42 protein-coding genes, 1 tRNA gene, 1 rRNA gene and 1 riboswitch are annotated in these 46,182 nt (G+C 64.9%); of the genes, 16 read left to right on the top strand and 28 right to left on the bottom strand.

What is annotated here, in order from left to right; translation table 11 throughout:
• From AC1DD3_RS20220 to AC1DD3_RS20200, 5 genes are all read right to left on the bottom strand, one after another.
• The coding region (locus AC1DD3_RS20220) for a serine dehydratase beta chain (RefSeq protein ID WP_476882384.1) at positions 1-130 on the bottom strand (130 nt) is incomplete at its 3' end.
• A gap of 182 nt (positions 131-312) precedes the next feature.
• On the bottom strand, positions 313-696 hold the full coding sequence (gene gcvH, locus AC1DD3_RS20215) for a glycine cleavage system protein GcvH (RefSeq protein WP_230119778.1): 384 nt from the start codon (positions 694-696) through the stop codon (positions 313-315).
• A gap of 473 nt (positions 697-1,169) precedes the next feature.
• Complete coding sequence (gene gcvT / locus AC1DD3_RS20210) at positions 1,170-2,330, bottom strand: glycine cleavage system aminomethyltransferase GcvT (protein ID WP_476882383.1); 1,161 nt, start codon at positions 2,328-2,330, stop codon at positions 1,170-1,172.
• 10 nt (positions 2,331-2,340) lie between these two features.
• Positions 2,341-5,187: an aminomethyl-transferring glycine dehydrogenase gene (gcvP, locus tag AC1DD3_RS20205; RefSeq protein WP_230119776.1), complete on the bottom strand. Its 2,847-nt coding sequence runs from the start codon at positions 5,185-5,187 to the stop codon at positions 2,341-2,343.
• 198 nt (positions 5,188-5,385) lie between these two features.
• Positions 5,386-5,484: riboswitch (glycine riboswitch) on the bottom strand.
• Positions 5,485-5,607: 123 nt separating this feature from the next.
• The gene (locus tag AC1DD3_RS20200) at positions 5,608-6,147 is read right to left on the bottom strand and encodes a TetR/AcrR family transcriptional regulator (protein ID WP_230119780.1); all 540 of its coding nucleotides are present in this window, start codon (positions 6,145-6,147) and stop codon (positions 5,608-5,610) included.
• Positions 6,148-6,214: 67 nt separating this feature from the next.
• Here AC1DD3_RS20200 and AC1DD3_RS20195 point away from each other — a divergent pair, with 67 nt between their 5' ends.
• Complete coding sequence (locus AC1DD3_RS20195) at positions 6,215-7,789, top strand: MFS transporter (RefSeq protein ID WP_230119775.1); 1,575 nt, start codon at positions 6,215-6,217, stop codon at positions 7,787-7,789.
• A 100-nt stretch (positions 7,790-7,889) separates the two neighbouring features.
• Here the strand turns inward: AC1DD3_RS20195 and AC1DD3_RS20190 are convergent, their stop codons facing one another.
• The 3 genes from AC1DD3_RS20190 to AC1DD3_RS20180 form a co-directional block, all read right to left on the bottom strand.
• Positions 7,890-8,348, bottom strand: a complete 459-nt coding sequence (locus tag AC1DD3_RS20190; RefSeq protein WP_230119774.1) for an SRPBCC family protein — start codon at positions 8,346-8,348, stop codon at positions 7,890-7,892.
• Complete coding sequence (locus tag AC1DD3_RS20185) at positions 8,345-8,713, bottom strand: ArsR/SmtB family transcription factor (protein ID WP_476882382.1); 369 nt, start codon at positions 8,711-8,713, stop codon at positions 8,345-8,347. The genes AC1DD3_RS20190 and AC1DD3_RS20185 overlap by 4 nt, the downstream gene beginning before the upstream one ends.
• A 133-nt stretch (positions 8,714-8,846) precedes the next feature.
• Positions 8,847-9,326, bottom strand: coding sequence for a Dps family protein (locus AC1DD3_RS20180; RefSeq protein ID WP_230119772.1), 480 nt, complete (start codon positions 9,324-9,326; stop codon positions 8,847-8,849).
• Between the two features lie 211 nt (positions 9,327-9,537).
• Here AC1DD3_RS20180 and AC1DD3_RS20175 point away from each other — a divergent pair, with 211 nt between their 5' ends.
• Genes AC1DD3_RS20175 through AC1DD3_RS20165 form a run of 3 tightly spaced genes read left to right on the top strand, consistent with a single transcriptional unit; the run spans position 9,538 to position 13,210 of the window.
• A complete protein-coding gene (locus AC1DD3_RS20175) occupies positions 9,538-10,605 on the top strand; it encodes a nitrilase-related carbon-nitrogen hydrolase (RefSeq protein ID WP_476882381.1) in 1,068 nt (355 codons plus the stop codon).
• Positions 10,602-11,642 carry an agmatine deiminase family protein gene (locus AC1DD3_RS20170; protein ID WP_476882380.1) on the top strand — a complete coding sequence of 347 codons (1,041 nt, stop codon included), beginning with the start codon at positions 10,602-10,604 and terminating at the stop codon, positions 11,640-11,642. Before AC1DD3_RS20175 ends, AC1DD3_RS20170 begins: the two co-directional genes overlap by 4 nt.
• Entirely contained in the window at positions 11,639-13,210 is a 1,572-nt protein-coding gene (locus tag AC1DD3_RS20165; RefSeq protein WP_476882379.1) for an APC family permease, read from the top strand. Before AC1DD3_RS20170 ends, AC1DD3_RS20165 begins: the two co-directional genes overlap by 4 nt.
• Before the next feature lie 312 nt (positions 13,211-13,522).
• On the opposite strand, the gene tcuA is transcribed toward AC1DD3_RS20165, so the two are convergent.
• The 9 genes from tcuA to AC1DD3_RS20120 all read right to left on the bottom strand — a co-directional run bounded on the left by tcuA (position 13,523) and on the right by AC1DD3_RS20120 (position 21,101).
• Positions 13,523-15,016 carry an FAD-dependent tricarballylate dehydrogenase TcuA gene (gene tcuA, locus AC1DD3_RS20160; RefSeq protein ID WP_476882378.1) on the bottom strand — a complete coding sequence of 498 codons (1,494 nt, stop codon included), beginning with the start codon at positions 15,014-15,016 and terminating at the stop codon, positions 13,523-13,525.
• A 95-nt stretch (positions 15,017-15,111) separates the two neighbouring features.
• Positions 15,112-15,975: an amino acid ABC transporter permease gene (locus AC1DD3_RS20155; RefSeq protein ID WP_476882377.1), complete on the bottom strand. Its 864-nt coding sequence runs from the start codon at positions 15,973-15,975 to the stop codon at positions 15,112-15,114.
• Positions 15,972-16,616 carry an amino acid ABC transporter permease gene (locus AC1DD3_RS20150; RefSeq protein WP_476882376.1) on the bottom strand — a complete coding sequence of 215 codons (645 nt, stop codon included), beginning with the start codon at positions 16,614-16,616 and terminating at the stop codon, positions 15,972-15,974. Before AC1DD3_RS20150 ends, AC1DD3_RS20155 begins: the two co-directional genes overlap by 4 nt.
• A 10-nt stretch (positions 16,617-16,626) precedes the next feature.
• Entirely contained in the window at positions 16,627-17,496 is an 870-nt protein-coding gene (locus AC1DD3_RS20145) for a glutamate ABC transporter substrate-binding protein (RefSeq protein ID WP_230119765.1), read from the bottom strand.
• 40 nt (positions 17,497-17,536) lie between these two features.
• A complete protein-coding gene (locus tag AC1DD3_RS20140; RefSeq protein WP_476882375.1) occupies positions 17,537-18,286 on the bottom strand; it encodes an amino acid ABC transporter ATP-binding protein in 750 nt (249 codons plus the stop codon).
• A gap of 228 nt (positions 18,287-18,514) precedes the next feature.
• On the bottom strand, positions 18,515-19,177 hold the full coding sequence (locus tag AC1DD3_RS20135) for a GntR family transcriptional regulator (protein ID WP_476882374.1): 663 nt from the start codon (positions 19,175-19,177) through the stop codon (positions 18,515-18,517).
• A 381-nt stretch (positions 19,178-19,558) separates the two neighbouring features.
• Complete coding sequence (locus AC1DD3_RS20130; RefSeq protein WP_476882373.1) at positions 19,559-20,107, bottom strand: AMIN-like domain-containing (lipo)protein; 549 nt, start codon at positions 20,105-20,107, stop codon at positions 19,559-19,561.
• A gap of 365 nt (positions 20,108-20,472) precedes the next feature.
• Positions 20,473-20,775: a DUF4193 domain-containing protein gene (locus AC1DD3_RS20125; protein ID WP_056627517.1), complete on the bottom strand. Its 303-nt coding sequence runs from the start codon at positions 20,773-20,775 to the stop codon at positions 20,473-20,475.
• Between the two features lie 122 nt (positions 20,776-20,897).
• Positions 20,898-21,101: a hypothetical protein gene (locus AC1DD3_RS20120; RefSeq protein ID WP_476882372.1), complete on the bottom strand. Its 204-nt coding sequence runs from the start codon at positions 21,099-21,101 to the stop codon at positions 20,898-20,900.
• 203 nt (positions 21,102-21,304) lie between these two features.
• Here AC1DD3_RS20120 and AC1DD3_RS20115 point away from each other — a divergent pair, with 203 nt between their 5' ends.
• Positions 21,305-21,652, top strand: coding sequence for a hypothetical protein (locus tag AC1DD3_RS20115; protein ID WP_476877623.1), 348 nt, complete (start codon positions 21,305-21,307; stop codon positions 21,650-21,652).
• Between the two features lie 194 nt (positions 21,653-21,846).
• Here the strand turns inward: AC1DD3_RS20115 and AC1DD3_RS20110 are convergent, their stop codons facing one another.
• From AC1DD3_RS20110 to AC1DD3_RS20085, 6 genes are all read right to left on the bottom strand, one after another.
• The gene (locus AC1DD3_RS20110; protein WP_476882371.1) at positions 21,847-23,583 is read right to left on the bottom strand and encodes an FAD-dependent oxidoreductase; all 1,737 of its coding nucleotides are present in this window, start codon (positions 23,581-23,583) and stop codon (positions 21,847-21,849) included.
• Positions 23,580-24,440, bottom strand: a complete 861-nt coding sequence (locus tag AC1DD3_RS20105; protein ID WP_230119758.1) for a sugar phosphate isomerase/epimerase family protein — start codon at positions 24,438-24,440, stop codon at positions 23,580-23,582. Before AC1DD3_RS20105 ends, AC1DD3_RS20110 begins: the two co-directional genes overlap by 4 nt.
• A complete protein-coding gene (locus tag AC1DD3_RS20100; protein ID WP_476882370.1) occupies positions 24,437-26,509 on the bottom strand; it encodes an FAD-dependent oxidoreductase in 2,073 nt (690 codons plus the stop codon). Before AC1DD3_RS20100 ends, AC1DD3_RS20105 begins: the two co-directional genes overlap by 4 nt.
• 3 nt (positions 26,510-26,512) lie before the next feature.
• Positions 26,513-27,652, bottom strand: coding sequence for a Gfo/Idh/MocA family protein (locus AC1DD3_RS20095; protein ID WP_476882369.1), 1,140 nt, complete (start codon positions 27,650-27,652; stop codon positions 26,513-26,515).
• Between the two features lie 85 nt (positions 27,653-27,737).
• Entirely contained in the window at positions 27,738-29,087 is a 1,350-nt protein-coding gene (locus AC1DD3_RS20090; RefSeq protein ID WP_230119755.1) for an MFS transporter, read from the bottom strand.
• A 217-nt stretch (positions 29,088-29,304) separates the two neighbouring features.
• Positions 29,305-30,111, bottom strand: coding sequence for an IclR family transcriptional regulator (locus AC1DD3_RS20085; RefSeq protein ID WP_230119754.1), 807 nt, complete (start codon positions 30,109-30,111; stop codon positions 29,305-29,307).
• Positions 30,112-30,236: 125 nt separating this feature from the next.
• Between AC1DD3_RS20085 and AC1DD3_RS20080 the strand changes: the two genes are divergently transcribed.
• The 5 genes from AC1DD3_RS20080 to AC1DD3_RS20060 all read left to right on the top strand — a co-directional run bounded on the left by AC1DD3_RS20080 (position 30,237) and on the right by AC1DD3_RS20060 (position 34,273).
• Positions 30,237-31,133, top strand: coding sequence for a LysR family transcriptional regulator (locus tag AC1DD3_RS20080; RefSeq protein WP_230119753.1), 897 nt, complete (start codon positions 30,237-30,239; stop codon positions 31,131-31,133).
• A 116-nt stretch (positions 31,134-31,249) separates the two neighbouring features.
• Positions 31,250-31,567 (top strand): YciI family protein, encoded by a 318-nt coding sequence (locus tag AC1DD3_RS20075; RefSeq protein WP_476882368.1) that lies wholly within the window; start codon positions 31,250-31,252, stop codon positions 31,565-31,567.
• Positions 31,507-32,640, top strand: a complete 1,134-nt coding sequence (locus AC1DD3_RS20070) for an alcohol dehydrogenase catalytic domain-containing protein (protein ID WP_476882367.1) — start codon at positions 31,507-31,509, stop codon at positions 32,638-32,640. Before AC1DD3_RS20075 ends, AC1DD3_RS20070 begins: the two co-directional genes overlap by 61 nt.
• Positions 32,637-33,641 (top strand): FAD-dependent oxidoreductase, encoded by a 1,005-nt coding sequence (locus AC1DD3_RS20065; RefSeq protein WP_476882366.1) that lies wholly within the window; start codon positions 32,637-32,639, stop codon positions 33,639-33,641. The genes AC1DD3_RS20070 and AC1DD3_RS20065 overlap by 4 nt, the downstream gene beginning before the upstream one ends.
• A gap of 20 nt (positions 33,642-33,661) precedes the next feature.
• Positions 33,662-34,273, top strand: coding sequence for an FAD-binding protein (locus tag AC1DD3_RS20060; RefSeq protein ID WP_476882365.1), 612 nt, complete (start codon positions 33,662-33,664; stop codon positions 34,271-34,273).
• A 197-nt stretch (positions 34,274-34,470) separates the two neighbouring features.
• Here the strand turns inward: AC1DD3_RS20060 and AC1DD3_RS20055 are convergent.
• A tRNA-Thr gene (locus tag AC1DD3_RS20055) sits at positions 34,471-34,544 on the bottom strand.
• A 136-nt stretch (positions 34,545-34,680) separates the two neighbouring features.
• Positions 34,681-35,571, bottom strand: a complete 891-nt coding sequence (locus AC1DD3_RS20050) for a DsbA family protein (protein ID WP_230119749.1) — start codon at positions 35,569-35,571, stop codon at positions 34,681-34,683.
• A 179-nt stretch (positions 35,572-35,750) separates the two neighbouring features.
• Between AC1DD3_RS20050 and AC1DD3_RS20045 the strand changes: the two genes are divergently transcribed.
• The 4 genes from AC1DD3_RS20045 (at position 35,751) to AC1DD3_RS20030 (ending at position 40,959) form a co-directional block, all read left to right on the top strand.
• A complete protein-coding gene (locus AC1DD3_RS20045) occupies positions 35,751-37,253 on the top strand; it encodes an alpha,alpha-trehalose-phosphate synthase (UDP-forming) (protein WP_290369781.1) in 1,503 nt (500 codons plus the stop codon).
• Positions 37,243-38,073: a trehalose-phosphatase gene (otsB, locus tag AC1DD3_RS20040; RefSeq protein ID WP_230119748.1), complete on the top strand. Its 831-nt coding sequence runs from the start codon at positions 37,243-37,245 to the stop codon at positions 38,071-38,073. Before AC1DD3_RS20045 ends, otsB begins: the two co-directional genes overlap by 11 nt.
• A 226-nt stretch (positions 38,074-38,299) precedes the next feature.
• Positions 38,300-39,382, top strand: coding sequence for an ABC transporter ATP-binding protein (locus AC1DD3_RS20035; protein WP_230119747.1), 1,083 nt, complete (start codon positions 38,300-38,302; stop codon positions 39,380-39,382).
• A 158-nt stretch (positions 39,383-39,540) separates the two neighbouring features.
• A complete protein-coding gene (locus tag AC1DD3_RS20030; protein ID WP_476877609.1) occupies positions 39,541-40,959 on the top strand; it encodes a DUF4032 domain-containing protein in 1,419 nt (472 codons plus the stop codon).
• Between the two features lie 105 nt (positions 40,960-41,064).
• On the opposite strand, the gene AC1DD3_RS20025 is transcribed toward AC1DD3_RS20030, so the two are convergent.
• Positions 41,065-42,435, bottom strand: coding sequence for an FAD-binding oxidoreductase (locus AC1DD3_RS20025; protein ID WP_476882364.1), 1,371 nt, complete (start codon positions 42,433-42,435; stop codon positions 41,065-41,067).
• Positions 42,436-42,638: 203 nt separating this feature from the next.
• On the opposite strand from AC1DD3_RS20025, the gene AC1DD3_RS20020 reads away from it, so the two are divergent.
• Together AC1DD3_RS20020 and AC1DD3_RS20015 are read left to right on the top strand one after the other, a co-directional pair.
• Complete coding sequence (locus AC1DD3_RS20020) at positions 42,639-44,384, top strand: glycoside hydrolase family 13 protein (protein ID WP_476882363.1); 1,746 nt, start codon at positions 42,639-42,641, stop codon at positions 44,382-44,384.
• Between the two features lie 4 nt (positions 44,385-44,388).
• Complete coding sequence (locus AC1DD3_RS20015; protein ID WP_230119743.1) at positions 44,389-45,408, top strand: LacI family DNA-binding transcriptional regulator; 1,020 nt, start codon at positions 44,389-44,391, stop codon at positions 45,406-45,408.
• Here AC1DD3_RS20015 and AC1DD3_RS20010 read toward each other — a convergent pair.
• Entirely contained in the window at positions 45,401-45,895 is a 495-nt protein-coding gene (locus tag AC1DD3_RS20010) for an SRPBCC domain-containing protein (protein ID WP_476882362.1), read from the bottom strand. The two genes, AC1DD3_RS20015 and AC1DD3_RS20010, sit on opposite strands and share 8 nt — an antisense overlap.
• A gap of 193 nt (positions 45,896-46,088) precedes the next feature.
• Positions 46,089-46,182 (bottom strand): 5S ribosomal RNA (gene rrf, locus AC1DD3_RS20005); the annotation flags it as partial.

The following is a 46,182-nucleotide window of genomic DNA, read 5'->3' as shown; positions in this document are numbered from 1 at the left end:
CCACCCGGTCCAGGTCTCCGGAAGCCTTAAGCTCCTCGGCAAACACCGCGGCAGCACGCATGGGGCCCACCGTGTGTGAACTGGACGGGCCTATTCCGATGGAGAAGAGGTCAAAGACTCCAACAGCCATTGTCGGTTCCTAACTAGGTCTTGCTGTGGCCCGGCAGATGGTCCTGCCGGATGACTGAGTGGCCGCGGGTCGCGGCTTGCAGCCGGTCAGTACGGCGGCGGGCGGCAGCTAGTGGCGGCCGCCCGCCGCCGTGCTGTTTTAATCCACGCTACGCGGTTTTTGCCGCGGCGAGGTCGAAGCGCTTACAGCTCGCCGCCGTTCTTTGAAGCGTATTCCTCGGCCGACAGCAGCGGGCCCTCCGATTCGGCGGCGACCTTGAACAGCCAGCCGGCGCCGTACGGATCGCTGTTGATCAGGGCCGGATCGTCGACGACGGCGGGGTTGATTTCCGTGACCTCGCCAGTCACCGGCGAGTACAGGTCCGAGACGGATTTGGTGGACTCCACCTCGCCGCAGGTTTCCCCCGCCGTCACCGGGAAACCAACCTCGGGCAGGTCCACGTACACGATGTCGCCGAGGGCGTCCGTGGCCACGGCGGAGATGCCGATGGACACAACGTTCCCGGCCTCGCGCGCAACCCACTCGTGCTCGTCGGAGTACTGCAGTTCACGGGCAACTTTTGCCATGTGTTTTTCCTTTACTTTTGAAATCTTGGTGCTAAATCAGTTGTGCTGGGCTGATGCGGACAGTGGCCGGGTTGGGCGGCGGATGAGCGAATTCCTCCGCGTGCTCGGTCGCGAGGGCGCCCGCTGAGCGGACGCGACGCTCCCTTAGACGCACGCTTCCGGAATCCCCTCACCCGCCGACCAGCACTTCAGTTTGGGGGGCCAACAGTTCTCCGGAAAGAAACAGTGGCTCTACTAGATCGATCGGGTCCGAGCTACTTGTGGGCCTAAAGAGTTTCGACAGGCTCAACCAGCGGCAGTCGGAACATCCCCAGCACCTTTGGCTCTCGAGGGGCCGGCTGGCCGGGGTTTTCGAAAGCCTGCGTCAAAGCGACGAAGGAGCAGCACGCGTGAAAACCGGGGCCAGCCGGCCACGGAGCCAACCACGGCCCCGGGACCAGGGGTTTCGACAAGCTCAACCAGCGGAGACGGGCCTACTTTGAGCGCTTGTAGAAAGGCAGTGCGACGACTTCGAACGGCTCCGTTTTGCCGCGCAGGTCGATGTCCAGGGCCGTGCCGGGTTCGGTGAACTCGACGTCGACGTAGGCCATCGCGACCGGGCAGCCGAGGGTGGGGCTGGGCTGGCCGGAGGTGACTTCGCCTATGACGTTGCCGTCCTTGAGCACCGGGTAGTGGCCGCGGCCGGCACGGCGCCCGAGCCCCTTGAGGCCCACCAGCTTACGGCCAGTGGTGGAACCGGTGCCGGCTGCCCTGAGCGCGCTCAGCGCCGCCTTGCCCACGAAGTCGCCATCCTTGGACAGCGCGACGACGGGGCCCAGGCCGGCGGCGAAGGGGTCCCCTTCGAGGGAAAGCTCGTTGCCGTACAGCGGCATTCCGGCTTCGAGGCGGAGCGAATCGCGGGAGGCGAGTCCCGCAGGCGTCAGCTCCCCTTCGTCCGCAATGGCGACGATGGCCTGCCAGAGGGCGGCGGCGTCGTCGTTGTTCACGAAGATCTCGAAGCCGTCCTCGCCGGTGTAGCCCGTGCGGGCGAGCAGAAGTTCCTGGCTCGCACCGCCCACCAGGAAAGGAACTTCCACGGCGGCGTAGTACTTCAGGCCGGTGACGAGCTCGTGCTGCGCGGCGGGAACCAGGCGGAGGAGGATTTCCTCGGCCTTGGGACCCTGGACAGCGATCAGCGACGTGGCGGCGGAGACGTCCTCAACCACGGCGTCGAACCCGGCGGAACGCTCGGCGAGGGCCTGGGCAACCACCTGGGCGTTGCCGGCGTTGGGCACCACAAGGAACCTGTCCGTACCGCCTTGTGCGGTGTCCGCAGTAGCGGGCCGGCGGTACACGATGAGGTCGTCGATGATGCCGCCGTCTTCCTTACAGATCAGCGAGTACTTGGCCTTGCCGACGGCCATCGCCGAAATCTTGCCGACGAGCGCGTAGTCCAGGAAGGCTGCGGCGTCCGGGCCGGTCACCCAGACTTCACCCATGTGGGACAGGTCGAAGATGCCTGCCGCGCTGCGGACGGCGCGGTGTTCGGCCAGCTCGGAGCTGTACTTGAGCGGCATCTGCCACCCGCCGAAGTCGGTGAAGGAGGCGCCGAGCTTCTTGTGCTCTTCGTAAAGGGCGGTGTAATTCTCAGACATCGGCGGATCCTCAGTTTTCAAATTCGGAAAGCGGCGGGCAGGAGCAGATCAGGTTGCGGTCGCCCAGAGCGCCGTCGATCCGGCCCACGGGCGGGAAGTACTTGTCCTGCTTGAGGGAGTGCACCGGGAACACTGCCTGTTCGCGCGGGTATTCGCGGGCCCAGTCGGAGCTGATGACGGCGGCGGCGGTGTGCGGGGAGTTGCGCAGCGGGCTGTCCGCCACGCTGAAGTCGCCGTTGGCCACCTGGTCGATTTCAGCCCGGATGGAGATCATGGCCGTGATGAAGCGGTCGATTTCGTCCAGGTCTTCGGACTCCGTGGGCTCCACCATCAGCGTGCCGGCAACAGGGAACGCCAGGGTAGGTGCGTGGAAGCCGTAGTCGATGAGGCGCTTGGCAACGTCCTCCGCCGTGACGCCGGTCCTGGCGGTGAGCTCGCGCAGGTCCAGGATGCACTCGTGGGCCACGAGCCCGCCCTCGCCCGTGTACAGCACCGGGAAGAAGTCGTTCAGGCGCGCCGCAATGTAGTTCGCGGCGAGCAGCGCGGACTTGGTGGCGTCGGTCAGGCCGCTGCCGCCCATGAGCTTCACGTAAGCCCAGGAGATCGGCAGGACGCCTGCTGATCCGTAGTTCGAAGCGGAGATGGGCACGTCATTACCTTCGGTCCAGGTCGCGGCGTTGCCGGGCATGAACGGCGCCAGGTGGGCCTTGGCAGCGACCGGACCGACGCCCGGGCCGCCGCCGCCGTGCGGGATGCAGAAGGTCTTGTGCAGGTTCAGGTGCGAGACGTCGCCGCCGAATTTGCCCGGCTGGGCGAGCCCCACGAGGGCGTTGAGGTTGGCGCCGTCGATGTAGACCTGCCCGCCGGCTGCGTGTATGGCGTCGCAGACTTCCCGGACATCGGCGTCGTACACGCCGTGGGTGGACGGGTAGGTGATCATGATCGCGGACAGTGCGTCCTTGTGCAGCTCGATCTTGGCGTTGAGGTCGGCGTGGTCGATCGTGCCATCTGCCGCCGTGGCCACAACAACAACCTTCATGCCGGCCAGGACGGCCGAGGCCGCGTTCGTGCCGTGGGCGGAGGCCGGGATCAGGCAGATGTTGCGCTGGTCATCGCCGCGTGAACGGTGGTAGCCGCGGATGGCCAGCAGGCCCGCGAGCTCGCCCTGGGAACCGGCGTTGGGCTGGATGGACACCTGGTCATAGCCGGTGATCTCGGTCAGCTGCGCTTCAAGATCTGCAATCAGTTCGCGCCAGCCCTCGGTCTGGGAATCCGGGGCAAACGGATGGATGGACGCGAACTCCGGCCAGGAGATCGCTTCCATTTCGGCCGTCGCGTTCAGCTTCATGGTGCACGAACCCAGCGGGATCATGGTGCGGTCCAGCGCGAGGTCGCGGTCGGACAGCCGGCGCACGTAGCGCAGCAGCTGGGTCTCGGAGCGGTGGGTGTTGAACACCGGATGCTGCAGGTACTCGGAAGAGCGTTCGACGGCGGCGTCCAGGGAAAAGGCGTCCGTCGCCTCAACGGCCGTGGCACCGAAGGCGCCGAGGACGTCCTCGACAATTGCCGCCGTCGTCGTTTCATCGGTGGAGATGCCCACGGTGTCCGCGTCGATGCTGCGGAGGTTGATGCCCTTGGCCTCGGCCGCGGCGATGATGTCCGCCGCCTTGCCCGGCACAGACACGCTGACGGTGTCGAAGAAGCTGGTGTGGAGGACGACCAGCCCGGCAGCCTTCAGCGAGGTGGCGAGGGTCCTGGCGTGGCGGTGAGCGGTTTCGGCAATCGCTTTCAGCCCGTCCGGACCGTGGTACACGGCGTACATCGAGGCGACGATGGCCAGCAGGGCCTGCGCGGTGCAGATGTTGGACGTCGCCTTTTCGCGGCGGATGTGCTGCTCACGGGTCTGCAGGGCCAGACGGTAGGCCGGAACTCCTGCAGAGTCCTTGGAGACGCCGACGAGGCGGCCCGGCATCGAGCGCTCGAGGCCTTTCTGGACTGCCATGTAGGCTGCGTGGGGTCCGCCGTAAAACAGAGGCACGCCGAGGCGCTGCGCCGAGCCGACGGCGATGTCCGCACCCTGCTCGCCCGGAGGGGTGATGAGCGTCAGTGAAAGGAGGTCCGCGGCAACCGTCACCAGTGCACCGCGCTCCTTGGCGGCAGCGATGACCTCGGAGTGGTCGAAGACGCGGCCGGAAACCCCGGGCTGCTGGAGGACAACGCCGTTAATGACGCCGTCAGGCAGTCCTTTGGAAAGGTCGGCGACCTCCACCTCAAAGCCGAGGGCCTCGGCGCGGCCCTTGACGATGGCGATGGTCTGCGGCAGGCAGTCGGCGTCGAGCACCGTCTTGCCGTCGTGGGCGGCCTTGTTCTTGTTGGCCCTGCGCATCATCAGCACGGCCTCGGCCACGGCGGTGGCTTCGTCCAGCAGCGAAGCGTTGGCGATGGGCAGCCCCACGAGGTCCTGCACCATGGTCTGGAAGTTCAGCAGCGCCTCGAGCCGGCCCTGGGAGATTTCCGGCTGGTACGGCGTGTAGGCCGTGTACCAGGCCGGGGCTTCGAGGATGTTGCGGCGGATCACCGGCGGGGTCACGGTGTCGTAGTAGCCCTGGCCGATCATCTGCACGGCCGTCTTGTTCTTCGCGGCAAGCTTGCGCAGCTCGGCGAGGGCTTCAACTTCGCTCAGGGCCGGGGCAAGCTCCAGCGGGGAGTCCTGCCGGATGTCTTTGGGAACTGCGGTATCAACCAGAGCATCAACGGTGTCGTAGCCGACAGCCTTGAGCATGGCGTCGACGTCGGCTTCACGGCGGGCGCCGATATGCCGGTCAACGAAGGACGTGGAGGCTGAATTGACAGTCAAGGGAACTCCATAACTAAGGCGGCGCAGGGTACGCCACATCGATCGGGTTCCTCCCCGCTCTGTATTGGACCTGAGAGTTTCCGCGTTGCTGTGGTTTGCGCACAGCCCCGCTTGCACCGTCGGTGAGCACAGCATGTCCTGATGTTTCGGGATGATCCCGGGACTCCAGACGGACAGCCTGCTACTTTCCAGAGTTGCCTTGCCGCGGCGGTACATGGGCCTGAGAGATTCCTGGGGAGGATTTGCTCCTACGGCGCCTGCTTGTACCTACTTGCAGAACTCTCCCGCCGCAGATCAAAGGCATATTCAGTTAGCGGTGACAACAGCCACAGAGGCTATTCTCCTATGTCCGGAACGCGTCCGCAAACTGTCTCGTAGCGGCCGGATGGTACTGCCGCCGGCGCTTTCAGCACCGGCCGGTCAGTCCCGGAGCCGCTCCAGCGCGGCAAGCAGGCTTTCGACGTCGGCGGCCGTCTCGGCAGCTGTCGCGGCCGGCCCGATCGACAACATCGCATTGAAATACAGGCCGTCCCCCATGTACAGGACCGCCTTCGCGAGCCCGGGCCCCACATCCTTGGCGATCTCATTGAGCCAGCGCTGCTGAATATGGGCGAAACGCCGCCGGGTCTCCTGATGGGCCACCTCTGCGAGCCGCGTTGCCGCCACAATGACGCGGTCCAGAGGGGTGTCTGCCCACACTGAGGATTTGATGAAGTAGGCGGCCGCACCTTCGGGTGCCGTGGCCATGGCCCGGGCATCGGCCTCGGCATGCTCGTCCAGGCGGTCCAGCAGGACCCCGATCAGGGCCTCCTTATTCGGGAAGTGGTAGAGCAGGCCCCCTTTGGAAACCCCAGCGCGCCCGGCCACGGCATCCAGGGTTGCTGCTCGCTCCCCTACTTCGATGAGGAGTGACTCAAAGGCGTCGAGGACGGCACTGCGCGCTACTGGTTTTCTGGCCATGGCTCCCATCATGCCTGTTCTGGTCATTCGCTTGATAACTATACCGTCCAGACGGTACAGTTAAGGCATGACCGCGTCCGCAGACCTCCAGCAGCAGAAGCCCATCACGCAAGCAGCAGCACAGCCCTCCCCCGCCAGCGGCGGAGCCCGCGACTGGCTTGCCCTGGGTCTGCTCATGTTTCCGGTCCTGCTCGTGGCCGTGGACAACACCGCACTGACCTTCGCCCTGCCGGCAATCGCGCGGAGCCTGGATACGTCCGGAGTGCAGCTGCTGTGGATCGTGGACGCCTACGCCCTGGTCCTGGCCGGTCTTCTGGTTGCCATGGGAAGCCTGGGTGACAGGATCGGGCGCCGCCGGCTGCTGCTGATTGGCACCATGGGATTCGCCGGAGTCTCGGCCGCCACAGCGTTCGCCCCAAGCGCCGAATGGCTAATTGCCGGCCGTGCCGCACTGGGCTTCTTTGGCGCCATGCTGATGCCGTCCACGCTCTCGCTCATCCGCAACATTTTTCCGGACCCCAACAGGCGCAGGCTGGCGGTCGCAATCTGGGCGGCAGGCTTCTCCGGCGGCGCAGCCCTCGGCCCGATTTTCGGCGGCTGGCTCGTGGAGCAGTTCTGGTGGGGCGCGGTCCTGCTCGTGGCCGCGCCCATCATGCTGCCGCTGCTCATCTTCGGCCCGTTCTTCATTCCGGAGTCCAGGGACCCCAGGCCGGGCCGGGTGGACATGCCCAGCATCCTGCTGTCAATGCTGACCATGGTACCCATGGTCTACGGAATCAAGGAACTGGCCACCGAAGGACCGGGCGCACAGGCCCTGTCCATCATTGCCTTTGGCATGGCCATGGGCTTCGTCTTCGTTCGTCGCCAGCAGCGGCTCGCGTCCCCGCTGCTGGACCTGTCCCTGTTCAGGAACAGGGTGTTCAGCACGGCCATCACAGCCAACGTGCTGGCGCTGTTCTCCTTCAACGGCTTCATCCTCTTCCTGGCACAGCACCTGCAACTGCTGGAAGGGATGTCGCCCTCGGCGTCGGGGACCGCCATGCTGCCCGCACTGACGGCCACCGTGGTGGCGGGGCTTCTGGTGGTGCCGCTGGTCCGGAAGATTCGGCCCGGGTTCGTGGTGGCCGGCGGCCTGTCGCTGAGCGCGTCGGGCTACTCCCTGGTGGCTTTTGGCGACCACTCCGCCGGACCGGCCCTGCTGCTTGGTGCACTGCTCCTCCTTGCCCTCGGCGTGGGTGCCGCCGAAACAATCTCCAACGACCTGATCCTAGGCGCCGTGCCGCCCGCGAAATCCGGGGCCGCGGCGGCGATTTCCGAGACGGGCTACGAAGTGGGCTCACTGCTCGGTACGGCCGTTCTGGGATCGATCCTGACCGCCTCCTACCAGAGGCAGCTTGCACTGCCCGCAGCCGTAACCCAGGTGGCGCCCGCGGACTCCACGGACCGGGCCCGGGAAACCCTGGCGGGGGCCATGGAGCTTGCGGGAACGTTGCCGGCGCCGCTGTCCGAGGCCCTCGCCGCGGCCGCCCGGGCGGCCTTCGACTCGGGCGTCCACATCACGGCGGCCATCGCGCTGGTACTGATGGCGGGAGCGTCAGTCCTCTCCGCCGTCGTTCTCCGCCGGGTGCCGAGGGCCCGCTAAGGGACCGGCCGGCGGGCTGCCGAGGCCGCCTGCCGCCGGCCGGTCCCGCCGCCGGAAGGGCGACGGCGGAGGAGCGATGGCGGCCTGCCGCGGCCGCTGCTCAGTGGCCTTCGACGAAGGCCTGCAAGGCATCGAGCAGGCCGTCGGTTCCTTCCTTCCTCCCGGCCACCTGGTCAACCTCCGTGAAGTAGGCGCCCTGTTCGGTCAGCGTCAGCAGGGTACCGTCGCCCTCAGCCTGAAGCTCCACCGTGCTGAGCGAAACGGACGTGCGCTGGCCGTCCAGCAGCATCTCGTAGGTATAGACGATCCGCTCGTTGTCCACGATGTCGTAATAGAGGGCCTGCATGGTCGAAACGAAACCGCCCTCGGGCCCTCCGACGTCCGTCTCACGGCCGCCCTCCCGGAACTCGAGGCTTGATTCGCCCTGGTTCCACTCCGGCGGGCCGCCAAACCACTTCTTCTTGCTGGCGAAATCCGAGAACGCTTCAAAAACGCGCGACGGCGGGGCGTTGAGCGTGCGTGACAACGTGAAGCTGGCATGCGTGATGGGGGTGCTCATGGCGTACTCCTGGTTGTTGTTGTGGGTGGATCATCTGAATCAAGGAACGACTCGAGCCGCTCGAGGCGGCGTTCTTCAGCCGTCCGGCGCGAGCTGAGCCAGCCCTCCGCACGGCGGACGGCAGCGGGGACAATGGTGCAGCTGCGCACGCGTCCGATCTTTTCGCTGCGGACCAGGCCACTGCCCTCCAGGACCTGCAGGTGCTGGAGGATTGCCGGCAGGCTCATGGCAAACGGTCGGGCCAGCTGCGAGACTGACGCCGGGCCGTCGCAGAGGCGGATAAGGATCGCCCTCCGGGTGGGGTCGGCGAGCGCCTGGAACACGGAATCCAGGTCCGGATCCTCCGGCAGCTGATTGTTAAGCACATGCTTAAGTATTCTCCGCGGCGCCGGAAAGTCAAGGGTTCAAAGCACAAAACAGCCCCGGAGGAACTCCGGGGCTGTTCTGTCGGTTCCGCGGGCGTCGGCCGCCTGCGGATCTCAGATTTTTAGGCTGCGGTTACTTGCTGTCGGGCTGCGTGACGCTGGCCGAGGCCTTCATGTTCTCGGCACCCACCATCCAGGCGTACTGCTCCAGCTTTTCAATGAAGGCGTGCAGCAGGTCTGCGGTGGTGGGGTCCTCTTCATCCACCTCGTCATGGACCTTGCGCATGGTGCCCACTGCGGCCTCAAGCGCGGCGACGATCCGGTCGATCGCGTCCTTGGTGTTGATGAGGCCTTCCGGGAACTGGGCCAGGCTGGTGGACTTGGCCACCGTCTCGCTGCGGCCATCGGGCAGCGCGTGCAGGGCGCGCATCCGCTCCGCCATGTCGTCAGCAAACGCCCTGGCGGCATCGACAATCTCGTCCAGCTGCAGGTGAAGGTCCCTAAAGTTGGTCCCCACAATGTTCCAGTGCGCCTGCTTGCCCTGGATGTGCAGTTCGATCAGGTCCGCAAGCACGGCCTGCATGTTGTTGGTCAGTGTCGGTGAAGCTTTCATTCGTCCTCCTCGAGTGGTCCAGTAGCTCCGACGCTACCGCAGGCCGGGTCAGGGCAGGCAGGAGCAGGCCCAAAATTTCACGATCAGCTTACTTGCCATTTCTGTCATATATGAATGCTATTCAAATTGACCCTTGCCAGCCGGCGCCGGGCTGTGCATACTAAATGAACGTCATTCATTTAGTGACGGTCGTCTCTCTGGAGTAGTCATCATGATTGAAATCACCTGCCTCGATTCACCCTCCTCCCTGGCCCGGACAGTGCCGTCCGCGCGTCCGGCACTGCGGATCGGCGTCGTCCAGCACCGTTGGCACAGCAACGCCGCGGCTCTTCGCGCCGAACTGAACGACGGCATCGAGCGCGCAGCCCGCCTCGGCGCCACAGTTGTCTTCCTGCCGGAACTTACGCTGTCCCGCTATCCGGCGGACCAGATTCCGGACAACGATCTGTCCCTCGCCGGACAAACCAGGCCACGCCCCTCTGACGCGGCCGAGGACCTGCTCACCGGCCCCACCTTCCGCTTTGCCGCCGAGGCTGCCCGCAGGCACGGCATCTGCGTCCACGCCTCGCTCTACCAGCGGGCGGACAACCCCGACGGCTCGGACGACGGCTTGGGACTGAATACTTCCATCCTCGTGTCCCCCGGCGGCGAACTGCTCGCCAGCACGCACAAGCTGCACATCCCCGTCACCGCCGGCTACTACGAGGACCGGTTCTTCCGCCAGGGCCCGCCCGCGGATGACGCCTACGAAGTCCACTCGCCTGCCGAACTCGGCGGCGCACGCCTCGGCATGCCCACCTGCTGGGACGAGTGGTTCCCCGAACTGGCCCGGCTGTACTCGCTCGGCGGGGCGGAACTGCTCGTCTATCCCACGGCCATCGGGTCCGAACCGCTGTTCCCGGAGTTCGACACCCAGCCCCTGTGGCAGCAGGTGATTGTGGGCAACGGCATCGCCAACGGCCTGTTCATGGTGGTCCCGAACCGCTGGGGCCAGGAGGGCAGCCTCAACTTCTACGGAACCTCCTTCATCTCCGACCCCTACGGCCGTATCCTGGCGCAGGCTCCGCGGAACGAGTCAGCCGTTCTCGTCGCGGACCTTGACCTGGACCAGCGCCAGGACTGGCTCACGCTGTTCCCGTTCCTGACCACCCGCCGCCCGGACACCTATGCCCGGCTCACCGAACCCGTCCGCCACGATGCACCGTTCGGGGACGAGGCGGGTCCCGCGATTTCGACCAGTTCAATCAGTGGTTATGCGCCTGCCGAGGTGACCGCATGAGCGCGTGGCGCATGCCCGCCGAAACGGCACGCCAGGACCGGCTCTGGATGGCGTTCCCCACGGGCGGCTACACCCTGGGCGACACAGCCGAAGAGGCGCACGCCGCGCGTTCCGTCTGGGCCGCCGTCGCCAATGCCGCCGTTGAGTTTGAGCCGGTCACCGTGGCGGTGGCCCCCGACGACGTCGATACCGCCGCGCGTTACCTCGATCCCGCCGTCGAGGTACTGACGGCGGAACTGAACGACGCCTGGATGCGGGACATCGGCCCCACCTTCGTGCTGGACGGCGCCGGCCGGCTTGGTGCGGTGAACTGGGTCTTCAACGGCTGGGGCGCCCAGGACTGGGCGCGGTGGGACAAGGACTCGCTCCTCGCCGCGGAAGTGGCCGGCCGGTCCGGCGCCCACCATCTCGTGTCCCGTCTGGTTAACGAAGGCGGCGGCATCCAGGTGGACGGCGAGGGAACCGTGCTGGTCACCGAGACCGTGCAGCTGGACCCGGGCCGCAATCCCGGGCTCACCAAACCGGAGATCGAAGCGGAGCTGGCCAGGACCGTCGGCGCCAGGCACGTTATCTGGGTTCCGCGCGGCCTCACCCGTGATTCGGAGCGGTTCGGCACCCGCGGACATGTGGACATCGTGGCCGCCATCCCCTCGCCAGGCACACTGCTGGTCCATTCACAGCAGGACCCGGCGCACCCGGATTTCGAGGTCAGCCGCGAGATCGTCAGCTTCCTGTCCACCACCCGGGACGCGGCCGGGCGTGAATGGAACATCATCGAGGTTCCGGCTCCCACGGTCCTCACGGACGCCGAGGGCTTCGTGGACTACAGCTACATCAACCATGTGGTGGTCAACGGCGGAGTCATCGCCTGCACCTTCTCCGATCCCAACGACGAGAAGGCCCTCCGCATCCTTGCCGACGCCTACCCCGGGCGCCGCGTGGTGGGCATCGACGCCCGCGAGCTCTTCGCCCGCGGGGGCGGCATCCACTGCATCACCCAGCAGCAGCCCGCTGCGTCCTGGAAAGGTCAGTCATGAGCCAAACCACCCGCGCCAGCGCACCGGCGGGCGATCCTGCCAGCGGCGCCGGCACAGACGCCCCGGGAACCGTGCACGGCATTACCGGGAAGGGACTGAAGGGCGGGCAGCTGGGCCTCCTCGCCGTCGTGGTTCTGGGCATTTCCACCATCGCGCCGGCCTACACGCTGACCAGCGCGCTGGGCCCCACCGTCAACGAGGCCGGGCTTCAGCTGCCGGTCTTTTTCCTCATCGGCTTCATCCCCATGATCCTGGTGTCCCTCGCCTACCGGGAGCTGAACGCCGATTCCCCCGACAGCGGCACCACCTTCACCTGGGTGACCAAGGCCTTCGGCCCGTGGGTTGGCTGGATGGGCGGCTGGGGCCTGCTGGCCGCCAACATCATCGTGCTGTCCAACCTGGCCGGCGTGGCGGTGGACTTCTTCTATCTGTTCCTGGCCCAGCTGACCGGATCGCCGGAACTGGCGGACCTCGCGGCGAACAAGCCGCTGAACGTGGTCACGTGCTTCGTGTTCGTGGCGCTGGCGGTGTGGGTCAGCTACCGGGGCCTGCACACCACCAAGGTGGTCCAGTACGGGCTGGTCGGATTCCAGCTCCTGGTGCTGGGCCTGTTCGTGGGCATGGCGTTCGCGAACTGGTCCTCGTCCGGGACCGCCATCCCGTTCAGCTGGGAGTGGTTCGACGTCACCAAAATCGAGACGTTCGGCCAGATCGCCGCCGGCATTTCCCTGTCCATCTTTGTCTACTGGGGCTGGGACGTGTGCCTGACGGTGAACGAGGAGACCGCCAACGGCAAGAAAACGGCCGGGCTGGCAGGCACGCTGACCGCCGTCGTCGTCCTGGGCATCTACCTGCTGGTGACCATCGCAACCATGATGTTCGCCGGCGTCGGGGACACGGGCATCGGCCTGAACAACGAGGAGAACCACGCCAACGTCTTCACGGCCCTGGCCTCGCCCGTCATGGGTCCGTTCGCCATCCTGATGTCGCTGGCCGTGCTCTCCAGCTCGGCGGCCTCCCTGCAGTCCACGTTCACCTCGCCGTCACGGAGCCTTCTCGCCATGGCGCATTACGGCGCGCTGCCGGAGCGGTTCAGCCACCTCAGTAGGAAGTTTTCGACGCCGGGATTCGCCACTGTCGCCGCCGGCGCCTTTTCGGCGGTCTTCTACGCCGTGATGCATGTGATCAGCGAGAACGTCCTGAATGACACCATCCTGGCGCTGGGCCTGATGATCTGCTTCTACTACGGGCTCACGGCGTTCGCGTGCGCCTGGTACTTCCGCAACAGCGTCTTCAGCAGCGCACGCAACTTCGTCTTCCGGCTGTTGTGCCCGCTGCTGGGCGGCCTGGGGCTGTTGGTGGTCTTCCTGCAGACCGCCGCGGACAGCTGGGCGCCGGAGTTCGGCAGCGGTTCCGAGGTCTTCGGCGTGGGGCTCGTGTTCGTCCTCGGGATCGGCATCCTGGCCCTGGGCGTGGTGTTCATGCTGATCATGGCCAGGCTGCGGCCGGGGTTCTTCCGCGGCGAAACCATCCGCCAGGACACGCCGGCACTCGTGGTGCCCGACTAGGCGTGGCAGGAGCCGAGTGGTGCCAGTGGCCGGGTTCCACCCTCGTTCGGGCTTGGCGGGCACCGACGGAATCCGCTTAATGCGGGCTTCGGAGAAGGCAGGGCGGCGTTACCGCCACCCTGCCCTCTCCCCATGGGCGCTCTTCCCACGCCCGACTTTCGGGCTGCCTGTTGCGACGGAGTGCGGGAAGAGCGCCCATCTGTGCCGGTCATAGGGCCGGCGGTCGGTGATGATGGTCCAATCGGGGACCAGTTGTTCGTCCCTGGAACGCTAGTCCCGGGGCCTATCGCAAAAAGTGCAGTGAACCGTGCGCTACGCCAGGACTCCGGCTCGCCGCCCGAAGACACATCCGGCAGCAAGTCCGGTGCCGCCGGGGTAGTTGACGCTGAATAGTCCGCCGAGCATTTCACCTGCCACGAACAGGCCTTCGATGTGCTTGCCGTCTGCGTCCAGGACGCGGCCGTGGGTGTCGGACTTGATGCCACCGAAGGTGAACGTGATTCCGCAGGTGACGCCGTAGGCGTAGAAGGGTCCGGTTTCGATGGGGGCGGCCCAGTTGCTCTTGACCGGTTCGGTGGCGGCCTTCCGGCCATCCTTAATGTTGGGGTCGAACGGGATGGAGCGCTCGATCGAGTTGTTGAAGTCCGTCACGGTTTTGGACAGGCTTTCCGGGTCGATGCCGATTTTGACGGCCAGGTCCTCGAGGGTGTCGGCGACCTCAACGGAGATGCCGGGCATCTCGTATTCTTCGCTGCGCAGCATGGGCCGAAGGCCGGCGTCGAAGATCTGGTACGCAACCGAGCCGGGCTGCTTGAGAATTTCCTTGCCGTACTTGGCGTAGGTGTAGTTCCGGAAGTCCGCGCCCTCGTCCAGAAAACGCTTGCCGTCGGTGTTGACGATGATTCCAAACGGGTAGCTTTGCCGGGTGAGGCGGTTGGTGAGTTCGCGGTTGCTTTCGTTGGTGGCGGTGAAGGCATCCCACTGGACGCTGTGGCAGGTGCCCCAGTCTCCGCCCTTGGTGGCGCCGATCTCCAACGCTGCGGCGATCATGTCGCCGGTGTTGTAGGGCGTGCCGCGTACCTTGGCGTTTTCCCAGCCTTCGCCCAAGTACTCCCGCCGACGCTTCGGGTCGGCCTCGAAGCCTCCGGCGGTGAGGATCACGGATTCTGCCGTCAGGCGCAGCTTCCCTTCAGAGGTGTTGACGACGACGCCGGCTACACGGCCGTTCTCAACGATGAGGCTTTGGGCCGCGTGGCCGTACCTGACTTCGATGCCCAGCTCTGCAGCTACCCGGGTGTGGTCTTCGATCAGGCCTTCGCCGCCGCCCACGTTTCCCACGTGCAGGCCGCCCCAGAAGAGGTAGGACCCGTCGGCACGCTCGAAGGCCTGGCGTTCGTACATCAGGCGGTACTTCAGGCCCAGCCCGTTGAGCCAGCGAAGGGTGGACTGGCTCTCGGCAATGAGGACTTCCGTCAGTGCCGGGTCGTTCCGGCCTTCGGTGACCTTTGCCAGGTCTGATGCGTATTCTTCAGCACTGTAGGGCGGAACGACGGTCCGGCTGTGCCGTTCGTCCGGTTCCACGAGCCCTTGGAGGTCATCCAGGCCGTTGTGCACGATGCGAGTGGCGCCGGCGGTGTAGAAGCTGTTGCCGCCAGCCATGTCTTTGGTGCCCTTTTCGAGCAGGATGACTTTTCGTCCGCGGACGGCAGCGGCGTGGGCCGCTGTGAAGCCGGCGTTGCCGCCACCGACGACGATCACGTCGGCCTTTGTGAGGTTTTCAGCTGCGGATTCGTTCTGATCAGCCATTGTTCTTTGTCTCCTTAATTTGTGAATTTACAAGTATTCGTCTGTATACAGAGCCGGCCAAGCGTACTTGGCCCGTGTGTGGCGACATCGGGGTGTCAGCGGCGGGCCGGCACGGGGTCTGGTTCTGCTGCCGTTACTGGCAGCGGTTCCTGCTCGGCGAGGCGGTTTTGGCGGCGCTCCAGGGCCACGGCCAGGGCGCCCAAGGTGACGTTCACCACCAGGAACCCCAAGGCGGCAACAAACTGCGCCTGCAGCAGCGACCGGGTGTAGTACTGGCCGATGACGGTGGCCGACCTCAGCAGTTCCATGTAACCGCCGAGCACAAAGGCCAGCGCCGTTCCTTTGAAGAGGATGATGAGCTGGCTCACCAGGGCGGGACTCATGGACCTCAGGGCCTGCGGAAGCAGGACCAGGCGCAGCGTGCCGACCTGGGAGAAACCCAGCGCGAGGGAGGCCTCGGCCTGTCCCGGTGGCAGCGCGAGGATCCCGGAGCGCAGCAGGTCACCGATGACGGCCCCGCTGTAGAGGGTCAGTGCGATTACCAGGAACCAGAAATCCCCGAGTTTAAGGCCATAGTTGGGCAACACCAGCGACGTGAAGTAGAGCAGCAGGAGCAGGGGGATGCTGCTGAAGACGTCCGTGTAGACCCGGCAGGTCCTGCGGATCAGGGTGTGGGTGGAGACCAGCCCGAACGCCAGGAGGCACCCGGTGATCATGGACAGCACCATGCCGACCGCTGCGGCCGCAATGTTGTTCCACAGGCCTTGGCCGAGAAGCGCCCAGAGCCCCGGCTCGGCGAACGGAGCCCACGCCGCAGCGCTCAGCTCGCCTTTGTCGTAGAGGATCCTGAAGACCAGATAGGCGCCGGCGGTCACGATGACGGCGGTGAAGATTTCCAGTAGCAGGTGGCGGCGTTTGCCGCGCGGACCGGCCGGGTCAAAAAGCGATACGGTACTCATCGGCTGAACGCCACCTTCTGATCGACTGCGGATACGAGCCGGCCGATGACCAGCCCGATAACGAGGTAGCAGACGGTGGCCCCGCCGAAGATAATGAACGGTTGTGCCTCATCCACCGCGATCTTGTCCGAGAGGAACGTCAGTTCGGATACCCCCACCAGGGCAGCGACCGATGTGTTCTTGACCATGGTGATGAAGACGTTGCCCAGCGGTCGGGTGACCGTGGCGAAGGCCTGCGGGAGGACGATGAGCTTCAGGGACGCCATTGGCCCGAAGCCCAGGGCGCGCCCGGCTTCAAGCTCGCCGCGGTCTACGGTGTTCAAGCCCGAACGCAGGGTTTCGGCCACGAACGGCGCCGTGTAGAGCACCAAGACGATCGCGGCCGAGGCGTAGAGCGAGTACTGGATGGCCAGGACCGGGAGGCCGAAGACAAACAGCACCATTTGTACGGGAAGCGGCACGTTCCGGAAGATCAGCACGTAGGCCGAGGAGACCGCCCGGGCCGTCCTGACGGGGCTGGTCCGTAGTGCAGCGAGCAGCGTCCCCAGGATCATCGAACCGGTGGCGCCCAGGAGAACGAGTCCCAGAGTCACCAGCACGCCCTGACCGAAATCGACGAGATGATTGACAAGGAATGACATAAGCCGATCCCTACAGGGTTACTTTGGGCGGGGTAACGTCGCCGGGCTTGACCTTGCCGATCGTGGAGTCGTAGGCCTTCTTCCAGTCCCCGTCCGCGATGGCCTTGTTCAGAAGCTGATCAAGGTAGTCATGGAATGCTGCATCGTCTTTCGCGGAACCGATGGCAAATTCCTCGGCATCGGCCAGATGGCCGTCCGCGATGCGGTAGGCGTCCGGATTCTGGGACTGGACACCGAGCAGGATGGCCTCGGTGGTGGTCACCGCATCGACCCTCTTGTCCTTCAGTGCCTGTGCGCATTCACTGTAGGTGCTGAACAGGACCACGTTGGCCGCGGGCACGGCCTCACCGATCAGCTGGGCAGCGCGGGCGCCGGTGGTGGAACACACGGTTTTGCCCTGGAGATCCTCGGGTTTGTTCACTGAGCTGTCGTCCTTGCGGACCAGCAAGGCCACGTTGCTCTCGAGGTAAGGTCCGGCGAAACTGACGACTTTCTTCCGCTCTTCCGTCACGGCGTAGGAGGCGATCACGACGTCGACCTTGTTCTGCTGCAGGAACGCTTCGCGGTTTTTGGTGACCGCCTCCACGAACTCGACATTGTCTGCACTGCCGGTGAGGTCCTTGGCCAGGATTCTGGCCATCTCAATGTCCAGGCCTTCCATCTTGCCGGTGACTGGATTTTTCACGCCAAAGAGCGGCTGGTCGAATTTGACCCCGACGATGACTTTGCCGCGTTTCTGGATCTTGTCCATCGTGCTGTTGGCCGGGAAGTTCTGGGCGGGCTGGCTGTCGGCGGCCGGGGCGGTGCCGGCGCAGGCTGTGGTGCCCAGGATCAGGGCGCCGGCGATGGCCAGTGCGGGCAGGAAGTGCTGGCGTTTCATGGTTACTCCTTAGGGTGGGTGCGTCTTTGCACAGGCGCTGTTAGTGGACCGAGGAGAGGAAGGCTTTGGCCCGGTCGCTGGAAGGGGAGGTGAAGAATGTTTCAGGCTCAGCAATTTCGACGATGGCTCCGGCGGCCATGAAGACGATCCGGTCGGCGAAAGCACGGGCGAAGGACATCTCGTGGGTCACGACGATCATCGTCGTGCCGCTCTGCGCCAGGTTCCGCATGGTTGCCAGAACCTCGCGGGTGGATTCCGGGTCGAGCGCGGACGTGGGTTCATCAAAGAGCAGGACCTTGGGTTCCATGGCCAGTGCACGGGCGATGGCTGCGCGCTGTTTCTGGCCTCCGGAAAGCTGGGACGGCCGGCTGTGTGCCTTGTCGGCGATGCCCACCATGGCCAGCAGCTCGAGGGCCCGGGTCTCTGCCGCCTGCTTGTTCAGGCCCAGGATCTTCCGTGGAGCGAGGGTGATGTTCTCGAGGATGGTCTTGTGCGAGAAGAGGTTAAAGGACTGGAAGACCATCCCCACCTCGGTACGGAACTTGTACAGGTCCCTGCCCTCGACAGGCTGTTCGTGGCCGTCGATGAGGATGTGACCCTCGTCGATGGCTTCCAGCCGGTTGATGCACCGGCACAGCGTCGATTTGCCCGACCCTGACGGGCCCAGTATGACGACCACCTCGCCACGGCGCACCGACAAATCAATGCCGGTCAGGGCCTGCATGCTGCCGAAGCGCTTGCCGACCCTGCGGAACTCAACGACGGTGTCCGTCTCTGTGATCGCTGTCATGATCTATCTCCTTTGATGGAATACGACTGTATACAGTGAAGTACAGTGTTGCATAGTGGCCGCAATCACGGCAAGTCTTGGGAGTCTCCGGTGGGTGCTCACGCCTGCACCCGCCCCGGCAACGGATACGAGAGCCAGCGGCGCCGCGGGCAATACTGGCATGCCAGGGGGACACGGACGGCTGGTACTCCGCGGAAGAAGGTTTAGCGGGAGAGCCGCTGGGGAATCTTAGTAGGAGGCCGATTTCCGCAGCAGGTCGAGCCTGATCATGCGGGCTGTCTCCATGTGTTCGCGCGCGGTGTTCCGCGCACCGGTTTCGTCGCCGGCGGTGATGGCCGCGACCAGCTTCGCGTGCTCGGCCAGGGCCTCATCCCAACGCTTTCCTACCGACAGAGTCGAGTGGGGGGTGCGAATCAGGTGGGTGGAAAGCCGCTGCAGGAGATCCTGGAGGACCGGATTATGCGCGGCCGCCCAGACAGCGGCGTGAAACTCCAGGTTCGTCGACGCCCGGGTCTGGTCATCCGGACCCGAAAGCGCGCGATCACGCTCCACCAGGCCTTCGAGCTGCATTATGTCAGTGATGCCGCGGGACAGGGCTGCCTGCCCGGCCGCCTCCTGTTCCAAAAGAATCCGCACGTCGTATACCTGGATGACCTCCTGCGGGGTCGCCTGATGGACTTGCAGACCGCGGGCGCCACGGTCCAGAAGCCGGTCGTGCTGGAGACGGCGAAGAGCTTCGCGTACCGGAGTGCGGGAGACGCCGAAGCGTTCCCCCAGGGTAACCTCCCGTAATGGAGTCGCCGGAGGAATTGCGCCGCCCAGGATTTCAGAGCGCAGCTGGGCATAGATCGAATCTCCGTCGTGCCGCATCGGTGCAGAACCAGTTGACACAGCATTCCTTCCACAGAGGCAACTTCGGATGGGAGACTTGTCCTGCTACTCGATCCCGCCAGGTTTCACAGACCTGAAGGCGTCGCCCGGGCACCTATTGTATTCACACGGACACGGCGGTGTCCAAGATGTGGCGTCCTTCCCCATCCTGGATGGTGCTTAGTCAGGCCGACGGTCCCACGCCGGGTCCGGCGTGGGACTTCGGAAACTAATCACCGTTGTACCCGGGCACGGCCGGCCCGAAACGCCGTCCCCTCGAAGCACAGCCCTTCTAGAACAGCAAAGCGATGCCCCGTTCCCGGGTTGCCGGGGGCGGGGCGTCGCTTGGTTAATCGGCGATTCGCGAGTTCAGGGTTTCAAGGGTTTGAACAACCCGGCTCGTCACCAGTGGTGGGCAACGTCGATGACGAGCCGTGTGCCCGAGCCCGGTCCGGCGAGGGTGAAGACCTTGTACGGCAGCCGGGCGCGGACGCCGAGTCCAAGGGTGGTGTAGCCCTCGAAGCTGCCTGCCCAGGCCACCTGCCTGAAGGTCTGGTATCCGGATACGTTAGTCACCTCTGACCGGTTGGCCGGAATGAATGTGGCCTTCCCGGTGACGTTGTCGTAGGCCGGTGAATGGACGGTGACCTGAAGGAACGCGCCGCCCCTCAGCTTGACGGGCAGGCCGGAGCCGTCCTGGACCACCTTAGAGACGTAGCGGACGTTGTAGCCTCCCGCTTTCCCCTTAATATGGATCACCATCCGGTCGAAGCAGTAATGCTGCCCCGTCCGAACGTTGGTTACTGCTGCGGTGCTCATGGCCTGGTTGGTTTTTGCCAACGAGCCCCAGACGAGTCCGCAATACGAGGCCGCGGAGGCGGACCCCGGAACAAGAAGGCCTAGTCCGACAGCCATAAGGATAGCTGTCAGCCAAGCATAGATTTTTTTCATTTTGGCCACCCCCTCGAGTGATTGGATAGCTCAAGCGTAGGAGTGCCGGAACCCCAAAACGAGGGTTGTATCCGGTTCGGGGCGGAACCGTTAGTCTCCTCGGCGACCGATTACGGGAACGTGATTCCAGGCTCGGAATTGGGGCGTTTGAGAGCTGTTCGTGCCGCTACCTCCATATTCCTGTTACCGCTGATAACGGCCGATATCAGCGGAAGCGGAAGCAGTATTTTCCGGCCGGTCCGCCACGTCCGGCAGATCGGCTGTGCGGGCGGAAAGGGCACAAAAAAGCGAGGCGCCAGCTTCCCTGTTGGGCTGCCGGCGTCTCGCGTTGCTTTGCTATGAAGAGCGCGCGCCTAAGGGCAGTATTAGCCTTCGCAGTCGCGGCAGTACTTCATGCCGTTCTTTTCGCGTGCGACCTGGGACCGGTGACGGACCAGGAAGCAGGAGGAGCACGTGAATTCATCGGACTGCTCGGGAACAACAATGACCGTCAGTTCTTCGCCGGAGAGATCTGCGCCCGGAAGGTCAATGCCTTCAGCGGTGTCGTTCTCGTCGACGTCGATAACAGCGGTCTGGGCGCCGCCGCCGCGGGACGCCTGAAGGGCCTCCAGCGATTCGGAGGGAGACTCTTCTTCTGTCTTGCGTGGGGCGTCGTAATCGGTAGCCATGTGGTTGTTCACTTTCGTTGCTGCGCAGCGCCATTTCAGGCACCTCAGTGAAGCAGTTTAGGTCATTATGCAGCAAATGGAAGACTAGTGTGTGCGACGCGACATCTATCGCCGATGTGAGGCTATTCCGCGGCCGCCCGCACGGCGGTTTCATGGGCCCTGCGGGCGTGGTCCCCGGACACGGCAACGCCGCTCAGGGCAGGCAGCCAGGCCCAGCGCGTCACCTCGCGCAGGGCGTCGGTGGCTTGCTCCGCGGTGCTGGGCTGGGCGGGGAACAACGCGTCAACGATGCTGTCGCGGATCCTGGCCATGGCTTCAAAGGTCATGCTGCCAAGCTAGGCACCCATTGTTGTGGAAACGTTTCGGCGGAGTCTCCGCGGGGTAAATCCCTGGGGCCGGATGGAAAACCGGGAGTCATCAGGCTGAGCTTGCCTCGATACTGGCGGGCCGCCGTCGACGGTTCTAGCCTAGAGATGGACTCGGCTCTGCCCGCCCAGCCCAACACCGGAACCCACTGCGGAGGCACCAGATGGCCACGAAACTGAACCGCAAGGCATTGGAACTCGCCCGCGAGCTCGTAAAACAGGGGAAGGTGCAGCAGGACATCCGCGATGACTGGAGCGAACACGCGCCGTCCACCGATGATGAAAACGCGTTCATCGACAAGCACGGGTTTGCTGAATTTTCGAAGTGGCACCTCGGCATTGACAAGGAACAATCCGAGGGGACCAAGGGAAGCGTCAGCTTTCCGTTCGGCGACTTCAAGAAGGTCCACCGCTGCGCGATCATTTCGCTCGAGAGTCGTGCGGCGCAGCATGATCACGAGGACATCCGCAAAGCGGCAAAGGATCTGCTGGAGGAAATCGACGCGGAGTAGCTTCCGCTTGCATGTTCAGGCCAGCTTCCGTTTCCCCCTCCAGGAGGAGGGGGAAAGACAGGTTCGAGCCCACTCCCTCCCCCAGCGCGGCGGCCCACTCGCCTCCTCATCCATCAACGGCCATGTCCCTTACCCAATGACCGGAATCTGGACACCCGAGGCGAGTTCCGCCGTCGTGCGTTGAAGAACGTCACTCACAACGCAACCTCATAATTATTTACGCCCGCCAGGTCGCGGCCGGCGATGTAACCGAACGTCAGCGCCGGGCCAAGGTTGATGCCGCCCGCCGGGTAGTGGCCACCCATGACGTTGGCTTGGTCATTGCCTGCGACGTACAGACCGTCGATGGGCTCGCCGTCGTTGTTGAGCGCCCGGCCAAGGCCGTCGGTGTCCAGGCCCGCGAACGTCCCGAAGCTGCCCGGCACTACGCGCACCGCATAGAACGGGCCCTTCTCGATAGGCCCCAGCGAGGGGTTGGGCTGGTTGCCGGCGTCGCCGCCGTAGCGGTTGAAGGCCGTCTCGCCACGGCCGAAATCAGGATCGACGCCGGAACGGGCGTGCGTGTTGAACGTCGCCACGGTTTCGCGCAGCCCGGCAGGATCGACGCCGCATTTCCTCGCCAGTTCCTCCAGCGTCTGCCCCTTGATCAGGTATCCGGAGCGCAGGTACGGGAAGAGCGGAACTGGCAGCGGCTTGGCCATGCCCAGCGGGAACTTGCGAACAAACCGGCTGTCAGCGATCTGCCAGGACTCCACGGTTTCACCCTCGGGCGTTGCTGCCAGAAGCGCCTCGACGTAGTCGTGGTAGCCGTTGGCCTCGTTCACGAACCGCTTCCCGTCTGCGCGGACGCCGATGCTGCCCGGCTTGGCGCGGTCCATGATGTGCGGGAACACGCCGGTCCTGCCGTTGCCGTATGGCACCAGCGACACCGGGCACCACGCCGCCGCCGACTTCACTGTTTTGAACCGGGCTCCCACGGCCTGGGCCAGGTTGATGCCATCACCGGTGGTCTCCCCCGGAGCGAGGGTCCAGTGCTCCCGGCCGGTAGGCGTTTTGGGGAACAGCTCCTTGCGCCGCTGCACGTTGTTGGGGAAGCCGCCCGAGGCGAGCACGACGCCGCGGGCAGTGTTGATCTGCAGCTCACCTTCAGAAGAATGTACGACGGCGCCCGTCACCTTTCCCCTCTCATCGGTAAGCAACGCTGTGGCACGCGTGGAGACGCGCAGATCGACGCCAAGATCGTCCGCGGATTTCATGAGCCTGCCGGTCAGGGCCGTGCCGTTGACCAGCTGCATGTTGCGGCGATGCATCAGCAAATCCAGCAGGTGGAAGCCGAAGCGCCAGCCCGCGTGGAAGATTCCGTGGAGATTGCCTTGCGACGCCGAAAGGAATTTGGAAAGGTCCGGTCCGGCCATGATGCCCATGCCCAGGAAGGAGGTTTCGTAGAGCTGGTGGCGCATTTTGGCTCGCAGGCCGGGCTTGATGTTGCGTGCATTGAAAGGCTTCGGGCCCACGGAGCGGTTGCCTCTTCCGGCGCCGGGAAGCTTGCCGTAAATGTCGTTGATCCGGCTGCCGGGGACAAACTGCAGGGAGGTCTTTTTGTGGAAGAAGTCCACCATGTGCGGAGCGGATTCGAGAAACGCGTCCACCTTTTCGGCTTGGTAGTCATCGCCAAGGACCTCGCGGAGATAGGTTCGGAACGTTTCCTTGTCCTCGTTGACGCCTTCCGCCTTCGCCAACGGGTTGCCCGGCGCCCAGGCCCAACCGCCGGACCACGATGTTGCGCCGCCGCAGACTGGAGCCTTCTCCACGACGATGACTTTCAGTCCGTGATAGGCCGCGGTCACAGCTGCGGACAGGCCGCCAGCGCCGGAGCCTACTACCAGGACATCGCAGTCCAGGATCCGGCGGGGGCTTGCAGTGGTGTTCAATTCTCGCTCCAACTAAGTGTTGTGGTGTCCTGGACGGCGCTGTTCAGGGTGGAATCGGCGGCTGCCTTGAGGTGTCTGGCCCACGCCAGTTCGCCCATGGCCGCCACCCGGCTGTCCGAGGGCGTTTCGACGCTGATGGGGGTACCCTCCGGGAACGCCGAGATCAAGGCTGCGAGATCAAAGTCGCCTTCCCCTGGAACACCGCGCTCTGAACGGGACTCGGCCACGAGTCCGTCCCTGTTGGCAGGTGCATTCGCCGGGCCGTCGCAGAGTTGGACCAATGGAACGACGTCCGCGGCTGCTCCCAGTTCCGCCAAGGTGCCGCCGAAACGGTTGAAGTGGAGGGCATCCACAACCACCTTGCAGCCGGCTCGGCGGGCCAACAAGGCTGCTTGGGGAATCGAGCGGACGGCTTGGTAGGCGATTGGCTCCAGCGCAGGCATGATGCCGTAAGCCTTGCCGTCCTGGGTCATCTGCGCGAGGTGGTCCCCGAATCTGTCCATGTCCGGATCCGAGCAAGCGACTGTCAGTGTGGAAGCCCCCAGCGCTTGGCCGGCCTCCATCATCTGCAACCAGGCGTTGCGTTGATCCTTGCCGTTCTGCAGGCCCGTTCCATCCAGGAGCAGGAACTCGATGTCTTCAACCGTGATTCCTGTGTCCTCCATTCTCACCAAGGTTTCCTGGAGCATGGGCGACCCCGGCTGGAGGTTGTAGGGCCGCTCCATTGCCGTGACGGGCCTGACCCGTGCACCGATGAAATCGAAGCGGGCCTCCGCTGCGATGGTGACCAGGTCCGGCGGCGCTGTGCCCACGAGGCATAGCTGTGCGAGGCCTAGGCGTCGGGCTTGTGCTGTCACTTGCGGGCTCCGTTCGGGGTGGGGTTGTTGCTGGCGTTCGTGACGGGGGCCAATGCGGCTGCGATCCTTTGCGCTGCGTCGTAGCCACTCTTAACGGCGTTGGACACGATGGCGGGATTCTGATCGACGACGCTTCCCGCAAGTGCCACGGGAAAGCCGGCTTCGCGGCCCAGTTCGGCCTCGCGCTCGGTGAGCGTGGGCGTTGCGTCAAGTGGCAGCAGCGAACGCGAGACCAACAGATCACCGGGCGCATCGATCCATTCGTCTGCAAGTCCCGTCCGGCTGACCCGTACCCGGCCGCCGTCGAATTCCTCGATGGTGCTGGACAGGAAGATCCGCACCCGCGGGTTTGACTCCAGCCGCGGCACGGCAAGAATCTTGGCACGGCGCCCGGACTCCGGAGCCAACGCTGCCTGCGGACCGACGATCAAGACAGCCGTGCCTTTGGCCGCGAGGGTGTCAGCCACGGACATGGCCACCGAATCTGCGCCCCAGATCGTCACGGCGGTCGGCACGGACGGTGACGTCCCGGCGTCGAGGATCTCCGGATGGGCCGCGAGCCAGTCCCGAATGTCGCTGACGCTCGGTGAGTCACCGCCTTCGACATCAGGGAAGTCGAACTCCATCGCCGGCCGGCGCCCACCGGTGGCAATCACCACGGCGTCGGCGCCGAAATCTCGGGCCAGCCTGCCGGCGTCGGACGTGTCAATGTGCGCTCCGACGCGGACCTCCACGCCCAAGCGGGCGTTTTCCGAACCCGACCAATCGGCGAAACGGTGGAAGTCCGGCGTGGACTTCATGCGTTCGGCGAGGGTGAACTGCCCACCGGGCCGCGCGCCGTCGTCGATCAACGTCACGCGGGCACCGGCCTCGGCGAGTTCGCGGGCGGCGGTGAGGCCCGCAGGTCCGGCACCGACCACCAGCACGCTGGAGTCGGAGCGGACGGTGGGCGTGGGCACGGTCACGCGGGAGCGGCCGACGGCAGGGTTGACGGTGCAGGTGACCTGGCCGAGGCCGAGGTTGTCGATGCAGACATTGCACGCGATGCAGGGACGGTAGCGTTCGCCGCGCAGCACGCCGCCCACGAACGCCGGATCGGCGTGGATGGCGCGGGCCAGGCTGACGAAATCGCAGGTTCCTTCGCTGAGGACTTCCTCAATGACCTGCGGGCTGTTGAGGCGCCCGGCCATGCCCAGCGGAAGTCCGAACTGGCGGTAGGCCTTGGCGTAGTCGGACAGGACTCCGGGCTTCCACTCCCCCGACTGCACAATCCATTCGCCGGCGTCGTAACTGCCTGCGGAAAGGTCCAGGAAGTCGAGCTTGTCCAAGTCGGCCTTGGCGACGATGGCCACTTGCTGCTCGGCGTTGATGCCATCGGCGGGGCCTTCCACCACGGAAACGCGCATGCCCAGGATCGTGTCCGGCACGGCCTCGCGGACGGCGTCGATCACGAGGTTCATGAACAACTCCGGCGCTGCGAACTCGTCCGTGCGGTGGTTGGAAATCGGCGACATGAACTGGTGAATCAGGTACCCGTGGGCGCCGTGCAGGTTGATGACGTCGAAGCCGGCTGCCACTGCGCGGCGAGCCGCCTGCGCGTAAGCCTCCACGAGTTCGTAGCACTCGGCGGCGGTGAGTTCCTGTGGAACTTCACCACCCGCCGTCGCGCATGACACCGGCGATGGCGCCACATTCCTGAGTCCGGACACCGAGGACTGCGCGGTGCGGCCGCCGTGATTAAGTTCGACGGCGGCAAGCGCGCCTTCGGCGTGCAGGGCATCGGTGAGGCGGCGGAGACCGGGAATCATGTCATCCGTATGCAGGCCCAGTTGGTGGGTGCGGCCTTTGCCGTCGGCCCGTATATAAGTGGCTTCGGTGGTCACCATGCCGAGGCCGGCCTTGGCCCTGGTCACCAGGTAGTCGATGTATTGCTCGGTGATGTAACCGTCCGTGGTGCCGTAATTGCGCTCCATCGGCGCCGAGGCGAGGCGGTTGCGTAGCGTCTTCGGGATCCGGCCGTTGCGGCCAAGGGTCAGGGGGCGCTCCGCGAAGCGTGAGTTGGCAACCATCGCTTAACCTGCCACCTTCTGGCCCACCCGCAGTTCCGGGATGCTCGTATGAGCGGCGTGGACCGGCGCGAAGCGAACGGGCTCGCCGGTGCGGGAGGACTCATAGACGGCCAGCAGGATCCGCAGGGACTTGAGTGCGTCCTTGCCCGTGATGGCAGGTTCGGTTCCGGTCTCCAAGGCACGGACAAAGTCCTTGACCTGAAGGGTGTGGAATGGAACCAGCTGGCCGTTGATGGCAGACAGATCGACGTTGGGCTCCGCCCCTTCCGGGTGGACAGGCTCGACGACGATCTTCTCGCCTACCGCCCACAGGTCCAGGCGGCCATCGCTTCCTTCAGGGAATTCCGTGAGGGAAGCCGAGGCTCCCGTTTCCCCCGTGATGCGGAGCTGGATGCCGAGGTTTGGCGATACCGCGGTGGAGGCCTCAAGCGTAGCCATGGCCCCGGACGTAAAAGTGATCACCGCCGTCGCGGAATCCTCTACCTCTATGTAGTCGCCGTGGCGGTAGGTGTTGACCTTGCCGTAGACCTCGGCCACGTCACCCAGGTACCACTGCAGAAGGTCGATCTGGTGGACGGCTTGGGACATCAGGACCCCGCCGCCGTCGTTCTCCCAGGTCCCGCGCCAGGCGTCGCGGTTGTAGTACTCGGGTGCCCGGTGCAGCATGACCGAGCACTGGGCCAATATGGCACGGCCCAGCGTGCCGTCGTCGATCGCGGCGCGGATCTTCTGCGAGGCGGGCCAGAAGCGGCGCTGGAACAGCACCCCGAGTTGGACTCCGGCTTCCTCGCACGCGGCCACCATGCGTTCGGCGGATTCCAGCTTTGTGGCGATGGGCTTCTCGCAGAGGGCATGGACGCCGGCTGCTGCCGCTTTCAGGACTACTTCTTCGTGCGTCGGATGCGGCGTGCAGACGGAGACGATGTCCAGGTCCAGGGTTAGGAGTTCATCCACGGTAGTCACTGCGTTGGGCACGGCCCACGCTTCAGCCGCGGCCAGTGCGCGGTCTGGATCCACGTCGCAGACTCCGACGATCTGGACGTTCTCCAGAGCACGGAACGCCGCCAGGTGGTTGCGGGAAATGGCGCCGCAACCCGCGATTCCAACGCGGAAGGTGCGGGGCGCTGCTGCTGACGAGGTCATGGGGTATCCAACTTTCGAGGCATTGGGTCGTTGTTTCGTGTGGTCCTGGCTGGGCGGCAGGTGGGTGCCGCCCAGCCTTCGGTGGCTAGCGCCGCGGCTTTCCCAGTTCTTCGAGGGGAACGTTGTAGGTCTCGCGGGCCGTCATGATGGCGATAGCCGAGGCCACCAGGCAAAGGATGGTGAAGCCGGCCACCGGCATCCAGCCGTCGTGTCCGGGCTGTGCAAGAAGCGTTGCGATGGCGGGTGCGAAGCCAGCCAGGATCAGACCGATCTGGCTACCGATCGCCATACCGGAATAGCGGACCGCCGCCGGGAACATCTCGGGGAAGAAGACCGTCCACACGCCATTCCAGCAGGAGTAGAAGACGGTCATGTTCAGGAAGCCGAAGAGGAATATCAGTGCGATGTTGTGCTCGCTGATGGCCCAGAAGTAACCGATGGTGGTCGCGGCGCAACCAACGGCTCCGACCAGGAGGACTTTCTTGCGGCCGATCCGGTCGGAGATGACGCCTGCCATGGGAATGGTGACCATGGACAGGCCGACCGTCACGGCGTTGACAGTGAGCATCAGAGTGCGGTCAATGCCGATTGCGGGGCCGGTGGCGTACGCCAGTGCGTAGACCGTGAAGGTGGTTTGCATGACGGAGAACAGCATGACCACGCCGACCCGCAGTACGTCGCGCCACTGGGTCTTGAGGACCACGGCCGCCGGGACGGACTTGGGCTTACCGTCTTCGACGATTTCTTCGAAGACAGGCGGCTCGTCCAGCCGCGTGCGGATCCAGTACGCCACGGCGAGGACCACTACGGAGAGCCAGAATGGCACGCGCCAACCCCAGCTGAGGAGTTGATCTTCCGGAAGTGCGGCGAGGGGGATGAAGACGATGGTGGACAGCACCATTCCGGAGGCGTACCCGGTCATCACAAAGCTCGTGAAGAAGGCGCGGCGGCCCTCGGGTGAGTGCTCCATGGTGAGGGTTGATGCCCCGGCGGACTCAGCGCCTGCGGAGAATCCCTGGGCCAGGCGGCCTACCAGCAGAAGCGCTGTCGCCCAGTAGCCCATCTGCCCGTAGGTCGGCAGGAAACCGATGCCGATGGAAGCGACGCCCATGATGACCAGCGTGATCATGAGTGCCTGCTTTCGGCCGATCCTGTCGCCGAAGTGGCTCATGACGACGCCACCGAGGGGCCTGGCCAAGTAGCCGACGCCGAACGTCGCCATGGCTCCGAGGAGCGCGACCACGGGATCTCCGCCAGGGAAAAAGACCTTCGGGAAGATCAGCGCGGCAGCGGTGCCGTAGATGAAGAAGTCGTAGTACTCCAGGGTGGACCCCAGGAAGGAGGCGAGCGCCGCCTTCTTGGGCATTTTGACGTGTTCCCCCGGCGCTGCCGGGTTGTGAACATCCGAGGGCGAGTGCTGCTGCACGGGTCCCATACTGTCTCCTCATTGAGTGCGCCGGTGGTGGCACCGCCATGGTGCCTTGCCCGGCCAAGAATTGGGGTGAGTTGTTATCGCCAGCCAGTGCTTTGTTGTGCAGCCCATTCGGCAGTCGTTGATGACGACTGCGGGATGTGTGCTCCAGATCACAAGCGATCTTTCCTCTGAAAACGACTGTAGGGCTGCCGTCACACAGCGCGGGGAAACTTCCCGTTCAACGGGACGATGTGCTTTCCAGCCACGGGCGGGAGCCATACGGACGGCGCTCAGCACCCATGGTCCGTGATAGGCCGCGTCCCGCGGCCACCAATACCGGGAGGATGACCTGGGGGTCCTCGTGCAGGGTGGGAAGCACGACGGCAATCGCACCGATCACAGTGTTGCCCTCGCCGAAAACCGGGACTGCATAGGCGGTGTTCTCCGGCACCAGCACTCCGGCCATGCGGACGTAGCCGCGCTCGCGGATCAGGGCCAGATGCGCCCGGATCCGCACCGGATCGGTTTCCGTGGCGGCCGTGGTTTTCTCCAGCGGTCCGGTGAGGAAGCGCTCCTGCACGGCGCGGGGCATGTGCGCCATCATGGCCATGCCCGGCGTCGTGTTGTGGATGCCGAGCCTGCCGGCCACGGCGGCGAGATTGGTTGCGGTGCCGTGCTGGTCCAGCTGCTCGAGGTACAGCACCGTGCCGGATTCGACGTCGGGGATCGCAAGCGCGACCTGCTCGCGAACGGCGGCGTGGACGCCTTCCAGGAACGGCAGGCCGCGGCGGCGGAACTCTTCGAGGGGGTTACTCCGGGACGCCAGTTCCCACATCTTCATCCCGACGCCGAACTCCCCGGCCTCGTTGCGCTCCAGTAGCCCGCTCACGGCCAAATCCGTGGCCAGACGATGCACTGTGCTGCTGGACATTCCGGTGATCCGGACCATCTCCCGCAAGGGAAGCCACGGTTGGCCCTTGGAAAAGGCCTCCATGATCTTCACGACCCGCTCGATGACGGATTCCCCCGACGCCGAGTTTGCCATGATGCCTCCATCGAACTTCCGGAGCCCGGCCTTCCCGGCCCCAAAACCCAATATAGCCTTGCACTGAACACCAGGACCGTGCAGCTGGGACATGCAGGCCGGACCCCGAGAACCTAGGAGCGAAAGTGGAACTGCGGCAGATTGAGGCCTTCCTGGCCGTGGCCGAAGAGTTGCACTTCGGGCGGGCGGCAGAGCGGCTCAGGATAGCGCAGTCACCCCTGAGCCAGACCATCCGGAAGCTCGAAAGGGATCTGGGCGCGCCGCTGTTTGAACGCAACACCCGGTCCGTCACCCTGACCACGGCGGGGCACTCATTGCTGCCGCACGCCCGGAAGATCCTCGAAGAAGTCGACCTGGCGCGCAGATCGATCCAGGCTGAAAGCGGAACGGTCTACGGGAAGCTCGCCATCGGCTTTTCCGGCGCTCTGAACCACACCACTCTTCCAGCCCTGACGCGGGCACTGCGCCAGCACTACCCCCAGCTCGACGTGTCCCTGCATGGCGGTTTGCTCACCCAGGAAGCCCTGCAACAACTGATCCACGGCGCATTGGACCTTGCCTTCATCGGCCTGCCCATCGACGCACCCACGCTGGCCACCCGCAGAATCGCCACTGAGCGCCTTGGAGCTACCGTGCCGGCAGACCACCGGCTTGCCGGGAGGGAATCGGTGGAGGTAGCGGAGTTAGCCGGGGATCCATTCGTCACCATGCCCGCGGCTCAGGGTTCCACCCTCCGGGAGGTCACGTTCGCCGCCTGTGCTGCCGCCGGATTCCGACCAAGGATCAGCCAGGAAGTCGCAGATCCCTACACCGCGCTTTCACTGGTTGCCGGCGGGATCGGCATCAGCCTCATGCCGGAATCCATCGAAGGAATCATGCCCGCAGGCACGGTCTTTCTGCCACTGTCCGGGGATGAAGTCCTGCTCTTTTCGGGGCTCGCCTGGAACCCCGGCGCAATGTCCCCGGCCCTGCTGGCGGCCCTTAACCTGGCCGAAGAGGTGCTGCCCACGCCCGCGGAGTGATCCGACTATGTGCAATTTTCACATAGTCGATGACGTATTAAGTATTGGACAAGTCCTAATTCGTTGCCCAGCATTGAGGAAAGCCCAACCACCCACTCAATGAAGAGGACAACTCCATGCCCACTTTCGCCGTCACCTACGCGTACTCCTACTCCAGTTCCGCCGAGCGGGACGTGGCCCGGCCCGGGCACGTCGAATTTCTTAAGGCCCAATTCGAGACCGGCCGGCTCCTCAAGAGCGGCCCCTTCGGCTCCGAGGAAGCTCCCGGCGCCCTGCTGATCATCGCCGGGGATTCCAAGGCGGATGTCGAGTCGCTCATGGACCAGGACCCGTTCCAGCAGGCAGGCCTCATCGAGGAACGCACAGTGCGCCAGTGGAACATCTTCTTTGGCGTCGACGCTGGCCGGACCGCCGTGAACACAGTGCAGAACTGAGGCCCGGGATGCTGTCCGCGCTCACGGCTTCGAAAGAGATCATCGACTTCCAGGAATCAGCTGAACCCGCCCTCGAATCAGGGCACGCCCTGGTCCGGATCCACAACGTCACGCTTTGCGGCACCGACCTCCACATTTGGGAGGACGACTACCCCACAGAGCTGCCCATCATCCAAGGCCACGAGTTCTCCGGCATCGTCGAGGCCATAGGCCCAAACCAAGCCGTAGCCCCCGGCGAAGCCCGCATCAATATAGGCGACAGGGTTGCCGTCAACCCCATGATCTACTGCGGTGCATGCCAACCCTGCCTCACGGGCAGGTACAACGTCTGCCAAAACGTCGGCTGCCTCGGTTGCTACTCGGACGGAGCACTCGTGGAGCTGATAACAGTTCCGCTGGACAAACTGTGTCCCGTGCCCGACGAACTGCCCCTGGACATCGCCGCCATGGGAGAGCCCACATCCATCGCCATCCAGGCAGTCAACCGCGGCCGGCCCGTTGCCGGTGAAGTTGCGCTGGTGCTGGGAAGTGGACCCATCGGACTGCTCGCCACGCTTTACCTGACGGAGTTGGGCGTCCACGTGGTATGCGCCGATAGGGAGCAGCACCGCTTGGATCTCGCCGTCCAATTCGGAGCTGCCGACACCTTGCTGGTGACGCCAGGCGGCGATTTCCCTGACGCCGAACAGGTGCCTCGGCTGGACGCGCTGACTGGCGGCTACGGTCCGCAGCTGGTCATCGAAGCCACGGGCGTGCCGTCCTCCCTTGAGAACGCCATCAGGCTTGTTGCCAGCGCCGGGAGGATCGTCCAAGTCGGCATCTCCCCGCGCCAAGCCTCCGTCTCCATGAAAGACATCCCCTATAAGGAACTGGACTTGATGGGAAGCCGCATGAGCCTGAACCTCATCCCGGACGGACTGGCATTGCTGGCACGCCACCCGGAACAGGCCCGGGCTCTCATGACCCACCGCTTCGCGTTCGCAGACCTTCAACAGGCGTTCCGACTGATGCAGGGGCGCACGGAGAAGATCGGCAAGATCCTCATCCAGATGCCCGCAGGAAGCGTCGCATGAGTACCTCAATCCTCACTCGACCCGAAAAGCTCGCCAGCGAGTACGACGTCGTGGTTATCGGCAGCGGGGCCGCAGGTCTGGTTGCTGCGGTCCGCGCCGCCGATGCCGGCCTGAGCGTCCTTGTCGTCGAAAAGGCCGCCCTTCTGGGCGGGACGACAGCCGCCGGTGGCGGCGTGATGTGGGCGCCGAACAACCACCTCGCCAAAGCCGCGGGGTACCAGGACAGCCATGCCGACGGCGTTGCCTACCTTTCAGAGGCGGCCGGCCACGTGATGGCGGCTGAGGAAATCGACTGGTACGTGGGCATTGCGCCCCGGGCCGTGGACTACCTCAACCGCAACACCAAAGTGTCCATGACTCCGATCGCCCGCCCGGACTATCACATGGAGTGGAAAGGTTCCGCGAACGGCGGCCGGGGCTTGGACAACAACGCTTTCGATCCCCAGGACTACCCGGGGTTGTCGGAACTGATCCGGCAGTCCTCCTACTTCCCGCTGCTCACCATGACCGAGCGGGACGAACTCAACGGCCGCGCCGCAGACCCGTCGCTCCTGGAGCATCGGGCTTCCACCGGGATACGGACCATGGGAGGAGCGCTGGTCGGGAGCCTGCTTGCGAGCGCCCTGGACCGCGATGTGCAGATCGCGGCATCTACTCCCGTGGAGGAGCTGCAGCCCGCCGATGCCGGATGGAAGGTGAGCCTTGGCGGTGCCGCGGCCGGCGCGCACGTGGCCGCGACCGCCGTCGTACTGGCCTCCGGCGGGTTCGAATGGAATTCGAGGCTCCGCAACGCTTTCCTGCCTTTCCCGGTGACGCCGATCAGTGCGCCGTCGAACGAGGGCGACGGTTTGGAGCTCGGGCTGAAGGCCGGCGCGGCTGTGGAGGACATGTCAGCCGTGTGGGGCGTTCCGGTGATTTCGACGGCGGCCCATCAGTACGACGGGCAGCGGTCCGGCCGGATGGGCAACGTCGAAATGACGCTGCCGGCTCGATCACGGTGAACAGCGACGGGAAGCGCTTCGTGAACGAGGCCCTTAACTATCACGATGCCAGCAGGGTCTTCGCCTCCATCAACCCGCACACCGGCAGGCAACAGAACAGTCCCGCGTGGCTGGTTTTCGACTCCCATTACCTGGCCAAGTACCCGGTGGCGGGGTCGACGCCGGGTAAGCCCGCTGAGTGGATGGCGTCCGCTCCTAGTGTCGAGCTCTTGGCTTCGGAGGCGGGCATCAACCCGGCCGGGCTGGTTTCGACCGTCACAAAGTTCAACGCGGATGCGGCCCTTGGCATGGACACGGAGTTCGGGCGGGGCGCAACACCGCAGGACCGGTTCCTCGGTGACGCCGGAAACACGCCAAACCCCTGCCTGGCACCGCTGGCTGCAGGACCGTTCTACGCCGTTCCCATCCACGCCGGCGTACTGGGGACCTCGGGCGGGCTGGCCACGGACTTCAACGGCCGCGTGCTGGATCGCCGCCAGCAACCCATCCCGGGACTCTACGCCGCCGGCAACGTCTCGGCCGGCGTCTTCCGCAACAACTACCCGGGCGGCGGCGCCACCCTCGGCTCGGCGATCACTCGGGCCTTCGCGGTTGGCGAGGATCTGGCGGCCCGGCTGTCGCCGACAAGCTGAAAAGGTGACGAAACGCCCGACGGTAACTGCCCCTATGGGGCGCTTAGATCACTAAACGACACGCTCCGGACTAAAAGCGAAGGTAAGCGCCACGTTCAATCCCCCGAAGGATTCGAACCGGGGATCCCTCCGAGTGAAGGCTGTAATCCTCCCGCGCCGGGCCGCCTACGGAACGAAAGCCGCAAAGCCACAATGAGAGCCTCCTGTCGGATTCGAACCGACGACCCCCGCTTTACAAGAGCGGTGCTCTGGCCAACTGAGCTAAGGAGGCGCGCCCGTCAGGGCGTGCGCCACAACGGCGCTAGACAAGGTTAGCCCACGGACTGCCCGCAGGTAAAAACGGCGGTGGCCCGCTTCCCGGAAGAATCCGGGAACGGGCCACCGCCGTAAAGCCTGGCTGGCGCGGGCTAGGCCTTGGCCTTGATGGCTGCGTCGACGAAGGCCGGGAATTCTGTCTGGGCGCTGTCTCCCTTGCCCCACTGCTTGCCGTCCACCAGGACGGTGGGGGTGCCGGTGACGCCCAGGACCGCCGCTTCCTGGGTGGTGTACTTCACCCAGGGGCGGTAGGTCTTCTCTTCGACGCACTTGTCGATGCTCTTCGCGCCCACTTCGGTGGCCATCTTCTTCAGCTCATCGTCGGACAGCCCCGCGCTGCCCTCGGCAGGCTGCTTGTCGAACAGGGCGTTGACGTAGTCCGAGTACTTCTCCGGGGACTCGTTGACAACACAGGCCGCGGCGTTCGCTGCACGGGAGGAGTAGTTGGTGGTGGACCGGCTGTCCAGGAACCCCATGGCGCGGTATTCCACGGTGATCTTGCCTTCGTCGCGAAGCTTCGTGAGGGTCTCGTTGTACGTTGCTTCGAAGTTCTTGCAGACGGGGCAGATGAAGTCGATGTAGAGCACCACCTTCACCGGCTTGCCGGCCTCAGCCTCGGCTCCGGGGGCCTTGACCGTGGCGGGAGCCGATGCGGGGGCTTCCGGAAGGTCCGTGATGTTCACGGTCGCGGGATCGGACTTGGCGACCTCGGAGCCCTTGAGCAGGGTGATGCCGCCATGGGCGTTTCCGTTGGCCGGCGTAGGGCCCTGGTCCGCTACGGGCGCATTACTCCGGAGGCTTGAGCTGACGATGATCGCCACGACTGCAAGGATGGCGACCACCACAACAACGATGCCCCATCCGATGAGCAACTTGTTCCGCTTGTCCTTCTTCAGCTGCTCTTCACGGATCTGGCGGGCTTTCTCGCGGGCCTCTGCCGTGCGTTCTGCTTTGGACATGCGGGGTTCGTTTGCGGGGCTCATTAGTTCCTCGTGTCGATCGGACAGGTGCGGACCACCCAGGGGCAACTCTCCCATTTTAGGGGGAAACCCCGGAGCTTGCGCTTTCAAGTATTCCTTCAGCCTGCCCAACGGACGAATAGCCCGGAAGATTCCGGCCCGTTAGGGTTGGCTTAGAGCCACAAGCAACCCCAGGGGGCGCAATGCAAGGACCTGACAGCGACAAACCGAATACGGGAACGGACGGCGGGGCTACGTCTGCAGACAGCTCCCACGCCACAACGTACGACTTCATGGTGGTGTCCAACCGCCTGCCAGTCGACCGCTGCGCCCCGGGAGAGCACGGAGACGACGGCTCCGGCTGGCGCCGTTCGCCCGGCGGCCTGGTGACCGCGCTCGCTCCGATGATGACCAAGACCGACGGCGCGTGGGTCGGCTGGCACGGCGCCCCCGACGAAACGGTCAAGCCGTTCAGCCACGGCGGCATGGACCTGGTCCCGGTCCAGCTGAGCAACGATGACGTTGAGCTGTATTACGAGGGCTTCTCCAACGCCACCCTCTGGCCGCTTTACCACGATGTCATCGCCCCGCCGGAGTTTCACAGAACCTGGTGGGAGTCTTACCGGAAGGTCAACAGAAGGTTCGCCGACGCCGTCGTGCGCCATGCCGACCACGGCGCAACAGTGTGGGTCCAGGATTACCAGCTCCAGCTCGTGCCGCGGATGCTGCGCGAGGCCCGGCCCGACCTGCGGATCGGATTCTTCAACCACATCCCCTTCCCCCCGCCCGAGATCTTCGCCCAGCTCCCCTGGCGCCACGCCATCATCGACGGGCTGCTGGGCGCCGACCTCGTGGGCTTCCAGCGCAGCAGCGACGCCGGCAACTTCATGCGCTCGGCCCGCCGGTTCCTCGGCGCCAGCGTCAAGCAGCAGCAGGTCCACGTCAAGGGCGCCGACGGCGGCATCACCCATATCGCCCGCGCCCAGGCCTTCCCCATCTCGATCGACGTCCGGCAGATCACGGAACTGGCAAGAAAACCGGAAATCATTGAACGGTCGCGCCAGATCCGCCAGGACCTCGGCAATCCCAAGACCATCCTGCTGGGGGTCGACCGCCTCGACTACACCAAGGGCATCCGGCACCGGCTCAAAGCCTACGAAGAGCTACTCAAGGAGGGAAAGCTCAACGTTGGCGATGCAACGCTGATCCAGGTGGCCAGCCCGAGCCGCGAGCGCGTGGAGCAGTACCGCCTGCTGCGCGAAGAGGTGGAGGGCACCGTGGGCCACATCAACGGAACCTACGACACCATCGAGAACACGGCCGTGCGCTACCTGCACCACAGCTACCCCATTGAAGAGATGGTGGCGCTCTATCTGGCAGCGGACGTCATGCTGGTCACGGCCTTGCGCGACGGCATGAATCTCGTGGCCAAGGAATATGTCACTGCGCGGACCAACAACGACGGCGCGCTGGTCCTCAGCGAATTCGCGGGCGCAGCAGACCAGCTCAAGCAGGCGCTGCTTATGAACCCGCACGACATCGACGGGCTCAAGGACACTGTCATGCGGGCCGTAGGGATGTCTCCCAAAGAATCGGCCCGCCGCATGCGTTCCATGCGCAAACAGATCCTCGACCACGACGTCGACCATTGGTCCGCCGAGTTCCTGCACGCCCTTAACGAAAAGGTGGTCCGCGATGACTCCTGAGGCAGACCCCGCCCGCGCCCGTGAAAGCACCCCGCTGACGCTCCCACCGGAGCTGCTGGAGGCCGTCCGGCGCATCGCCGGCACTGAACACCTGCTGGTCGCCATGGACTTCGACGGCACCATCTCGCCGCTCGTGGACCACGCGGGCGACGCGCGCCCGCTGCCCCGTTCCGCGGCCGCCTTCGCGGAGCTCGCTGTCCTTCCGCGCACGACGACGGCACTCATCTCGGGGAGGGCCCTCGACAGCCTGCGGGCGGTCGCCTCACCCCCCGAAGAGACTCTGCTGATCGGCAGCCACGGAGCCGAGGCCTGGCTCGGCCCGGGTTCGGCGCCCCTCACCCTGGAGCCCGAACAGCGGGAACTCCTGGCTGAGGTCCGCAGCATTCTGGAAGGCATCGTGGAGCTCGCCCCCGGCACACTCCTGGAGGACAAGCCCGCGGGCGTCGTCCTCCACACGAGACTGGCCGCGGATGACGTGGCCGAAGACGCGGTTTCCGCCGCCCGCGCGGCACTAAAGGAGCGCAAGGGACTTTATCTCAAGAACGGAAAGAGGGTTCTTGAAACGTCAGTGGTCCACGCCTCGAAGGGCGAGGGCGTCGACTTCCTCAGGCAGGCCTCAGGCGCCACGGCCGTGATATTCGCCGGCGACGACACCACTGACGAAGACGCCTTCGGACGCCTCACGCCGGGTGACGTGGGTGTCAAAGTGGGCCTCGATTTCACACAGGCCCAGTTCCGCGTCGAGGCGCCCGTGCACGTCGCCGAACTGCTGGAAGCCCTGCTGCGGGAGCGGCGCAAGACCGTGGAAGTGCCATCCTGATCCGGCCCGCGTGTGGCATCTCACGTGTGAGCTCCGTAACATTTGCAACCATTCGGGATAAATCTGACATACTCTCTATGTGATGTGGCGCACAGGAACCGTGCGGCGTCACGCGATACTCCTCGGCTTAGGCCGGGGAGTACATAAAGCAGTACATAACTGAATTACATGAACCATTCACTACGGATCGTCCGGCACGTACCTGCCGGTGAAGGGATTGATAACTGTGGCTACAGTTACTTTTGATAACGCTACGCGTCTGTACCCGGGCACAGAGAAGCCCGCTGTTGACAAGCTCAACATCGAAATCGCTGATGGCGAATTTCTGGTCCTCGTAGGACCCTCCGGCTGCGGCAAGTCCACTTCCCTGCGAATGCTCGCAGGCCTCGAAGATGTGAACGCCGGCCGTATCCTCATTGGCGACCGCGATGTCACCGACGTTCCGCCGAAGGACCGCGACATCGCGATGGTTTTCCAGAACTACGCCCTGTACCCCCACATGACCGTGGCGGACAACATGGGCTTCGCTCTGAAGATCGCAGGCGTCAGCAAGGAAGAGCGCGCCGAGCGCGTCCGCGAAGCTGCCAAGCTCCTGGACCTCGAGCCGTACCTGGACCGCAAGCCGAAGGCCCTTTCCGGCGGTCAGCGCCAGCGTGTTGCCATGGGCCGTGCTATCGTCCGTAACCCGCAGGTCTTCCTCATGGATGAGCCGCTGTCCAACCTGGACGCCAAGCTCCGTGTCCAGACCCGCACCCAGATTGCGTCCCTGACGCGCCGACTGGGCGTCACCACCGTGTACGTGACCCACGACCAGGTGGAAGCTATGACCATGGGCGACCGCGTCGCCGTGCTCAAAGACGGCCTGCTGATGCAGGTGGACACCCCGCGCAACCTCTACGACAAGCCCAAGAACGTCTTCGTTGCCGGCTTCATCGGCTCCCCCGCCATGAACCTGCTGGAACTCCCCGTCGTCGACGGCGGCGTCCAGTTCGGCGGAACCGTCTACCCGGTTCCCCGCGATGTCCTCGAAGAGGCACACGGCGCCACTGTCACCCTGGGTTCACGCCCCGAGGACCTCGAGCAGGTCGCTGCAGGTGAAGGTCTTCAGGTTGAGGTTGACGTCGTCGAAGAACTCGGCGCCGATGCCTACGTCTACGGTCACACCACGCTGGACGGCAAGAGCCACGACATCGTGGCCCGTGTCGACGGCCGCCGGCCCCCGATGAAGGGTGAGTCCATCTACGTTCGCCCGCAGTCCGGACACGTACACCTGTTCGACACCAAGACCGGCCTGCGCCTGGGCGACTAGTCCCCACCGGCGGTTGAGCCTGTCGAAACCGCCAGAGCATCTCCGGAATAAGCAACCGACGGCGGCCCTCCCAACCGGAAGGGCCGCCGTCGGGCGTTAAGCACCGGCACCCTGACTCTGTTTAGGCACGCCGACCCTACGTACGGAAGAATTGAGCCATGACCGAGGAATACAGCGCCCAGTGGCATGACGAACCCACCGACTACGGGCAGATCGGCAAGCTGCCGCGGTTCGAAGCCGCCAGTGCGAACGATGAAAAAGCGTCCTTGGTCTCCAGTTCCCTGAATATCACTGCGGCCGCCGCGGATCCGGAACTGCTGGACCTGCCGTGGCACATTGCGCTCGAAGACTGGCCGGCCGAGAACCTGGCCGCCCTCCCCCGCGGCATCTCGCGGCACATCGTGCGCTTCGCACACCTGGGCGGGTCCGTCATCGCCATCAAGGAAACCTCCGAACACGTTGCCCGCCACGAGTACCACATGCTCCGGAAGCTGGCCCGGCTGGATGTCCCTTGTGTGGAACCCGTCGCCGTCATCACCGGCCGCACCACCCCGGACGGCAGGCCCCTTAACCCTGTACTCGTCACACGCCACCTCAAGTTCTCCATGCCGTACCGCGCTCTCTTCTCCCAGATGCTGCGCAAGGACACCCTGACCCGGCTCATCGACGCGCAGGCCCTGCTGATGGTTCGGCTGCACCTCATCGGCTTCTACTGGGGCGACGTCTCGCTTTCCAACACCCTGTTCCGCCGGGATGCCGGCGCCTTTGCCGCGTACCTCGTGGACGCGGAAACCGGCGAACTCTATCCGGACCTCTCCACCGGCCAACGGGAGTATGACCTGGAGATTGCCCGCGTGAACATCGCCGGCGAGCTCATGGACCTCCTCGACGGCGGCCTGATCGAGGAGAAGGTGGACCCGGTGGCCACGAGCGAGCTCATCATGGAAAGCTACCGCCGCCTCTGGATGGAGCTGACCGAAAAGGAATCGTTCGAACTTGGCGAACGCTGGCGGGTGGGCGCCCGCATCCGGCGCCTCAACGAGCTGGGCTTCGACGTCGAGGAATACGCGATCAAGACCACCCAGAACGGCTCCACCATCCAGCTGCAGCCGAAGGTCGTGGACGCCGGCCACCATATGCGGCGCCTGTTGCGCCTCACCGGGCTGGATGCCCAGGAGAACCAGGCCCGCCGCCTGCTGAACGACATGGACTCGTTCCGCGCGGACAACAATCCGGAGATGGACGAGGAATACAGCGCGCACCTCTGGGTGAGCCAGATCTTCGAACCCATCGTGCGCTCGATCCCCCGCGACCTCTCAAGAAAACTGGAACCCGCCGAAGCCGTGCACGAAGTGCTCGAGCACCGCTGGTACATGTCCGAAAAACAGGAACGCCACATTCCGCTGGCCGAAGCGGTGCAGTCCTACATCGATTCCATCCTGCGCCACCGCCGGGATGAGGCAGCCATCATGCTCAACCCCGACACCGGGCTCCTGAAGATCCTGGAAGTGGAAACGGAAGAGTCCCGGTACGGCGACGAAGAATCCGTTGACGAGTACCCGGACTCAGACGACTGATCCTGAGCGCACGGCCAACGCGCCGCTGCCAGTGGCACGGCCGGTTGTGGCGCTGCTTATTGCGGCACTGCTTGTTGTGCCACTGCTTGTTATGGCACAGCTGCGTTAAATCGCTTTGCCCGGGTTCAGTATGCCTGCGGGGTCGAAGAGCTCTTTGACCCGTCGCTGCAGTTCACGGATGGGTTCCGGCTGCTCCAGGCTCAGCCAGCGCAGCTTGTACTGCCCGATGCCATGCTCCCCCGTGATGGTGCCGCCCATGTCCAGTGCAACCGCGATTGACGCATCCAGTGCCTTGTTCAGGCGTTGCATCGCATCAGCGTCCACAAGGTCATTCACGCGGTCCACCCAGAACGTGGGATGCAGGTTCCCGTCGCCGGCGTGGGCCACCACCTTGAGTTTCACTTCGTGGACCTCAGCCAGCGATTCGAGAGCTGCCACGTAGTCCACCAGCCGCGAACGGGGCACTGCCACGTCCTCGCCCACCCGGTACTGATCGTCCACTTCGACGCCGCGGCTGTTGCGCCGCAGTTCCACCAGCTGCTCGGCTTCCTCGCTGGCTTCGGTGGTCACCACCGCGCCGCCCGCGGCAAGCACATCCCGCACGACGGCGGCCTCCGCCGCTGCCCCGAAGCCGTCGGTCTGGATCAGCAGGAGGGAGGCCCCCCTCGACGCCAGGTCCGAGCCGTGGATCTCATCCAGCTGCGTGAGCGACCCGCCGTCGAGCAGTTCCATGATGGCCGGCTGTACGCGGGCCCTGCCCACGGCTAGCACGCCGGCGGCTGCCTGCCGAAAGTCAGGGTAGAAGGCTGCGATAGTGTGCACCTCCCGCGGCAGGTACTTGAGCCGCACTGTTGCGCCCACCACGATCCCGAGCGTCCCCTCCGATCCGACGAACAACCCGGTGAGGTCGTAGCCTGCCACGCCCTTGAAGGTCTGGTGGCCGGTGCGGATGAGCGAACCGTCGGCGAGCACCACATCCAGCGCCAGCACAGAGTCGCGTGTCACTCCGTACTTGGCGCAACGCAGCCCACCGGCGTTCGTGGCTACATTCCCGCCGATCGTGGACATCCTGAAACTCGCCGGGTCCGGCGCGAACATCAGGCCGTGTCTGGCGGCAGCATCGTTCAGGTCTGCGTTGACCACTCCCGGTTCCACGACGGCGGTCTCGTCGTCCGGGTTCAGGTCCAGTATCCGATTCATCCGCTCGAGGCTCAGAACGACCGACCCCTCGGTGGCGTGGGCTCCTCCGGAGACCCCCGTTCCGGCACCCCGCGCCACAAGTGGAACCAGGTGCGCGGCGCAGCTCTTCACGGTTGCCTGTACGTCCGCCACCGACGCCGCAAAGACCACAGCGAGCGGCTGCTGATAGTCCAGCACCGGCGCCTGGTCCACCGCGTAGGCGGCCAGGACGGCCGGGTCCTGGACTACTTTTCCTGGCCCCAGGTTTGACGTGAGTTCGTCAGCAATGCTGCTCATTGGGTCTCCCGTTTCCGTCACACGTGCCTCCCAGTCTAGATGTCGGCCCAGTCCCGTGAGTTACGTCTCACCTACCGGAATGCAAGCGCTTCCAATCCAGTGAAGGTCCTGACGCTTCTACACGGGAGTATTACCGAAACTGTCAACGTACTACGCACTGGAAGCGCTTTCATTCTGACCTGCGCTGCCTCTAAACTTGCCCAATGTCTGTTGACTCATTACTGCATTCCCCTTCGCCGCTGGCCGGCTCCCTGACACCCGTCCACGCCGCTGACAATGCCCACGGCTGGTGGCGATCGGCCGTCATCTACCAGGTGTACCCGCGGTCCTTCCGGGACATGAACGGCGACGGGATCGGCGACCTCGCCGGCATCACGGCGGAACTGCCGCAGCTGGCCGAACTGGACATCGACGCGGTGTGGCTCTCACCCTTTTACCGCTCCCCCCAGCGCGACGCAGGCTATGACGTCAGTGACTACTGCGATGTGGACCCGCTGTTCGGCTCGCTCGGCGACTTCGACGGAATGGTGTCCGAGGCCAACCGGCTCGGCATCAGGGTGATCGTGGACCTGGTCCCCAACCACTGCTCTGACCAGCACCGCGATTTCCAGGCTGCGCTGGCCGCAGGGCCGGGCAGCCCGCAGAGGGACATGTTCATCTTCCGGGACGGCACAGGCCCCGCGGGCGAGGAGCCGCCCAACAACTGGGAGTCGCACTTTGGAGGTCCGGCCTGGACACGGATCACCGAGCCGGACGGAACACCGGGGCAGTGGTACCTGCACCTCTTCGACTCTTCCCAGCCTGATTTCAACTGGGACAACCAGGCCGTCCACGACGAGTTTGAGCGCGTGCTGCGCTTCTGGCTGGACCGCGGCGTCTCCGGCTTCCGCGTGGACGTGGCCCATGCCTTGGTCAAGGCGCCCGGGCTTCCTGCTTGGGGCGGACGCGCCGACGGCACCAGCATCGATGGCTTCCCGGGGCATGCAGCCCCCATGTTCGGCCAGCCGGCCCTGCACGACATCTTCCGGAACTGGCGCCGCATCCTTGAAGAGTACGGCCCCGACCGCATCCTGTGCGCCGAGGCCAATGTAGAGCCGTTGTCCCGCCTGGCCGAGTGGGTCCGGCCGGACGAGATGCATCAGGCGTTCAACTTCCCCTACCTGCATGCCGGCTTGGACATCCACCGGCTGCGGCACGTCATCACCGAGTCCCTGACGTCGCTGGACGCCGTGGGCGCGCCCAGCACCTGGGTACTGTCCAACCACGACGTCGTGCGGCACGCCACCCGCTTCGGCTACTACTGGTCGTCACCGCGCGAAGGCGACGGAATCGGGCCCCAGGACCCCCAGCCGGATCACGACCTGGGCAGAACCCGGGCCGCAGCTGCCACCCTGTTCATGCTGGGCCTGCCTGGCGGTGCCTACATCTACCAGGGCGAGGAGCTTGGCCTTCCCGACGGCATCGACATCCCCGCCCACCAGCGGCAGGATCCTACGTTCGCGCGGACCGGAGGCGCCCGGCTGGGCCGCGACGGTTGCCGCGTCCCGCTGCCGTGGCGTGCCTCCGAGCCGCACCACGGCTTTGGTTCCGGCCAGGACCCCTGGCTGCCGCAGCCGGCGAGCTTCGCCGAACTGGCCCGGGACGCCCAGGCCGGGGACCCGTCGTCGCACTTGAACCTGTACCGGCGCATGCTGGCGGTCCGCCGCGAACTCGGCCTCGGCCGCGGTTCACTGTCGTGGGCCGAAGAGTGGTGCACCGGCGCCTCGTTGGGTTTCCTCAACGGCAACATCCTGGTGGTCATGAATGTCGGCCAAGACGCCCTCGAACTGCCTGCGGGTGCAGTGCTGCTGCGCAGCTCCGCCAGGGACTACGGAACCGAGGGCTGGCATGGATTAGGCTCTGGGGAGACCGTTTGGTTGAGGATTTCAGCAGAGGATACGGAGACCTAACAACATGGCCGGCATCAAGGACGTCGCGGAACGTGCCGGGCTCTCCATAGCCACCGTTTCGCGGGCCTTGAGCGGCAAGGGCAACGTGTCGCCGAAGAGCCGCGAACGTGCCCAGGCGGCGGCTTCCGATCTCGGTTTCGTGCCGTCTTACCAGGCTTCGAGCCTGGCCTCCGGCCGCAATTACAACATCGGGCTCGTGGTCCCCTCCGTCCACCGCTGGTACTTCTCGTCGGTGGTGGAGGGCGTTTCTGCGGCGCTGCTGGACGCCGGCTATGACCTGACGCTGTACAACGTCAGTGAGGGCTCAGCGCGCCGGCAGAGCGTCCTCAAGGACTTCCTGCTCCGCCAGCGCGTAGACGCCGTGATAGCCGTTTCGCTGGCCCTGACGGAGTCGGAGATCGGGCAGATGCTGGCTGTGCACCGGCCCATCGTGGGCATTGGCGGCCCGCTCCAGGGCGCCTCCACCATCCGGATCGACGACCACGGCCTGTCCGAAGCGGCGGTGAACCACCTCATCCGGCTGGGCCACTCCAGGATCGCGCATCTGACCGGAGATTCAGTCTATGAACAGGACTTCAAGATCCCGCGCACGCGGCTCGCAGGTTTTGAAATGGCCATGCGGGATGCAGGGCACGACGTCCGGCCGGAGTGGATTGCCACCGCTGATTTCACCATCCAGGGCGGCTACGCCACGGCTCGTCAGCTCCTCGGCAGCCCGTCTGAGCGTCCCACCGCGGTCTTCGCCGCTTCCGATGAAATGGCCATCGGCGCCATCCTCGCTGCCCGCGACTTCGGCCTCAGGGTCCCGGAAGATCTGTCCGTCATCGGTTTGGACGGGCACGAGCTCGGTGAACTCTTCGGTCTCACCACCATTGACCAGGATCCCCGCGGCCAGGGGGCGCTGGCGGTGCGCCTCTTGCTGGAGGGGCTCGACGGCGGCGCCGGCCGGCCGGCAGTCGATACCGAGTACCCCACGAAGTTCGTTATCCGGTCGAGTACCGCCGTACCGCCATCGATCAGCTAGCTGGCACGCCCATGAAGCGGGCAAACCTTGCGAGGACATCCGGCCAACCCTTGTCGTAGCTGGCGCGGGTCGCGGACGGGTCCTCCGCGCCCTCCCAGCCGTCATGGACCAGGCGCACCTCGGTGCCCCCATCCACGGCTCTGAACGCGACCCTCAGCTCCGTAGACCACAACGCTGTGGTTCCCGGATACCAGGACGCGTGGAACGACAACGGCGGCTGCCAATCATCGATGGTTCCCCACGAAGTGGTCTTGCCATCGTCCGCCGTCTCAAGGATGAGGTTTTCCTCAAACTCAACGTGCGACCCCGTACCGAAGACACTGTGCTCCTCCATGGGCCACCACAAATGCGTATGGTCCGTAAACCCCATGAAGGCCCGGGATACAGGTCCAGGCACAACCACGGTGCAGATCACCGGATCCAATTCGATGGAGGGATCAGGCTGATTGGCGCCGGGGCCGGCAGCGTGGCTGAAGAGGTTTTCCATGGGCACCAACTCTACAACCTCGAGACCGACAGGATCGCTGGTGCGGGCTGGTGGTTGAGCCCGTCGAAGCCCGAGCCGGGCTCTGGTTGTGCTCGCCGAAAATAGGGGCCGGTGCATGCGGTGGTGTGGTTGGTTTTCGGGTTAAAGAGCGAAGGCCCCGACATTTGCTGTCGGGGCCTTGGCCGTAAATAGTGTCCGGCGGTGACCTACTCTCCCACACCCTCCCGGGTGCAGTACCATCGGCGCTGTGGGTCTTAGCTTCCGGGTTCGGAATGGGACCGGGCGTT

Source organism: Arthrobacter sp. 05T444 (assembly GCF_056395905.1).
Note: the sequence above shows the minus strand (reverse complement) of the source record. Positions and strands in the feature narration are given on the sequence as shown.

Bases quoted from the DNA above. Each gene is read 5' to 3' on its own strand.
- AC1DD3_RS20140 (WP_476882375.1), bottom strand. From the start codon at position 18,286: ATGACAGCGATCACAGAGACGGACACCGTCGTTGAGTTCCGCAGGGTC.
- AC1DD3_RS20200 (WP_230119780.1), bottom strand. From the start codon at position 6,147: ATGGCCAGAAAACCAGTAGCGCGCAGTGCCGTCCTCGACGCCTTTGAG.
- AC1DD3_RS20050 (WP_230119749.1), bottom strand. From the start codon at position 35,571: ATGAGCCCCGCAAACGAACCCCGCATGTCCAAAGCAGAACGCACGGCA.
- AC1DD3_RS20085 (WP_230119754.1), bottom strand. From the start codon at position 30,111: ATGGCAAACTCGGCGTCGGGGGAATCCGTCATCGAGCGGGTCGTGAAG.
- AC1DD3_RS20125 (WP_056627517.1), bottom strand. From the start codon at position 20,775: ATGGCTACCGATTACGACGCCCCACGCAAGACAGAAGAAGAGTCTCCC.
- gcvT (WP_476882383.1), bottom strand. From the start codon at position 2,330: ATGTCTGAGAATTACACCGCCCTTTACGAAGAGCACAAGAAGCTCGGC.
- AC1DD3_RS20045 (WP_290369781.1), top strand. From the start codon at position 35,751: ATGCAAGGACCTGACAGCGACAAACCGAATACGGGAACGGACGGCGGG.
- AC1DD3_RS20010 (WP_476882362.1), bottom strand. From the start codon at position 45,895: ATGGAAAACCTCTTCAGCCACGCTGCCGGCCCCGGCGCCAATCAGCCT.
- AC1DD3_RS20115 (WP_476877623.1), top strand. From the start codon at position 21,305: ATGGCCACGAAACTGAACCGCAAGGCATTGGAACTCGCCCGCGAGCTC.
- AC1DD3_RS20090 (WP_230119755.1), bottom strand. From the start codon at position 29,087: ATGGGACCCGTGCAGCAGCACTCGCCCTCGGATGTTCACAACCCGGCA.
- tcuA (WP_476882378.1), bottom strand. From the start codon at position 15,016: ATGGCTGATCAGAACGAATCCGCAGCTGAAAACCTCACAAAGGCCGAC.
- AC1DD3_RS20075 (WP_476882368.1), top strand. From the start codon at position 31,250: ATGCCCACTTTCGCCGTCACCTACGCGTACTCCTACTCCAGTTCCGCC.
- AC1DD3_RS20025 (WP_476882364.1), bottom strand. From the start codon at position 42,435: ATGAGCAGCATTGCTGACGAACTCACGTCAAACCTGGGGCCAGGAAAA.
- AC1DD3_RS20175 (WP_476882381.1), top strand. From the start codon at position 9,538: ATGATTGAAATCACCTGCCTCGATTCACCCTCCTCCCTGGCCCGGACA.
- AC1DD3_RS20145 (WP_230119765.1), bottom strand. From the start codon at position 17,496: ATGAAACGCCAGCACTTCCTGCCCGCACTGGCCATCGCCGGCGCCCTG.
- AC1DD3_RS20180 (WP_230119772.1), bottom strand. From the start codon at position 9,326: ATGAAAGCTTCACCGACACTGACCAACAACATGCAGGCCGTGCTTGCG.
- AC1DD3_RS20020 (WP_476882363.1), top strand. From the start codon at position 42,639: ATGTCTGTTGACTCATTACTGCATTCCCCTTCGCCGCTGGCCGGCTCC.
- AC1DD3_RS20155 (WP_476882377.1), bottom strand. From the start codon at position 15,975: ATGAGTACCGTATCGCTTTTTGACCCGGCCGGTCCGCGCGGCAAACGC.
- gcvH (WP_230119778.1), bottom strand. From the start codon at position 696: ATGGCAAAAGTTGCCCGTGAACTGCAGTACTCCGACGAGCACGAGTGG.
- otsB (WP_230119748.1), top strand. From the start codon at position 37,243: ATGACTCCTGAGGCAGACCCCGCCCGCGCCCGTGAAAGCACCCCGCTG.
- AC1DD3_RS20030 (WP_476877609.1), top strand. From the start codon at position 39,541: ATGACCGAGGAATACAGCGCCCAGTGGCATGACGAACCCACCGACTAC.
- AC1DD3_RS20130 (WP_476882373.1), bottom strand. From the start codon at position 20,107: ATGAAAAAAATCTATGCTTGGCTGACAGCTATCCTTATGGCTGTCGGA.
- AC1DD3_RS20190 (WP_230119774.1), bottom strand. From the start codon at position 8,348: ATGAGCACCCCCATCACGCATGCCAGCTTCACGTTGTCACGCACGCTC.
- AC1DD3_RS20065 (WP_476882366.1), top strand. From the start codon at position 32,637: ATGAGTACCTCAATCCTCACTCGACCCGAAAAGCTCGCCAGCGAGTAC.
- AC1DD3_RS20165 (WP_476882379.1), top strand. From the start codon at position 11,639: ATGAGCCAAACCACCCGCGCCAGCGCACCGGCGGGCGATCCTGCCAGC.
- AC1DD3_RS20195 (WP_230119775.1), top strand. From the start codon at position 6,215: ATGACCGCGTCCGCAGACCTCCAGCAGCAGAAGCCCATCACGCAAGCA.
- AC1DD3_RS20095 (WP_476882369.1), bottom strand. From the start codon at position 27,652: ATGACCTCGTCAGCAGCAGCGCCCCGCACCTTCCGCGTTGGAATCGCG.
- AC1DD3_RS20100 (WP_476882370.1), bottom strand. From the start codon at position 26,509: ATGGTTGCCAACTCACGCTTCGCGGAGCGCCCCCTGACCCTTGGCCGC.
- AC1DD3_RS20120 (WP_476882372.1), bottom strand. From the start codon at position 21,101: ATGACCTTTGAAGCCATGGCCAGGATCCGCGACAGCATCGTTGACGCG.
- AC1DD3_RS20015 (WP_230119743.1), top strand. From the start codon at position 44,389: ATGGCCGGCATCAAGGACGTCGCGGAACGTGCCGGGCTCTCCATAGCC.
- AC1DD3_RS20170 (WP_476882380.1), top strand. From the start codon at position 10,602: ATGAGCGCGTGGCGCATGCCCGCCGAAACGGCACGCCAGGACCGGCTC.
- AC1DD3_RS20150 (WP_476882376.1), bottom strand. From the start codon at position 16,616: ATGTCATTCCTTGTCAATCATCTCGTCGATTTCGGTCAGGGCGTGCTG.